Here is a 57,252-nt window from a genome sequence, read left to right as displayed (position 1 = left end):
ATTGGCCAGCGCGGGCGGGTCGAGGTGAGGGGTTGCCCGGAGCCGGACGGTAAACCCTGGTAGTAGCCGAAGCCGTTGTACCGCCCGTGTCGCAACCGGGAGTCAGTCGCCTGGTTGACGACCGTGAAGCCCCGGACAAATAGGTTCCCTACCAAGAGCCCCGGGGCACCGGGACCTCGATGCTCGTGACCGGAGCTCGGGGTGCATGGGCGGCCCTGATTCCCCGTGTCCACCAGTCCTCGGGCACGTGGGTGGATCTCTTGGGATGTTCCGGGACTCATGCCGGCCGCAGGGCGCAATCAGGACCCGACGGGGGGACTCGCGCTGTGGCCCGCAGGAGAGGTTTCAGCATGAAGACGCGCATGAAGTTCGCGGCGCTCGCCCTGCTCGTCGGCACTGCCACTGTCACGGGTGGCGTCACCGCACCTGCGGCATTCGCCTCAGGCGAAGCCCCGGCTGCCGTGTCCGGCAGCGGCGACATCCACGCCGCGGGGTCGGGGAGCGCGGACAGGACTCTGTGGACCAATAACCGTGCTGGTCAGATCAACATCCACTGGGACTGGAAGTCGAGCGCGGACGGCAGGAGCTACTACGGCAGTTTCTGGGGGAAGTTCTACGACCACAAGACGGACGGGAAGTACGTACTGCTCCAGGCGAAGTGGAAGGGCCAGAACTGGACAACCATCCGCACCGCCGCGAACGGCGAAGACTTCCGCGGCGACTACAGCAAGCTCAGCGGCCTGAACTTCCGGGCATGTCTGCAAGGCGGCAACTGCGGCGCCGCTGCATGGTGAACCCGGCCAACGGCGGGCGCACTGAGTGGTAAGGCGAGTTGCCTGGGGTGTGGCTCCCTCGAAGGGAGCCACACCCGTCGGCGAGTGCGTGATTGTTCCGGTCTGCGGGGCGGACCCTCTTGTCATGTACCTGGACGGGTGTTGGAATCCGTGCTGTTATGCCAACTGCTGTGCATGACAACGTTGTTATGGAGGCTCTGTGCGTAAACAACGCCTCAGAAACCGACTCGTGTTACTCCTCGCCGGGGCCCTCGGCCTCGCGGGGCTGACCGCGACACCCGCCCCCGCCGCGGCCGACGACCCCGTGGAGGTCCACGGTCTGAAGGGCGAGTACTACACCCAGTCGGCCCCGGGCGCCTTCGACTTCCACGCGCTCAAGGCGACCGCCTTCGACCCCCGTCTCGACTTCGACAACCTGGAGCCGCGCCTGGCCTTCGCCGCGGGCCGTTCGGACGACGTCAGTGTCCGCTGGACCGGAAAGATCGTGCCGGAGAAGACCGGCCCGCACACCTTCTCGATCATCGGCGACAACGGCTTCCGCCTCTGGATCGACGGAAAGCTCGCCATCGACCACTGGATCGACGACTGGGACCGCGAACAGACCGCCGCTCCCGTCGAGTTGACCGCCGGCACCGCCCACGACATCAAGGTCGAGTACTTCGAGCACTACGGCGGCTCCAACCTCCATCTGCGCTGGACCGAGCCCGGCGGCGCCAAGGAGCCCGTCCCGCAGTCCGCGTTCCGCCTCCCCGACGGCTTCGACTACGACGGGGCCATCGCGGCCACGGTCCTCGCGAACGGCCGTACGCTCAGACTCGACTTCGCCCGTGACCTCGCCGCACCTCCGGCCGACGTCACCGGCCACCTGGACGCGGTGATCGGCGGCGCCAAGTGGCCGCTCGGGACGGCCGAGCCGGACCCGGCCGATCCCAAGGCCCTCCTCGTCGCGCTCAAGGAGCCCGTGGTCGGCAACAAGACCGGGACGGCACGCGGCACGGCCGACGTCCGCTACGACGGTGCGGGCGGTCTGACCACGAGTGATGGCAACGTTGTCAAGACCTTCTGGAGCAGCGGCCCCAACCGATCCACCCACGAGCTGCGCACCAGGTGGGCCGACGAGGTGGGCCCGGACAACGCCCACCCCGAGTACCCGCGCCCGCAGCTGACCCGGGACGCCTGGCGCAACCTCAACGGCCGCTGGCAGTTCGCGGCGGCCGAGGCGGGGGAGCTGCCGCCGGTCGGCAGGAACCTCGCCGAGCGGATCCTCGTCCCGTACCCGGTCGAGTCCCAGCTCTCCGGACTCCAGCGGCATGAGGACCGGATGTGGTACCGCCGTACCTTCACCGTCCCCGCCGACTGGCGCATCGGCTCCGGCAAGCGCCTCAGGCTCAACTTCGGCGGCGTTGACTGGCGGACCGAGGTGTACGTCAACGGCACCAAGGTCACCGAGCACACGGGCGGTTACGACAGGTTCGCCGCCGACATCACCGACGCGCTGAAGCCCGGCCGCACCCAGGAGCTGATCGTCGGCGTGTACGACCCGACCGACGCGGCGGACGGCGAGAACCCGCCCCTCGGAAAGCAGCGCCTGGACCCGAGCGGCATCTGGTACACCCCGTCCTCCGGCATCTGGCAGACGGTGTGGATGGAGCCGGTCGCCCCCGACCACGTGGACGGGCTCAAGCTCACCCCCGACGTCGACGCGGGCACGCTCACCGTCGAGCCGCGGGGCGTCCGCGACGGCGTACCCGTCACGGCGACGGCGTACGACGGACGGCGCAAGGTCGCCACCGTCAGCGGCCGCACCGGCCGGCCGCTGACCCTGGCCATCCCCGATCCGCATCTGTGGTCGCCCGACGACCCGTTCCTGTACGACCTGAAGGTCACCGTCGGCGCCGACCGCGTCGGCAGCTACTTCGGCATGCGCTCCATCGCCGTCGAGAAGATCGACGGCGTGCCGCGCACCGTCCTCAACGGCGAGCCAGTCTTCATGATGGCCACCCTCGACCAGGGCTTCTGGCCCGACGGCCTGCACACGGCTCCGACCGACGAGGCCCTCGCGTACGACCTGAAGGCGCACAAGAAGCTCGGCTTCAACGCCGTGCGCAAGCACATCAAGGTCGAGCCGGACCGCTGGTTCTACTGGGCCGACCGGCTGGGCCTGCTGGTGTGGCAGGACATGCCCGCGATGACCGCGGGGGTGAATCCGGGTGCCGGGGCCCGCGCCCAGTACGAGCGCGAGATGAAGCAGATGATCGACGAGCACATCAGCAGCCCGTCGGTGATCATGTGGGTTACGTTCAATGAGGGCTGGGGGCAGTACGACGTCGGACGTATCGCCGATCAGGCGAAGGCATGGGATCCGACTCGGCTGGTCAACAACCAGTCGGGGCTGAACCTCGGCGCCGACGGCGGCACCGGCGACATCATGGACGAGCACGGCTATCCGAGCCCCGCCCTGCCGCCCCGCCCCGACGGCGAACGGGCACTGGTCAGCGGCGAGTACGGCGGCCTCGGCCTCGCGGTGCCCGGCCACGCCTGGTCGGTGCAGCAGTCGTACGTCGACGTCGACCCGGCGACCTACACCGACGACTATCTGGCCAGGCTCGACGAGGTGCGCGCCCTGGTCTGCCGGGGCAGCAACGGCGCCGTGTACACGCAGATCACGGACGTCGAGGGGGAGCTGAACGGCTTCCTCACCTACGACCGGGCCGTACTGAAACCGGACACGGCACGGCTCAAGGCGGCGCACGAGGCGTTGATCCGTGACGCCTCCCGGGTGACTCCCACGGGATGCCCGGCGCCGCAACCTGTGTTGAAGTGACCTCATATGCACCATGAGTCCCGCCCCTTTCGCGAGGGGCGGGACTTAATCTGCTGTTAACTGTGCGTAGCTTGATCGTACTTGACCGTAATCGGACAAGGGCGATTGACTGCTGCTCCACCCGTCGTCGACGCGAGGCAAGCCATTGACCTCTGACCTGCTCGCACCACTCGACCTTGCGTTCTGGAACATCGAGTCCGCCGAACACCCCATGCACCTGGGCGCGCTCGGGGTGTTCACAGCGCACTCGCCCACCGCGGGCGCCCACGCCGCCGACCTGCTCGCCGCGCGAGCCGCAGCCGTTCCGGGACTGCGGATGCGCATCCGCGACGCATGGCAGCCGAGCGCCCTGCTGCAGCCCTTCTCGTTCGGCGGAGCGGCCCGCGAGCCCGCCCCCGACTTCGACCCCCTCGACCACGTCCGGCTGCACGCCCCCACCGCCGACTTCCAGGCGCTGGCGGGCCGGCTCATGGAGCGCCCGCTGGAGCGCGGCCGGCCGCCCTGGGAGGCGCATGTGCTGCCGGGCGAGGACGGGGTGTCGTTCGCGGTGCTGTTCAAGTTCCATCACGCCCTGGCCGACGGACTGCGGGCGCTGACGCTCGCCGCCGCCGTCCTGGACCCCATGGACATGCCCGCCCGCAAACCCCGCCCCGAGGAGCCCACGCGCAGACTGCTGCCCGATGTGCGCAGGCTGCCGGGACTGGTGCGCGGCGCCCTGTCCGACGTCGGCCGGGCCCTGGACATCGGCGCCTCCGTCGCCGTGTCGACCCTGGGGGTGCGCTCGACGTCCGCGCTGATCGCCGAGCCGAGCGGCACCCGCCGTACCGCCGGGGTCGTCGTCGACATCGACGATGTGCACGTCATCCGCAAGGCCGTCGGCGGCACCGTCAACGACGTCCTCATCGCGGTCGTCGCCGGCGCCCTGCGCCGCTGGCTGGACGAGCGCGGCGACGGCAGCGAGGGCGTCGCGCCACGCGCCCTGATCCCCGTCTCCAAGCGCCGCCCGCGCACCGCGCACCCTCAGGGCAACCGGCTCTCCGGGTACTTGATACGGCTCCCGGTGGACGACCCCGACCCGCTGCGCCGCCTCGGGACGGTCCGCACCGCCATGGACCGCAACAAGGACGCCGGACCCAACCGGGGCGCGGGCGCCGTCGCCCTGCTCGCCGACCACGTCCCGGCGCTCGGGCACCGGCTCGGCGGACCGCTGGTCGGCGGGGCTGCCCGGCTCTGGTTCGACATCCTCGTGACCAGCGTCCCGCTGCCCGGCATCGCCCTGAAGCTCGGCGGCCACCCCGTCACCGAGGTCTACCCCTTCGCCCCGCTGGCCCGCGGCCAGTCCCTGGCGATCGCGATCTCGACGTACCGGGGACGCGTCCACTACGGCCTCGTCGCCGACGCCGAGGCCGTACCGGACCTCGATGTGCTCGCCAAGGCCGTGTCCGAGGAGGTGTCGGAGCTGATCACCGCCTGCGCCCCCTGATCGCCGTCCCCCTGGGCCGCTTCGCCGGATTTTGGAGGAGTGGCCCGGCGCTCCGTACAATTCCCCGTTCGAAAGCGGGCGCGACCGGAGCGCCGCGGGTGATCAGGGAACGGCAGCGGCGATGACGGTGACAGAGGACGGCGCGACGGCGACCACGGCGGACGTCGTGCACGAGCCCGGTGACGAGATCGTGTACGGCCCCGGCATCGACCCCGAGCGGCTCGCGGTGTGCCTCAGCGTCCTGGACGAGCTCGACAAGCTGGAGGTCGACCACCCCGACGCCATCGCCGTGCGCCGCGCCACCGCCGGCGTATACCGCACCGTCAAGCAGCGCCGCCGCCAGGAGCGCCGGGCCGCCAAGACCGCCCACGACAAGGCGGTCACGGAGGCCACGGCGACCGGCTCCGCCCAGCGCATCGACGACGAGACCGAGGGCATCCTGCCGTCGTCGGTCACGGAGGCGGGCAAGATCGCGGGGATACTCCAGCGCCCCCGCTCCTGCTACACCTGCAAGACCCGGTTCGTCGAGGTCGACTACTTCTACCACCAGCTCTGTCCGGACTGCGCCCGCCTGAACCGCGAGAGGCGCGACGCCCGCGCCGACCTCACCGGCAAGCGCGCCCTGCTCACCGGCGGCCGCGCCAAGATCGGCATGTACATCGCGCTCAGGCTGCTGCGCGACGGCGCCCACACCACGATCACCACGCGCTTCCCCAAGGACGCCATCCGCCGCTTCAAGGCCATGGACGACTCCGCGGACTGGATGCACCGCCTGGAGGTCGTCGGCATCGACCTGCGCGACCCGGCCCAGGCCGTGGCCCTCGCCGAGCAGGTCGCCGAGGCGGGCCCCCTCGACATCCTCATCAACAACGCGACGCAGACCGTACGCCGCCTGCCCTCCGCCTACGCCGCCCTGGTCGACGGCGAGAGCGCCCCGCTGCCCGCCGGTGAGCTGCCCGCCCACCATGTCATCGGCGCCTTCAACTCCGGCGCGGTCGACGGCCTCGCCGCCCTGCCGCTGGGCACCAGCGGCCTCGACGCCCAGAAGGTCGCCGACCTCGCCCTGGTCGCGGGCAACGCCAGCGTCGCCCGGCACCTGGACGGCACCGCCATCGACGCGGGCGGGCTCGTGCCGGACGTCGTCGAGTCCAACACCTGGGTGCAGACCATCGACCAGATCTCCCCGGTGGAGCTCCTGGAGACCCAGCTCTGCAACTACACCTCGCCGTTCATCCTGATCAGCGCGCTGCGCCCGGCGATGGCCGACGCCGCGAAGAAGGCGGCGAGCGGGCGGGCGTACGTCGTGAACGTCTCCGCGATGGAGGGCGTCTTCGGCCGCGGCTACAAGGGCGCGGGCCATCCGAACACCAACGCCGCCAAGGCCGCGATGAACATGGTCACGCGCACCAGCGCCCAGGAGATGTTCCAGACCGACGGCATCCTGATGACCTCGGTCGACACCGGCTGGATCACGGACGAGCGTCCGCACTACGACAAGCTGCGGCTGGCCGAGGCCGGGTTCCACGCGCCGCTCGACCTGGTCGACGGGGCGGCACGGGTATACGACCCGGTCGTGCGGGGTGAGGCGGGCGAGGATGTGTACGGGGTCTTCTTGAAGGACTACGCGCCGGGTAAGTGGTAGATCCCCACCGGGGTGGGTGACTACGTCGGTGGGAGGCCGCGGGTTGTGGGGGCTGGTCGCGCCCACGCGGCGGAGCCGCATAGTTACCCAGCCCCGCGCCCCTGGGGGGTTGCGGTACCGCGCGATCGTAGGTGCTCGTGCACTGCGTATACCCCTGTCGTCCCCGCCGCCCGCACCCGCGTCCCCCCGTCCACCAGCAGATCCGCCCCCGTCACCCACTGCGCCGCGTCCGACGCCAGCCACACCACCGCCCGGGCCACGTCCTCCGGCTCCCCGATGCGCCCGAGCGGGAGCCCCGCGGCCACCTCGTCCTCGCCCGGCTCCCAGACGAACCGTGCCATCTCCGTGCGGACCAGGCCGGGGGAGACCGAGTTGACCCGGACCCTCGGGGCCAGCTCGCCCGCGAGCTGCTGGGTCAGATGGAGGAGGGCCGCCTTGCTGGTGCCGTAGGCCCCGATATGGGGGCCCACATGCGCGGCGCCCTCCGTGCAGACGTTGACCACCGCCCCGCCGTGCTCGCGCATCCAGGCCCGCCAGGCGTACTGGACGAGCCGAAGCGGCGCCTCGACGTTCATGGCGAAGGCCTCGCGCCAGGCCAACGGGGCGACGTCCATCAGGGGGCCGTACGGCTGGTTGGTCGCCGCGTTGTTCACGATGACGTCGACGCGGCCGAACTCGCGCAGGGTCAGGTCCACGACCCCCGCCAGATGATCGGGGTCGGCCACGCTGCCCGCCGCCCCGATGCCGCCCAGCTCGGCGGCCGTCCGCCGCACCTCCTGCGCGTCCCGTGCGATCACGCAGACCCGTGCCCCGGCCGCGGCCAGTTGCCGGGCGACGGCGTGGCCGATGCCGCGGGTGGCGCCGGTGACGACGGCGGACCTGCCCTTCAGTCCGGCGTCCCTGCCCTGGAGACCGTACGGCGACGTCATCGCCGTACGGTCTCATGACGGATCGTCAGTTGACAGCCCCGAGGGGCGAGTTCCTGGACGCGACCAGCTCCAGTACCGCGCGCCAGTCCTCCAGGACCCCCGCGTCGAACTCGGCGCTGCGGCCCTCCTCGTCGGCGTGGTGCAGGCGGATCAGGTCGTCGTCGGCGGATTCGGGGGCCCGGCAGTGGTGCCGGACGAGGCGGGAGACGCGTTCGCCGAGGAGGGGGCGCACCGCGTCCGCCGCGCGGTCGGAGTGGCGGCTCGCCTCGCCGGGGTGCAGCAGCGGGCCGATGGCATGAACGAGCCCCGCGACCTGGAGTTCCTTGTCGGCGGGGCGGACTCGGCGCAGCAGTGCGGCTGTCTGCAGCGCGTGTTGGTGCAGATCGACTCGGGTGCTCGCGAGACCCGGGGCGTCCCGGGTGCCGCGGCAGGCGTACAGCAGATCCATCAGCTCTTCGACACTGCGCAGCTCCATGCGTCAGTCCTCCCGCCGGACAAGCCGTTGCGGTCCGCCAGCAGATCATGGCCGCCTTGCGAATCGGCCAACGGGACTTGAACTGCGCGGCGTGTGCCGGCCGCGTGTCGGACAAGGAGATGATGTTGAGCCGAACGAGTGACTGACAAACATCGCATTCCGTTACAAACACGTGAACAACGGGTTCGTCGAGTGCCGTTTGATTCCGGATAGTTACAGGTTGTTTCCAGCCCCATCGAGCGGGGGGCCGCTCATTTGGTTAATCTGTAGCGGACGGACAGCAATACCGGGTCCCAACCCACACCCATGGTCCGTCCCGGGACAAGCCGGTGCACAACGGCCTGCTTGCGCACCAGTTACCGGCGCCACCGCGTCCGAGCCGACTTTGAGTAAGACCCGAGCGGGCGTCAGGTACCGGACCGCAGACTGGCCGGCCCCGCCCCGAGGGTGATCCGACACAGAAGGAGTGCGCGGTGACACCTGAGAAGACGAATCGCGAACAGCGCCCCAAGGAACGCACGGAGCGCGCGGGCGGCCGGTCCAAGGAGATCGGCAGTCTCGATGTGTGGGCCAGGTCCGCCCCCATCCGCCTGGCAGGCTACGAGGACGACCTCGCCGAGCCCCACATCCTGCCCAGCGTCGACTGACGGGGCAGAACCCTTCGCGATCGCCGACCGCATGGGCGTGCGAGACTCACGCCCATGCTGATCAGAGAAGCCGCGGCCGATGACTGGCCGCGGATTTGGTCTTTCTGGCACCGGATCGTCGCCGCCGGCGAGACCTACGCATGGGACCCGGACACCTCGGAGGGCGATGCCCGGGCGCTGTGGATGAACCCGGCCAAGCGGGTCTACGTCGTCGAGGACGACGCCGGAGCCGTGGTCGCCTCCGCCTACCTCACCCCCAACTACGGCGGCCCCGCCGCCGGTATCGCCAACGCCGGCTTCATGGTCGCCCCCGACCGCGGCGGCCGTGGCGTCGGGCGCGCCCTCGCCGAACACGTTCTGGTTGAGGCCAAGGACCAGGGGTACCGGGGCATGGTCTTCAACGCCGTCGTGGAGACCAATCCGGCCGTACGGATGTGGGCCTCCCTCGGCTTCACCGTCCTCGGCACGGTCCCGGAGGCGTTCGATCATCCCCGGCATGGGCGGGTGGGGCTGCACATCATGTACCGAGCACTTTAGCTCGCTGGCTTAGACCTCATGCCGTTTGCCTAAAAGCTTTAGGCGCGTGCATACTCGCTTCTGGCAAGCGAGAGGACAGTTATGGCACGCGTAGGGCTGACCACCGAGCGCCTGGTCCGGGCCGGTGCGGAACTGGCCGATGAAGTCGGCTTCGAGCAGGTGACCGCCTCGGAGCTGGCCCGGCGGTTCGACGTCAAGGTCGCGAGCCTGTACTCGCACGTGAAGAACACCCAGGACCTCAAGACCCGGATCGCGCTGTTCGCGCTGGAGGAGCTGGCCGACCTGGCCGCCGACGCGGTGGCCGGGCGGGCCGGCAAGGACGCCCTGGTCGCCTTCGCGAACGTCTACCGCGACTACGGCCATGAGCACCCCGGCCGGGCCGCCGCCGCGCGCATGCGGCTCGACCCCGAGACGGCGGCCGCCAGCGCGGGCGTCCGGCACGCCCAGATGACACGGGCGATCCTGCGCGGCTACGACCTGACGGAGCCGGACGCCACCCATGCCGTACGGCTGCTGGGCAGCGTCTTCCACGGCTACGCCAGCCTGGAAACGGCGGGCGGCTTCAGCCACAGCGCCCCCGACTCCGAGGAGACCTGGACCCGGATCCTGGACGCCCTCGACGCCCTGCTGCGCAACTGGCCCACCGAGCCCGCCCCTTGAGCTACCGGCAGAGGACAGACAGAGGACAGACAGAGGACAGGCAGAGGACAGGCAGACAGAGGACAGACATGGACACCGAGCACGACTGGATCACCACGCCCGTCACCGCGGAACTCCTGCGCGGCGCCCTCGACGTCGAGCACACCGAGCGCGGCGTCCTGCCGCACCGGCTGCCCGCCCGGGCCCGCGCCCAGAACACCGACGGCCAGCTGGCCATGGCCGAGTCACAGCCCTCCGGCGTACGGCTGGCCTTCCGCACCCGGGCCACCGCCGTCGCACTGGACACCCTGCCCACCAAGCGCGACTACGTGGGCGCCCCGCCGCGCCCGGACGGCGTCTACGACCTGATCGTCGACGGCCGCCCGGCCGGACAGGGCAGCGTGACCGGCGGCAACGTCGTGGTCATCGACATGACCGCCGGAACCGCCGAGCACCGGCCCGGACCGGCCGGCACCGTCCGCTTCACCGGGCTGCCCGACACCGACAAGGACGTCGAGATCTGGCTGCCGCACAACGAGACCACCGAACTGATCGCCCTGCGCACCGACGCCCCCGTCGAGCCCGCCCGGGACCCGGGCCGACGGGTGTGGCTGCATCACGGCAGCTCGATCAGCCAGGGCTCCGACGCCGGGCGCCCCACCGGCACCTGGCCCGCGCTCGCCGCCACCCTCGGCGGCGTGGAACTGATCAACCTGGGCCTGGGCGGGAGCGCCCTGCTCGACCCGTTCACCGCCCGCACCCTGCGGGACACGCCCGCCGACCTCATCAGCCTCAAGATCGGCATCAATGTGGTCAACGCCGACCTGATGCGGCTGCGCGCCTTCGGCCCGGCGGTGCACGGCTTCCTCGACACGGTCCGGGACGGACATCCGACGACACCGCTCCTGGTCGTGTCGCCCCTCCTGTGCCCGATCCACGAGGACACGCCCGGCCCGTGCTTCCCCGACTTCAGCGGCATCAGCGAGGGACGGCTGCGGTTCGTCGCCATGGGCGACCCGGCGGAACGCGCGAGCGGCAAGCTGACGTTGCGCGTCATCCGGGACGAGCTGTCCCGCATCGTGAAGCAGCGGGCGGCCGACGACCCGAACCTGCACTACCTCGACGGCCGCGACCTGTACGGCGAGACCGACTCCGCCGAACTGCCCCTGCCCGACGACCTCCACCCGGACGCCACCACCCATCGCCGCATCGGCGAACGCTTCGCACGACTGGCGTTCACGGCGGACGGGCCCTTCGCGGCGGCGCCGGGCGTGTCCTTGTAACACCTGTCCGGGCGATCACAGGGACTGTGGAGTTCGGGGCGTGTGGAGTCATGGACGTGCGCTGGTGGTGGCCCTTGCGCTGTGCCGGCAGCTGGTCTTCGGGTTGCTGATCAGTGACTCCGGCGCTCGGCCGACGGGAACGCTGATCGGCGGCGCGTTTCTCCTGGCCGGCCTCGTCGGCATGATGACGGGTCAGCTCGCCGGTGGTAAGCGCAAGGGCGGCGGCGCACCATGAACCGGGCCCAGGCCGTGTCTTTCGGACCATCGCGAAAGACACGGACTGAGGCTCGGCGCCGTCGCTGCCTCGGTGGGGACGAGTCCGTCTCCACGTCGATGTCCTGGATGTCGGGCCAGGCCCGCTTCCGCACCCCGGGTGGCCTACTTGGCGGCCCAGCAGCCCAAGTTGTTCCGGTGCCCCTCCGCCGCCCGGTGCGGCGCGTCCGGCGATCCCAGCAGACCGTACGGCAGATACCCGGACCGGACACCGAGTTCCCACCCATGGACCTGGACGGCGAGGCAGGCCAGGGCGAGGGTGCCGAGGGGGAGGAGGGACCGGGGCGCGGGATCACCGGCATCGGCCTCGACGCTCTCCCGGTACGCGACCAGCCGGGCGACGAGGGCGTCCTCGAAGGCGTGCTGGTCGTCGTCGAGGAGTACGCGGAGCAGCCGCTGGTCCGCGCTCAGCGCGTCGCCGACCTCGTCGAGCCGCCGGGCGGCCTCCGCGCGCTCCCCGGCGTCCGGCTTGCGCAGCGGAACCGTAGGCCAGTCGCGGGGCAGATGCCCGGCCGCCTCGGTGAGATAGGGGCACAGGGCGTCCATGGCTGCGAGGTCGGCGGGTTCGGAGACGGAGGTGTACCGGTTGTAGGGCACGCCGTCACGGATGGCGGGCGCGTAGTCGCCGCGCAGCAGCAGCCCGGTGACCCGCTCCCAGTCCCACACATGCCCGCTGACGACACACATCTCGAACATGTCGAGCCAGGTCCGCGCGGTGGGCGCCTCCTGGACGACGTCCCGGAAGGTGATGGGCCCGTCCCCGAACTCGTCGTCCTCCGGGTCCGTGCTGATCCGCTCCCCGACGAGGGCGAACCGGAGTTCCTGGTCCCCGTCCGGGAAGCACATGATGCTCAGCACTCCGTGCACACACTCCGCGGCGGTGACGGCGACCGTGCCGGCCGCAGCGTCGAGCCCCGGCTCCGTCACCGTTCGCGCGGCGACATGGTCGAGCAGTTCGTCCGCCATGGCCCGGATCAGCGTCGGCGAGATGTTGCCGTACCGCAGCGAGTGCCACCGCGTGTAGGCCCGCCCGTCGATGTCGTCGAGCGCCTCCGCCAACCGCTGCTCGCCGACCTGATGGCATGCCACATTCCGCACGTACCCCGTCCCTTCATGAACTCCACGACTGGACGAAGCACGTTATCAACGGGCACTGACAGCACTGGGTTCGGCGGTGACGGACCCACAACTCTGTACCCAGCCCGTGCAGTTGCGCGCCGGTGCTACGGCAGGATCTCCAGCTGAACCGCGCTTTGGGTGCCCTGGAGGCCAGAGGTGAGGCAGTCCGTGGGCAGTTGGTGGGGCAGTGAAGTCACGGTCCGGCGTACGAAGTGGTCCTCGCCGCGTCCTTCCACGACCCTGCCCGACTGCAGGACGACCAGGACACCCGCCACGCGGGCGGTGGTCGCGCCGTCGATGACAATCAAGGACCGGCTGCCGTCGGCGTAACGGACGGTCTCCGTGCCCCCCGCGCCGGACAGCGAGACGCAGGACGCCGACGGCGCGAAGGCGTCGAAGGAACCGGTTGCCGCAACGGTGCGGCCGAGGCCGCTGGTGCACGTGTAGCGCACATCCGCGTGGTTGCGGGTCGCCCGGGGCACCAGGGTGAGCGGTGGGTCGTACCTGCTGTGGGCGTTGCCCGCGCAGGTGCCGGCCCCGTCCCCGAGCGTCCCGGCCTGACCGGCCGGCGCCCACACCATCGACGAGACCACCAGCGCCAGCGACCCCAGCGCCACCGTCGTACCGCGCCTGCTCAACACATGTTCCTCCAGCACGTCCACTGCCATGACGAACGCCTGTCTACCCACGAGCAGGACGGCTGAACAGGTGCATCGAAGTGCATCGACGGCGCACGCCTGCCTCAGCGTGCTACCGCGCACCCTCTGTCCTCCCTATCGGCCGCTTGGCATCCGGAACCCGCAGGGTAGGAAGCGCTGGACGAATCCTCGTCGAGCAGGAGCATGAACCAAGCAGGAGGAGACCCGAGTGAGCCGTACGACCGCCACGGCCGCCACCGCAGCGCGAGAACGCGTATTCGCCATGATGGACGCCGACGGGGACCAGGTCATCACGCGGCACGACTACCTCTCCCGCATCGACCGAACCGTCCTGGCCACCGGGCGCGCAGAAGACGACCCGCTCGTCGTCGCCGCCCGCACGGAAGGCATCAAAGCCTGGAACGCGATGGACGCGAACGACGACGGAAAGCTGACCTTCGACGAGTACAACGCCTGGGTGGGCGCCGACAAGTTCGACAACGTCTGTCGATTCGCGCTCGGCGCGCTCTTCGACCTCGCCGATGCGGACAGCGACGGCGCCTTGGACAAGGCCGAGTTCATGGCGCTGCGCACCGCGCTGAACAACTCGGCCGGGAACGCCGCTGCCGCGTTCGACGCGCTGGATGCCGACAGCGACGGCCGGATCAGCCGCGACGCGTACCTGGCATCGATCCGCGCCTACATCGTCGGCGACACCTCCCCGATGGGGGAGGCCCTGTACTAGCCAGGCCGCGCCTCTTCAAGCGTGTGGCCCGTTGTTCAGACTGTCACGGCCGCAGCACTCCTCGTCTGGCTCAGATCGTGATCGGAGAGACAGCACCTAGTCCAGCGGCGCCGTCCGCTGCCAAGGCCGCAACTGCTCGATCCGCTCCGCCAGTTCCAGCAGTACCGCCTCCGAGCCGGGGCGCCCGACCAGCTGTACGGCCGTGGGGGCGCCGGAGGGCAGCGTGCCGAGCGGGACCGTCATCGCCGGCCAGCCGGTGAGGTTCCACGGCGGCGTCAGCGGCGAGTAGTTGGTGTTGGCCATGACATTGCGCAGCCAGCCCCGCTCGTGCCAGGGCTCGGACTTGGGGGAGCGGCGGGCGAGGGCCGGGGTGAGCAGCACGTCGTACTCGGCGAAGAACGGCTCCAGACGACGGCGCAGCTGCTCCCGGCTCGCGCCGCCCCGCACCCGGCCGACGAACCGCTTGCCGACGGTGGCGTGGACCCGGGTCCGGCGGGTGAGCTGCCGTGGATCGAGGCTCTGCGCGTCCACCGCCGTACCCGCGGTCCAGTGGGTCAGCGAGGTGACGCCCAGCGACATCGGGTACGGCGGGTCGGCGCGCCGCACCTGGTGACCGGCCTTCATCAGAAGTCCCGCGGCATCGCGTGCGGCGGTCGCGTACGGCTTGCTGATGGCGACCCCGGCGATCGGGCTGCGCAGGGAGACGGCGATCCGGTGCGTGCCGGGCGTGTCCGGGAGGGCGACCTCGGTGTCGGCGAGGACCGACAGCATCAGGCGGGCGTCCTCGACGGTCGTGGCCAGCGGACCGTTCTCCGACATGCCGAACCAGTCGCCGTCACTGATACCGGCCGGGACCACGCCCGTGCCGGGCTTGATCGTGACCAGGCCGCAGTTGGCCGCCGGGATGCGCAGCGAGCCCATGCCGTCGTTGCCGAGGGCGATCGGCACCATGCCCGCGGCGACCGCGGCCGCGCTGCCGCCGGACGAGCCGCCCGCCGTGCGCGAGGTGTCCCACGGGTTGCGGGCGGTGCCGTGCACGCCCTCCGTGGTGCCGAAGACACACAGCTCCGGCACGTTCGTCAGCCCCACCACCACCGCACCGGCGGCCCGCAGCCGGGCCACGGTGACATGGTCGGCCTCGGCCGGTGTGTCCGGCGTGGCCGTGGAGCCGATGAGGTTGGACTCGCCGCGCACCGCGAGGTTGTCCTTGACCGCCACCGGCACACCGGCCAGCGGCAGTTCGGCGAGATCGCCGCGCGAGGCCACCTCGTCGGCCTCGGCGAGCGCCGCTTCGGCCCTGACCACCCGGAACGCGCCGACGCGGCCGTCGAGCCGCTCGATCCGGGCCAGGTGCTCGGCCACCACCTCCCGCGGCGTGGCCCGCTTCTCGCGTACGGCGGCGGCGATCTCGGCGGCGGTCCGGCCGACCCAGCTGGTCACGGGCACTCCTCGGGCTTACTCGTGAGTATGTAGGAGAACTAGGAGAACTCTGCCGGGCGACGGGCCCGGAGTCGAGAGGACGCTCGGTTTGGATATCCGGGCTTGGATATTCGGGAAGGTCTTCTTGGACTTTTCACTGCGCCTCTCCGTCACTCAGCCTTGCTGACCTGCGCATCATCCGATCAATGGGCCAACTCCATTCACTTCGCGGTCCATTGACAGCCCCATGGGCTCGCCCAATCATCAGACATCCGATGAATGGGGGTGCCTCATGAGGAGACGCTTGAGAGCGGCCGGTGTCCTCGCGGCGCTGGCGCTGCTCTTCGCGGCGCCGCTGCCGGCGAGCGCGGAGCAGCGGCAGGAGGCGGCGCCGGTCACGGTGCCCGCCCTGACCGACTGGACACCGGCATCCGGCAGTTACACCTACCAGCGCTCCGCCCGCCTCGTGGCCGACAGCGCGGCCGAACGGCGGGTCGCCGACACCCTCGCCGACGACCTGCGCGAGGCGGGGCACGGCACGGTTCCCGTGGTACCAGGCGGCGCCCGCCCCGGTGACATCGTTATCGACGTCCAGCCCTCCCGGACCTCCCTCGGTACGGAGGGCTACGAACTCCGTGCCGGCAGTCGGCTGTCGGTGACCGGGGCGACCGAGGCCGGCGCCTTCTACGGCACTCGCACCCTCCTCCAGCTCCTCGCCCAGGGCGACCGCATCCCCGCCGGCCGCACGGTCGACGTACCGCGCTTCAAGGAGCGGGGCGTCGGCGTCTGCGCCTGCTACATCCACGTCTCGATGCCGTGGCTGGAGAACCTGGTGCGCGAGATGGCGTACCAGAAGCTCAATCAGCTGCTCCTCGAACTGAAGGTGAAGAGCCACGCCCATCCCGAGGCCAACACCTGGGGCTACTACACCAAGGACGAGATCCGCCGCCTGGTCGCCCTCGGCGAGCGCTACCACGTCGAGATCATCCCCGAGATCAACTCCCCGGGCCATATGGACCCGTGGATCGAGAACCGCCCCGACCTCCAGCTGACCGACTCCGACGGCAACAAGCAGCCCTCGCGTCTCGACATCACCCGGCCCGAGGCCTTCGCCTACTACACCAGCCTGATCGACGAGTACGCCCAGGTCTTTTCGTCGGCGTCCTGGCACATGGGAGCTGACGAGTACATGCTCGGCTCCGACTTCGCCAAGTACCCGCAGATCCTGAAGTACGCCCAGGACAGGTACGGCCCCGGCGCCACACCGCAGGACGCCTTCATCGACTTCGTCAACCGCGTCCACGCCTACGCGGCGGACAAGGGCAAGAGGCTGCGCATCTGGAACGACGGGCTCACCGGCGCCAACACCGTCCCGGTCGCCGCCGGCACGACGGTCGAGCACTGGCTGAACGTGGCGACGAAACCGAGCCGACTGCGCGCCCAGGGCTATCCGTTGATGAACGCCGCCTACGCCCTCTACCTGGTCCGCGGCGGCTTCCACAGCGACACCGAGGGCCTGTACGACCAGAGCTGGGACCCGCGCAGCTTCGAGGGGGAGAAGCTGGCCTCCGCCGACGGCATCACCGGCGCGAAGATCAGCCTCTGGCCCGACAACGGCCGGGGCGAGACCGAGAACGAGGTCGCCGTCGCCCTGTGGCCCGCGCTGCGCCACATCGCCCAGGCCACCTGGGGTGATCCGCACCCCGACGCCACCTACGCCGGGTTCACCGCTCGGGGCACGGCCGTCGGGCACGCGCCGGGGTGGCGGGACCTGGGTCGGGTACCGGTGGCGGACGGGTCGTACACCTTCGACACGGACGCCCGGTCCTTCGACGCCGAGGTCAGGCGTACGGCCGACGGCTATGTGACCGTGCGGACGGCGGACGGCTGTCTGGAGATCCGGGGCGGGAAGCTCACGCTCAACGTGCCGCTCCAGCCCGGCGTGGAGGCGGCTCCGCAGACCTGCGACCCCGGCAGCACCCTCCAGCGCTGGCAGTTGGAGCCCGCCGCAGGCGGCTACCGGCTCGTCAACGCCATCACCCGTATGCCGCTGGGCGTCACGGACGACGGGCGGCTCGCACAGTACCCGCCGGACCAGCGCACCCCCGCCGTATGGCACCTGAGCAGCCGACCCTAGGAGCCTTCCGATGGCCGTTTCCCGACGCGTGTTCGTCGCGACAGCCGCCGCCCTCGCCGTGACCGGCGCGGCGAGACCCGCCCTGGCAGCACCCGCCGTCGAAGCGGACGACCCGCGCTACCGCATCCCCGTCGGCCCCGACGACACCGAGGCCGACCTGGTCCGCAAGGCTTCCCAAGTCCGTCCGACCGCACGGCAGATCGCCTGGCAGCGTCTGGAGCGGACCGCGTTCCTGCACTTCGGTGTGAACACCTTTACCGGCCTGGAGTGGGGCACCGGCGACGAGGACCCGGACGTCTTCCAGCCGGCCGGCCTCGACACCGACCAGTGGGCCCGTGCCCTGCGCGACGGCGGCTTCAAGCTGGCCATCCTCACGGTCAAGCATCACGACGGCTTCGTCCTCCACCAGTCCCGCTACACCAACCACTCGGTGGCCTCCAGCAGTTGGGAGGGCGGCCGGGGTGACGTCCTGCGGTCCTTCGCCGACTCCATGCGCCGGTACGGCATCAGGGTCGGCGTCTACATCTCACCCGCCGACGAGAACCAGTACCTCCACGGCGTCTACGCCAACGGCAGCGCCCGCACCGACCGCACCATCCCCACCCTGGTCGAGGGCGACGACCGCACACCGTCCCGGTCGTACACCCTCCCGGCCACCGACTACGGCGCCCATATGCTCAACCAGCTCTACGAGGTCCTCACCGAGTACGGGCCGGTGGACGAGGTGTGGTTCGACGGCGCCCAGGGCCGTATCCCGCCGGACAAGGTGGAGAAGTACGACTGGGACAGCTGGTACACCCTGGTCCGGTCGCTCGCGCCCGACGCCGTGATCGCGGTGTCCGGCCCCGATGTGCGCTGGGTCGGCAACGAGGGCGGGCTGGCGCGGGAGGATGAGTGGAGCGTCGTACCGGTACAGGAGAAGGACTACGGCCGCACCGACTACGCCCTCGCCTACGACGCGCCCGACATGGGCAGCCGTGCCGCACTGGTGAAGGCCCGGCCGGTGGCGGACTACCTCCAGTGGTGGCCGGCCGAGTGCGATGTGTCGATCCGGGACGGCTGGTTCTACCACGCCGACCAGCAGCCCAAGAGTGTCGAGCAGTTGACGGACATCTACTTCCGGTCGGTGGGCCGCAACTCGGTGCTGCTGCTCAACATCCCGCCCGACAAGGAGGGGCTGCTTCCGGCCGCCGACGTGGCGCGGCTGCGGGAGTTCCGTGAGCGTGTGGACCGTGAGCTTCCGGAGGACCTGGCGCGCGGCGGCCGGACGACCACTGCGCCGGGCCGTATCACCGTCGACCTCGGCCAGGAGCGGGAGGTGGACCGGATCCGGCTGGCGGAGGACATCCGGTACGGGCAGCAGGTGGAGAGCTTCGTGGTCGAGGCGCAGCGCGGCGGTGCGTGGACCGAGGTGACCCGGGCCGGGACGGTCGGCGCGAGCCGGATCCTGCTGCTGGCGGCTCCGGTGCGGGCCCGGCGGTGGCGGGTGCGGGTGACCGGTTCGCGTGCCGGGGCGCGGCTGGTGGAGTTCGGGTTGTACCGGTCGCGGGTCTGACGGGGCGCGCGTCCGGAACCGGGTGCGGAGGGGGCGGTCACCAGGGCTTCGGCGGCCTGATGACCGCCCTCCCGCGCCTTACTGCTGCCCGGTGACCGCCCCCTCGCTTTCGGTGGGCCGCGTCAGTGCTGACCGGCGCCGTGATAGCGCTGGGCCAGCCGGGCCAGGGCGACCGCGCCGAGGAGCAGGCCGAAGTCGCGCAGCGCGATGTCGTAGTAGTCGGGAATCGTCAGCAGATTGACGATGATCCCCGCGAGCCAGCCGGCCACCAGCCAGCCGCCGAAGCGCGGTGCGACCGCGACGACCAGTCCGGCCACGATCTCGATGACACCGACGACGTACATGGCGGCCTGCGCGCTGCCGGGGACGACGTCGTTGATCCACGGGGCGAGATAGCCCGGCCAGTCGACGAGCAGGTTGGCGAACTTGTCCAGTCCGAACAGGACCGGAGCGACGGCGAACCCCACACGCAGGATCCAGAAGGCCTGGTAGCCGGGGTCGGTGGCGATGGCCTGCCGCGCGGTGAAGGGTGCGGAGGTGGTGGGTGCGGACGACATGACGCCCTCCTTCTATGAACAACGTCTCTTGTCGATAGAAGCGCATCCCCTCTCTTTAGTCAATGGCGATTGGTTTTACACTGGTGTTCGTGGATCACTCGCAGCATTCGAAGGAAGCGCCCCGCGACGACCTCTCCGCCGTGGCCGCGCTGGACGAGCCGACGCGCCGCCGGCTGTACGAGCACGTGGCGCGCAGTACCGGCCCCGTGGGCCGGGACGACGCCGCCCAGGCCCTGGGTCTGACGCGGCAGACCGCGGCGTTCCATCTGGACCGCCTGGCCGACGAGGGGCTGCTGGACGTCGTCTACGAGCGGCGCAGCGGGCGCACCGGGCCGGGCGCCGGACGGCCGGCCAAGCTCTATCGGCGCTCGGAGCGGGAGGTCGGCGTCAGCGTGCCCGCGCGGCAGTACGAGATGGCCGGGCAGCTGCTCGCCGAGGCCGTGGAGGAGTCCGACAGCACGGGCGAGCCGGTCCGCGCGGTGCTGTACCGCAAGGCGGCGGCGCTGGGCGAACGGCTGGGTGGCGAGGCGCCGGCGGGAGTGGTGGACATGCTGGAGCGGTACGGCTTCGAGCCGCGCCGCGAGGGGGAGACCGTCGTCCTCGGGAACTGCCCGTTCCATGTGCTGGCACGCAAGCACGTGGAAACGGTGTGCGGAATGAACCTCCATCTGCTGAGCGGCGCGCTCGCCACCTCGGGCGACACCGCCTTCCGGGCACAACTGGCGCCGGGCCCGGGCCGGTGCTGTGTGGTGCTGGAACCGGCCTCCTCCTGAGCGCGGGGAGGGTGTCTACGGCGTGTGCGCGGCTCCCGTGCTGTCCCTGGGGATCAACCGCGGCACCGGCACCCGCACCGCCCGCGCCGACCCCCCGTCCAGCAGGGCCGTCAGCTCGCGTGCCGCCGTACGCCCGAACTCCACGCTGTCCCGGGACAGCGCCGAGAGCCACGGCCTGACCATGCGGCACAGCGCCGAGTCCTCCCAGGACACCACCGAGACGTCCGCCGGAACCGAGAAGCCGAGTTCGGCCGCGGCGGCGGCCCCGGCGACGGCCATCACGTCGTTGTCGTAGATCAGGGCCGTAGGGGGAGCGGGACCCTCCAGCACCCGGCGGGTCACCGCCGCGCCCTCGGCGTCGGAGTAGTCCGTGGTCACCGATGTCACCTCGGTCAGACCGCGCCGCCCCGCCTCGGCCCGCAGTGTGCGGATGCGGCGCTCGGTGTGGGCGAGCCCCGGCAGACCGGCGATGTGCACGATCCGCCGGTGGCCGAGGGCGTACAGGCCGTCCACGACCGAGGCCATCGCGCCCGCGTCGTCGGCCCAGACGGTCGACAGGCCGGGATGCCGTTCATCGGGCGCGCCGCCGATCACCACGGCGGGCAGGCCGAGTTCGTCCAGGAGGTCGGGGCGGGGATCGTCGGTGCGCGGGTCGACCACCAGGACGCCGTCGACACGGTGCTCGGCCCACCAGCGCCGGTACACCGCGCACTCGTCGTCGATGTCCTCCACCACCTGGAACAGCAGACCGAGATGGCGCTCCGCCAGCACCTCCTGGATGCCCGAGACGAGCTGCAGGAAGAACGAGTCCACACCCAGCGTGTCGGCCGGACGCGCCAGCACGAAACCGACCGTCGCCGCACCCTCCCCGGACAGCGCCCGCGCCGCCGTACTGGGCCGCCAGCCCAGCTCCTCGGCGACCCGCCGCACCCGCTCCCGGGTGTCCTCCGACACCCCGGGCCGGCCGTTCAACGCGAAGGAGACCGCGCTCTGGGAGACCCCGGCGTGCCGCGCTATGTCCTTCATCGTCGGCCGGCGGGCCGGTGACCGCTTGCCTGGCATCGAGACCCCCATTCCACCGGCACATTCCCCGAGCAGTATGCACTAATGCGGTTCAGCTGGATGATCCTAATACGCATTAGTCACTAAAGAAATTAGCTGCGCGAGAGCCATTGACGGGCCCCTGAAACGGCGTGCAGGGTCTGCCACGTCGACCAACCCGCCCTAAAAGGAGGCCGGTTCACGGTGCCCATATCCCGTAGAGCCCTCGCTGCCGCATTCGCCGTCTGTGTCGCGCTTCCGCTCAGCGCCTGCGGTTCGTCAGGGGGCGACAGCGGCACGGCCGACGCCTCCGGCAAGGTCGAGGGGGACATCACCTTCCAGACCTGGAATCTCCGCGCCAACTTCAAGGACTACTTCGAGGGCCTCATCGCCGACTTCGAGAAGAAGTACCCCGGCACCCAGGTGAAGTGGATCGACCAGCCCGCCGAGGGCTACGCCGACAAGATCAGCGCGGACGCGGCCGGCGGCACCCTGCCCGACGTCGTCAACGTCTCCCCGGACCTGGTCGCCCCGCTCGCCAAGGCGGGCCTCGCGCTCGACCTCGACAAGGCGGCCGGGAAGTACCGGAAGGAGTATCTGGAAGGCGCCTGGGCCAGCCACCGGATACCGGGCATGGAGGGCACGTACGCCTTCCCCTGGTACCTCAACACCGGCCCGCTCTTCTACAACAAGACCCTCTTCAAGGAGGCCGGCCTCGACTCCGAGCAGCCGCCGAAGACGTACGACGAGGTCTTCGACGCCGCGCTGAAGATGGCGAAGGAGACGGACGGCAAGGTCGCCACCCTCGCCAACGTCCCCACCGTCGAGGACTTCGGCCGCTACGGCGTCGAGCTGATGAACAAGGAGGGCACCGCCTTCTCCTTCAATGACGCCAAGGGGGTCGAACTCCTCACCAAGTACAAGGAGTTGTACGACGCCAAGGCTCTCGACCCGCAGGCGCTGACCGCCACCCCCGAGTCGTCCGGCAAGAAGTTCCTCACCGGCGCCGTCGCCATGAACCCCGGCAGCGCGCTCGACCTCGGCAACTTCAAGAAGCAGGCGCCGAATCTGTACAAGAACATCGGCATCACCGACCAGATCACCAGCACCGGCCACGTCAACATGTACGTGATGGGCGTGATGGTCAACGCGCAGACCAAGCGGACGCCCGCCGCGGTCGCCTTCGCGCACTACGTCACCGACGCCGAGCACCAGATGTCGTTCGCCAAGCAGGTCGCCATCTTCCCCAGCACCGCCGGATCGCTCGACGACCCGTACTTCACCAAGGAGGACGGCAGCGACGAGACCCGGGTGCGGATCGCCGCCGCCAAGTCGCTGAAGAACGCCGTCAACTACACGCCCGTGCTGTTCAGCGAGCAGATGAAGACCGAGCTGCGCAACGAGGTCGCCAAGGCGTTGCAGGGCAAGGAGAGTCCCAAGGAGGCTCTTGACAACGCTGTCGAGGCCTGCAACCGGCTTCTCCAGCAGCAGGGTTAGCCCGCGATGGCCCCTTCCACCGTCTCCCGGGTGCGGCGCCAACTGCCCACCAGCCCCTGGCTGTTCGCCGCCCCGGGCCTGCTGATCATCGGCGCCTTCATCCTGTACCCGTTCGTCTCCACACTGGTCAACGCCTTCACCGACCGGCGCACCCTGATCCCCGGCGAGTTCGTGGGCCTGGCCAACTTCCGCGAGCTGTTGCAGGACGACATGTTCTGGATCGGGCTGCGCAACAGCACGCTGTACGTCGTCGGTGTCGTGCCCGCGCTCGTCATCCTGCCGCTGCTGCTCGCGCTGCTCGTGCAGAAGAACATCCCCGGCATCACCTTCTTCCGCTCCGCCTTCTACACCCCGGTCGTCGCCTCGATCGTGGTGGTCGGGCTGATCTGGGTGTGGCTGCTCGACGAGCGCGGCCTGGTGAACTCCCTGCTGGAGACGGTCGGCGTCGGCCGGATGGGCTTCCTCAGCGACCAGTGGCTGCTTCTGCTGAGTGCCATGGCCGTGACGGTCTGGAAGGGCCTCGGCTACTACATGATCATTTATCTGGCCGCGCTCGCGAACGTGCCCCGCGAACTGCACGAGGCGGCGGCCGTGGACGGAGCGGGAGCGGTCCGCCGCTTCCTGACGGTCACCGTGCCCGCCGTCCGCTCCACCATGGTCCTGGTCGGGGCCCTGTCGTCGGTCGCCGCCTTCAAGGTGTTCTCCGAGGTGTACCTGATGGCCGGCCCGAGCGGCGGCCCGGCCGGCGAGGACACCACCCTCGTCATGCTCGTCCAGCGCACCGGCACCGGACTGACCGGACGCGTCGGCTACGCCTCGGCCATCTCGGTGGTCGTCTTCGTCGTCACCGTCGCCCTGATGCTGCTCGTGCTGCGCGCCGACCGGAGGGACGAGACATGAGCGTCATGGAGAAGGTACGGCCCGCCGCCAAGGCGCCCGTCGCGGGACGGGAGCCCCGCGTCACCGACGAGCACGGCCGACGCATCCGGGTGTGGGAGCTGATCCTGCGCTACCTGCTGCTGCTCGCCGTCCTCGCGCTCACCGTCGGCCCGTTCATCTGGCAGCTGTCGACCTCGCTCAAGGGCCCCACCGAGGACATCTTCAGCTCCCCGCCGAAGTTCCTGCCGAGCGATCCGACGCTGCACAACTACGAGCGGGTCGCCGACACCATCCCCGTCTGGGACTACGCCCTCAACTCGCTGAAGGTCGCCACCGCCAACGTCGTCACCAACTGCGTCGGCTCGGCACTCGCGGGCTACGCCCTCGCCCGGCTCCGCTACCGGGGCCGCCGGGCGGCCACCCTCGCCTTCATCCTGGCGATGCTCGTGCCCGTGGAGGGCATCATCATCGCCCAGTTCACGACCATGCGGGAGCTCGGGCTCAACAACACGCTCATCGGCGTCGTGCTGCCCGGCTGCATCGGCGCCATGAACGTCCTGCTGATGCGCAACGCCTTCCTGAACCTGCCGTACGAGATCGAGGAGGCGGCCTATGTCGACGGTGCCGACGTCTGGCAGCGGTTCCTGCGCATCGCGCTGCCGTCCGTGAAGGGGACCCTCGCCGTCGTCGCGATCTTCGCCTTCATGGGGGCCTGGGACGACTTCCTGTGGCCGCTGATCGTGCTGAGCGATCCGTCCAAGTTCACGCTGACCATCGGCCTCAACTATCTGCACGGCACCTTCGCGGGCGACGAACGCCTGGTCGCCGCGGGCACGATCATCGCCGTGGCGCCGCTGATCGCCCTGTTCGCCTGTCTCCAGCGGTACTTCTTCCGCGGCGTCGGCGAGGGCGCCGTCAAGGGCTGACCGCTCGCCAAGGGCTGACCACCTGTCAGGGGCCGGGCCCCGTACCTCCGTCACAAGGACACGCATGCCTTCTGCCGTGCGCTTCGGCGTCAACTACACCCCCAGTGAAGGGTGGTTCCACCACTGGCTCGACTTCGACCTCGACTCGGTGCGCGCCGATCTCGACTCCATCGCGGCGCTGGGCCTCGACCATGTGCGGGTCTTCCCGCTGTGGCCGTACTTCCAGCCCAACCGCACCCTGATCCGGGGACGGGCCGTCGAGCAGCTGGTCCAGCTCGTCGACGCCGCCGCGGAACGCGGTCTCGACGTCAACGTGGACGGTCTGCAGGGCCACTTGAGCAGCTTCGACTTCCTGCCGGCCTGGACCCGGACCTGGCATCGCCGCAACCTCTTCACCGACCCGGACGTCCTCGACGGCCAGGCCGCCTATCTGCGCACCCTCGCCGCCGCCCTGACCGACCGGCCGGGCTTCCTCGGCATGACCCTCGGCAACGAGGTCAACCAGTTCTCGGCCGACCCGCACCCCGACCCCGACCGTGCCACCGAGGGGGAGATCGACCGCTGGCTGTCGCGGATGCTCGCCGCCTGCGAGGAGGGCGCCCCGGGGCGGCTCCATCTGCATGCCGAGTACGACGCGACCTGGTACCAGGACGACCAGCCGTTCACCCCGGCCCAGGCCGCCCGCCACGGCGGCCTCACCGCCGTGCACTCCTGGGTCTTCAACGGCACCGCCCAGCGCCACGGCCGTACCTCCGTCCCGGCCGAGCACCACGCCGCGTACCTCGTCGAGCTGAGCAAGGCCTGGGCCGACGATCCGCGCCGCCCCGTCTGGCTCCAGGAGGTCGGCGCGCCCGCGCCGCTGGTCCCGCCGGAGCACGCCGCCGCCTTCACCGAGGCGACCGTCGTCAACGCGCTGGACTGTCCCGACCTGTGGGGGATCACCTGGTGGTGCTCCCACGACGTGTCCCGTGAGCTGGCCGACTTCCCCCCACTCGAATACGGGCTCGGCCTGTTGACCAACGACCGGAAGCCGAAGGACACGGCTCGCGTGCTGGAGCGGGCCGCCCGGGAGTCCCGGCATGCGCCCGCGCCGCGTACGACAGCGCTGGTCGTCCCCGCCGATCCGGCCACCCGCTCGCGCTGCGCGCCGGGCGGTGCGGTCTTCGACGCCTACTTCTGGCTGGTCGCCGACGGCGTACGCCCCACCACCGTCCTCGACACCCGCGCGGACGACCAGGACCATCTGGCCGCGCGCGGCATCACCGAGGTCGTCGCTCCCGATCAGGTACTCCCCACCCCACCAGGAGGCACCCGCTCGTGAACCCCGTGAACCCCACCAGACGCACCGTTCTCATCGCGGCGGCCACGGCCGCACTCATGCCGCCGCTGTCGGCGGAAGCCGCTCCCAAGGCCGCCGCGCTCCAGCCGTACGCCTCCTACTGGTACCCGGACACCCTGCCCTCCGGCACCCCGGGCACGGGTATCACCTGGCGCAGCCTGAAGTCCTGGCGTCCGGCCGACGACCCGGACCTCGCCTTCAACGCGGCGACGGTCCCGCTGGCCGCACGCTTCACCCCGACCCCGGCGAACCCGACCGCCCGCGCGGGCCAGGCCCGTATCCAGTCCCTGGTGTCCTTCGGGCCCACCGCGAGCAACCCCTCCCAGGGCTCGGCCACCGCCGACTACTACGCCCTCACCCACTGGGCCTACATCGACGAGCTGGTGTTCTGGGGCGGCTCCTCCGGCGAGGGGCTGATCCTCGCGCCGAACGCGCCGGTCGTGGACGCCGCCCACCGCCACGGCGTGCCGGTCCTCGGCAACACCTTCCTGCCGCCCGTCGCCTACGGCGGGCAGTTGCGGTGGACGCGTGACCTGGTGCAGAAGGACACCGCCGGACGGTATCCGCTGGCGGAGCGGCTGGTCGCGGTGGCGGAGGCGTACGGGTTCGACGGGTGGTTCGTCAACGCCGAGACCGGTGGCGGGGACAGCGCACTGGGCGCGGACATGCTCGGCTTCATGCGGGAGTTGAAGACGCTCGCCAAGGGCAAGGGGCAGCGGGTCACCTGGTACGACTCGATGACCGTGAACGGGTCCGTGAGCTGGCAGGGGGCCCTCAACTCCCAGAACGAGGCGTTCTTCCAGGCCGCCGACGACATGTTCGTCGACTTCCGGTGGACGGCGGCGAAGCTGACGTCGTCGGGGCAGCGGGCCGGGCAACTGGGCCGCAGCCGCTACGAGTTGTGGGCGGGCGTCGATGTCGAGGCTGGCGGATGGAACTCCTCCGTGAACTGGGACGCGATAGTGCCGCGTGACCGGGCGCATGTGGTGTCGGTCGGCTTCTACAGGCCCGAGTGGACGCGCAATCACCTGCCGGCGGACGGGCGCGGCCCGGGGGACTTCCATGCCGCCGACGACCGGTTCTGGACCGGGCGGTCACTGGATCCCTCACGGCCCGACGGCACGGACGGCTGGCGCGCCCCGGCGGTGTCCGTCGCCGACCGGTCGACGGTCACCTCCGTGCCGTTCGCGAGCGTGTTCAACACCGGGCACGGGCTGCGGTGGTACGAGGACGGGGAGGTGACGTCGGACGCGCCGTGGAACCACCTGGGGTTGCAGGACCGGCTGCCGTCCCGGCGCTGGGTCGTGCACACCGAAGGGCAGCGGCCCGCCGTGACCTTCGACTTCGAGGACGCGTGGCGCGGTGGCAGCAGCGTGCTCGTCGCCGGTGAACTGGACGAACCGGTGGTCGTGGACGTGTACGCGACACGGCTGCCGGTCGGCGCCGACACGGTGGTCGAGCTGACCTGCCGGACCGACGAGGGCCCGGTGGACGCCGAGCTGGCGGTGGCCACGGCGGAGCCGAGCGGACCGGGCGCGACACCGCCGTACACCTATCTGCCGGTGACCGCGGGCGACGGCTGGCAGACCGTGACGATCCCGCTCACCGGTCTGACCGGCACCGTGCACGCCATCGGTGTCCGGCTGACCGCCCCTGACGGCGGCCCCGTGCGATGGCGGCTCGGCGGCCTCGCCGTCCGCACCGCCCGGCACACGCCCGCCGCCCCCTCCGGCCTCCGCATCACCGGCGCGTCGGGCGGCGACCTCCGCTTCGCCTGGACCCCCGCCCCCGGCGACGTCGACGAAGCAATGGCGTCAGCCACACGCCACCACACCCTGCACCGCCTCCTCCCCGACGGCACCCGGCGCTTCCTCGGCGGCACCTGCCAGCAGGCCTACTTCGTCGCCGGTCTACGGCCCGAACAGGGCGAACGGACGGCACGGTTCGAAGTGCGCGGCGTAGGGGAGCTCTACACCACGTCGGCCCCCGCGACCGTCACCCACACCTGGTAACCACCCGCACCCGGACGACCTACGGAGTACCCCGCATGCATGACGACCGCAGCCTGGTCGAAGCCCGTCTCAGGCGCGTCCTGGACGAGCGCGTCCGCCCCGCCGTGTACCCGCAGTCCGTGCCGCTGGAGGTGGCGGTGTGGCATGCGCCCGGCGAGCCGGTGCCGGTCGCCGAGGGGCTCGCCGCCGAGCCCGAACCGATCGAGGTGGGCGCCCGCTGGGGTGCTCCCTGGGGCACCAGCTGGTTCCGGGTCACCGGGACCGTGCCCGAGGCGTGGGCCGGGCGGACGGTGGAGGCGCTGCTCGACCTCGGGTTCGACGAGAACATGCCCGGCTTCCAGTGCGAGGGCCTGGTGTACCGGCCCGACGGCACCCCGGTGAAGGGCCTCAACCCCCGCAACCAGTGGGTCCGGGTCGGGGCTCCCGTCGAGGGCGGTGAGGAGGTGCGGCTGCACATCGAGGCCGCCTCCAACCCCGTCATCCTCGACTACCACCCCTTCCTGCCGACGCGGCTGGGCGACAAGGAGACCGCGGGCGGCGCACCGCAGTACACGCTCACCCGCATGGACCTCGCCGTCTTCGACGAGATGGTGTGGCAGCTCGTGCTCGACCTGGAGGTGCTCGGCGAACTGATGGCCGAGCTGCCGGTGGAGTCGGCGCGCCGCTGGGACATCCTGCGGGCGGTCGAGAAGGCGCTGGACGCCATCGACCTGCAGGACGTGAACGGAACGGCGGCGCAGGCGCGGGTGCGACTGGAGACGGTCCTGTCCGAGCCGGCCGTGCCCTCCGCCCATCGGATCAGCGCCGTCGGCCACGCCCATATCGACTCGGCGTGGCTGTGGCCGCTGCGGGAGACGGTGCGCAAGGTAGCGCGTACGACGTCCAACATGACCGCGCTGCTGGACGACGAGCCGGAGTTCGTGTTCGCGATGTCCCAGGCCCAGCAGTGGGCCTGGGTGAAGGAGCACCGGCCCGAGGTGTGGGCGCGGGTGAAGAAGGCGGTCGCCGACGGGCGGTTCGTGCCGGCCGGCGGGATGTGGGTGGAGTCGGACACCAACATGCCCGGCTCGGAGGCGATGGCCCGGCAGTTCGTGCACGGCAAGCGGTTCTTCCTGGACGAGTTCGGCATCGAGAACGACGAGGCGTGGCTGCCCGACACCTTCGGTTTCGCGGCCGGGCTCCCGCAGATCATCAAGGCGGCCGGCTCCAAGTGGCTGCTGACGCAGAAGATCTCCTGGTCGCAGACGAACAAGTTCCCGCACCACACCTTCCGCTGGGAGGGCATCGACGGCACCCGGATCTTCACCCACTTCCCGCCCGTCGACACCTACAACTGCTCCGTGAAGGGCAGCGAGATCGCCCACGCGGCCCGCAACTTCAAGGACAAGGGAGCAGCCCGGCACTCCCTCGCCCCCACCGGCTGGGGCGACGGAGGCGGCGGCACGACCCGCGAGATGGTCGGCAAGGCGGCCCGGCTGCGCGACCTCGAAGGCTCCGCGACCGTCGTCTGGGAGACCCCGGAGGAGTTCTTCCAGAGGGCCGAGGCCGAGTACCCCGACGCGCCCGTCTGGGTCGGCGAGCTCTACCTCGAACTCCACCGCGCCACCCTCACCAGCCAGGCGAAGACCAAGCAGGGCAACCGCCGCAGCGAACACCTCCTGCGCGAGGCGGAGCTGTGGGCCGCCACGGCCGCCGTACGCACCGGATTCCCCTACCCGTACGAGGAGTTGGACCGCATCTGGAAGACGGTGCTGCTGCACCAGTTCCATGACATCCTGCCCGGCTCGTCCATCGCGTGGGTGCACCGGGAGGCACGGGCGACCTACGAGCGCCTCGCCGGAGAGCTGACCGCGATCATCGACTCGGCGCAGCGTGCCCTGGCGGGGGAGGGCGGTACCGAGCTCGTCTTCAACGCCGCTCCGCATGCGCGCGACGGCATTCCCGCGGGCGGCGCGCGAACCCCGGTGACCGAGGGCCGGACGGCACTCACGGAACGCCCCGGCGGAGGCTTCGTCCTCGACAACGGCCTGCTGCGCATCGAGATCGACGCACAGGGCCTGGTCGTCTCGGCGTACGACATCGAGGCGGACCGCGAGACGATCGCCCCGGACCGGCGCGCGGGACTCCTCCAACTCCACCCCGACTTCCCGAACATGTGGGACGCCTGGGACGTCGACGAGTTCTACCGCCACACGGTCACCGACCTGACCGGCGTGGACGAGATCGCCCCCGGCGATGACGAGGCTTCGGTTCGGATCGTGCGGTCCTTCGGTGCCTCGCGCGTCACCCAGCGGCTCTCCCTCGCGGCGGGGGAGCGGCGGCTGCTGATCGACACGGAGGTCGACTGGCACGAGACGGAGAAGTTCCTGAAGCTGGCCTTCCCGCTCGACGTGCACGCGGAGCGGTACGCGTCCGAGACCCAGTTCGGGCACTTCTTCCGCCCCACGCACACCAACACCAGCTGGGAGGCGGCCAAGTTCGAGGCCTGCAACCACCGCTTCGTCCAGCTGGAGGAGCCGGGCTGGGGCGTCGCCGTCGTCAACGACTCGACGTACGGCCACGACGTGACCCGCACGGTCCGCACCGACGGCGACCACGGTACGACCACCACCGTGCGAGTCTCTCTACTGCGCGCCCCGCGCTTCCCCGACCCCGAGACCGACCAGGGCGTCCACCGCTTCCGGCACGCCCTGGTGCCGGGTGCGGGCATCGCGGACGCGGTACGCGAGGGCTGGCGGATCAACCTGCCGGGACGGCGGATCACCGGTGCCGGGGAGGTGGCCCCGCTGGTGACGGTGGACCGGGACGCGGTCGTGATCACCGCCGTCAAGCTGGCTGACGACGGCAGCGGTGACGTGGTGGTGGGCCTCCACGAGGCGCACGGCGGCCGGGCGCGCGCCACGCTGACCGCCGGATTCGAGGTCGCGGACGTCACGGCGACGGACCTGCTGGAGCGCCCGCTGCCCGAGACCCCGTCGTACGAGGGCGGTCGAGTCTCCTTGCGGCTGCGGCCGTTCGAGCTGATGACCTTGCGGCTGCAGCGGGCCGAGGTCCACTGAGGGTGAATGGCGGCGATTCCTGGCGCAGTGGCGGGCAACTGGACTCACACTCGAAGGGGTTGGCGTTCCATCAGCGCCTTGGAGGCAACCTTGAAACTCGTCACACGCGACCAGCTCGGCTGGCCCGCATCCGCCGCACCGACACAGACCTCGACCAAGGGTGTGAAGGTGCACTACGAAGGCACGACGGTCAGCGTCAAACTCCTCGACGACCATGACCTCTGCATCGCCGAGTGGAAGGCGATCCGGGTATCCCATCTCGCCGACAAGAAGCAGAACTACTCCGACATCGCCTACAACTACGGCGCCTGTCCGCACGGTTACCTCCTGGAGGGCCGCGGCCTCGGCAAGCGCACCGGGGCCAACGGCAACCAGCCCCTCAACCGCGGCCACTACGCGATCGTCGGCCTGGTCGGCGACAAGGGGCTGACCAAGCCGACGGACGCCATGCTGGGCGCGATCCGCGACGGCATCGAGCTGCTGCGCAGGCACGGCGCCGGCCACGAGATCAAGGGCCACCGGGACGGCCTGGCCACGGAGTGCCCGGGCGAGCACCTCTACGCCTGGGTACGCAACGGCGCCCCGCGGCCCGGCGGTTCGACCACCGTGCCCGGTCCGCGGACGGTCGTCGACGTGTCCAAGGTGGTCGCCGCGGCCCGGCACGACCCGGCCAAGGCGGGCACGCCGGTTTCCTACTCGGGCGTGAAGACCGTGGAGAAGGCGCTCGTCGCGGAGGGCCTCCTCGAACCGAGGTACGCCGACGGCCACTTCGGCACCACGACCGTCGACGCGTACGCCGAGTGGCAGCGCCGCTGCGGCTTCTCGGGCCCCGACGCCGACGGCATCCCCGGCCAGACGTCACTGGAGAGGCTCGGCCGGGAGCACGGCTTCGATGTGAAGCCGTAGCGCGGACATGACGTCATGACACCGGGGCCGTTCCCCTCTCACGGGAGGTGAGGGGAGCGGCCCTTCGCGTTGCCGGTCAGCCGCCGCCGAGCTGTGCCCGCAGCCACTCCTCCACCTCGCCCACATGCGCCGCCGCCGCGGCCCGGGCCGCCTCCGGGTCGCGGGCGACCAGGGCGCGATGGATCGCGGCGTGTTCGCGTCGGGTGCGGGCGAAGGCGCCCTCCTCCTGGTAGCCGCGCCAGACGCGGGCGCGGAAGGTGCGGGAGGACAGGCCCTCCAGGATCGCGGCCATGGTGTCGTTGCCGGCGGCGGTCGCGATCTCGCGGTGGAACGCCAGGTCGTGGGCGAGGATCTCCTCGGGGTCGTCCGTGGCGTTCATCGCCGTGAGGTGTTTCTCGACCTCCGCGAGCTGGTCCGCGGTGATCCGGGCCGCCGCCAGGGCCGTCGCCGTCGACTCCAGGATGCGCCGCACCTCCAGCAGCTCCACCAGCCGAGGGCCCCGTGACAGATCGGCGACCACGCCGAACGTCTCCAGCAGATCGCCCGCCTCCAGCTGGGTGACGTAGATACCCGAACCGTGCCGGGCCTCCAGCACTCCCAGCACGGTGAGCGCGCGGATCGCCTCCCGCATCGAGCTGCGGGAGATGCCGAGCTGCGCCGCCAGATCGCGCTCGGTCGGCAACCGCTGCCCCGGCTCCAGGCGGCCCCCCGCGATCATCGCCTTGATCTGCTCGATGGCGCGCTGCGTCACGGTGCCCTTCTGCGGGGCTGTCTCGTCCACGTTCACGCCATTCCTCCTGTCACCGGTGCGCCGCAGTCTAACCAGCGAGGTGGTCCGACCAATACAGTCGAGATGCCGGAAAATCTGCCGCTGGAGGGTGTTCTTCTCCGGAAGTGGTCTGATAAATATGCGGGCATCTGCTCGAACCATGTGCTCGAACACGCTCAACGAGGAGCCGCCAGATGCACGGCACTACAGCGCGGAAGCAGAACAGGTCACGGATGGTCGGGGCGGTGTGCGCGGTCGCCGGCGCCTCGCTCGTCCTCGCCGCGTGCGGCAGCACCAAGGACACCGGCGCATCCAGCGCCGAGGGCGGCGGCAGCGGCAAGGTCGGGGTGATCCTGCCCCTGCTGACCTCGCCGTTCTGGCAGTCGTACAACGACTACGTGCCGAAGATGGCCGACTCCGAAGGTGTCGACACGCTCAAGACGGTCAACTCCAACAGCGACCCCTCCCAGCAGATCACCGACATCAACAACCAGCTCACCCAGGGCGTGAAGGGCCTCGTCGTCGCCCCGCTGGACAGCGCCGCCATCGAGGCCGGCCTCGACCAGGCGGAGCGCAAGGGCGTACCGGTCGTCGCCGTGGACGTGGCGCCCGACAAGGGCAAGGTCGCGATGGTGGTGCGCGCCGACAACGTGGCGTACGGCGAGAAGGCCTGCCAGTACCTCGGCAAGCAGATCCCCTCCGGCAAGGTCGTGCAGATCATGGGCGACCTCGCCTCGGTCAACGGCCGTGACCGCTCCGAGGCCTTCCGGGCCTGCGTGAAGAAGAACTTCCCCGATCTGAAGGTCCTGGAGATACCGGCCAAGTGGGAGTCCGACGCCGCGGCCTCCAAGCTGGACACCCTCCTGAACGCCAACCCCGACATCAAGGGCATCTACATGCAGGCCGGCGGCGTCTACCTCGCCCCGACCCTCCAGACCCTCAAGTCCAAGGGAATGCTGAAGAAGGCCGGGCAGGACGGGCACATCACGATCGTCTCCAACGACGGCATCCCGCAGGAGTACGACGCCATCCGCAAGGGCGAGATCGACGCGACCGTCTCCCAGCCCGCCGACCTGTACGCCAAGTACGGCATGTACTACATCAAGGCGGCGATGGAGGGGAAGAAGTTCGAGCCCGGTCCCACCGACCACGACTCGACCATCGTCAAGCTGCCCAGCGGCATCCTGGAGGACCAGCTGCCCGCCCCGCTGGTCACCAAGGACAACGTCGACGACCCCAAGCTCTGGGGCAACACGGTCAAATGAGTACGTCCGTGATCACCCCCCTCGTCGAGGCGCGCGACATCGTCAAGCGCTACGGCCCCACCACCGCCCTCGCCGACGGCCGCCTCACCGTCCTGCCCGGCGAGTCCCACGCCCTCGTCGGACGCAACGGCGCCGGCAAGTCGACCCTGGTCCAGATCCTCACCGGACTCCAGGCCGCCGACGAGGGCGAGGTCCGCTTCGACGGCGAGCCCGCACCCCCGCTCGCCGACCGCGACGCCTGGCGCCGCAAGGTGGCCTGCGTCTACCAGAAGCCCACCGTCGTCCCCGAGCTGACGGTCGCCGAGAACCTGTACATCAACCGGCAGCCGCTCCAGCGCGGCTTCATCAGCTGGCGCAAGCTGCGGGCCGAGGCCGCCGAACTCCTCGCCACCTGGGACGTGCACGTCGACCCCGAGGCCCGCACCGCCGACCTCAAGGTCGAGGACCGCCAAATGGTGGAGATCGCAAGGGCGTTGAGCTTCGGCGCCCGCTTCATCATTCTCGACGAGCCCACCGCACAGCTCGACAAGCGTGAGATCGAGCGGCTGTTCACGCGCATGCGGGCGCTCCAGGACTCCGGTGTCACCTTCCTGTTCATCTCGCACCACCTCCAGGAGGTGTACGAGGTCTGCCAGACCGTCACCGTCCTGCGCGACGCCCGCTGGATCACCACCGCCCCGGTCGCCGAACTCCCGCGCCGGGCCCTGGTGGAGGCCATGGCGGGGGAGTCCCTGGAGGCCATCGCCGAACAGGCCGTGGACCCGAGGGACGTCGACCACGACGCGCCGGTCCTGCTCGAAGCGCGCGGGCTCACCTCACCGGCGTACCAGGACATCGACCTCACCGTCCGCCGCGGCGAGGTCGTCGGGCTCGCCGGGATCAGCGGCAGCGGGAAGGTCGAGCTCGCCGAGTCCTTCGCGGGGCTGCACACCCCGACCGGCGGAACGGCCCGACTGGACGGCGAGCGGCTGCCGTTCGGAAACGTGGGAGCCGCCCTCACGGCGGGCGTCGCCTGCGTACCCCGCGACCGGCACGACCAGGGCCTGGTCTCCGGCATGACCATCGGCGACAACGCCACCATGAGCGTCCTGGAGCGGCTCGGCCGGTTCGGGTTCGTCGGCACCGAACGCAAGCGCGGCCTGGCCACCGCCCTCATCGAACGCCTCGACATCCACACCGAGGGCCCCGACCAGCCCGTCTCCGACCTCTCCGGCGGCAACGCGCAGAAGGTCGTCATGGCCCGCGCCCTCGCCTCCGACCCCCGGCTCCTCGTGCTGATCAACCCCACGGCCGGGGTCGACGTGAAGTCCAAGGAGTCCCTGCTGGCCCGCGTGGACAGCGCCCGTGAGGACGGCATCGCCGTGCTGGTCGTCTCCGACGAACTCGACGACCTGCGCCGCTGCGACCGCGTCCTCGTCCTGTTCCACGGCCGTGTCGTCGCCGAGCATCCGGCCGGCTGGCGCGACCACGAGCTGATCGCCTCCATCGAAGGAGTGGACCACCATGGCTGACACCAAGGCCCCACCGGCCCTGCCCGTGAAGGTGCCGGACGCCCGTGCCGCCAGGACGGTCCTGCTCCGCCGCGCCCGCGAACTCGCCCTGGTTCCAGCGCTGTTGCTCCTCATGGTGCTCGGCACGGTGGTCAACGACTCGTTCCTCACCGAGCGCAACCTGATCTCGATCCTCGGCGCCTCCGCCGCGCTCGCCATGGTCGTGCTGGCCGAGTCGCTGGTCCTGATCACCGGCAAGTTCGACCTCTCCCTGGAGTCGGTCGTCGGCATCGCGCCCGCCGTCGGGGCACTGCTCGTGCTGCCCGTCGCCCAGTCCGGCTGGGGCACCGAACTCCCGGCCGCCCTGTCCCTGCTGGCGATCCTCCTGGTCGGCGCGGCCGTCGGAGCCTTCAACGGCATCCTGGTCGTGAAGTTCAAGCTCAACGCGTTCATCGTGACGCTCGCGATGCTGATCGTCCTGCGTGGCCTGCTGGTCGGCGCGACCAAGGGCAAGACGCTGTTCGGGATGCCCGAGAGCTTCTACTCCCTGGCCACCACCACCTTCATCGGCATCCCGATGTCGGTGTGGCTCGCCGCCGCGGCGTTCGCGGTCGCCGGGTTCGTGCTCAAGTACCACCGCATCGGACGGGCGCTGTACGCCATCGGCGGCAACGCGGACGCCGCCCGCGCGGCCGGCATCAGGGTCGAGCGCGTGATGCTCGGCGTGTTCGTCGTGGCGGGCACCCTCGCGGCCGTCGGCGGCATCATCCAGACGGGCTATGTCGGCGCGATCAGCGCCAACCAGGGCAACAACATGATCTTCACCGTGTTCGCGGCCGCGGTGATCGGCGGCATCAGCCTGGACGGCGGCCGGGGCACCATGTTCGGCGCCCTGACCGGCGTACTCCTTCTGGGTGTCGTCCAGAACCTGCTCACCCTCGCCCAGGTCCCGTCGTTCTGGATCCAGGCCATCTACGGCGGAATCATCCTGATCGCCCTCATGATCGCCCGTGTGACGACGGGCCGGGCGCAGGACTGACCCGGCTGCCCACTGCCCCCTGACGGAAAGGACTTCAGTGTCCCAGGCCCCCGGCACCCCCACCCGCGTCACCGCGGTCGACACCTATGACATCCGCTTCCCCACCTCGCGCGAGCTCGACGGCTCCGACGCGATGAATCCCGACCCCGACTACTCGGCGGCGTACCTCGTGCTGCGCACCGACGCGGCCGACGGGCACGAGGGGCACGGGTTCACCTTCACCATCGGGCGGGGGAACGAGGTCCAGGTCGCCGCGATCGAGGCGTTGCGCGGCCATGTCGTGGGCCGGTCCGTCGACGAGCTGTGCGCCGACCCGGGGACCCTCAACCGCGACCTGATCGGCGACAGCCAGCTGCGCTGGCTCGGCCCCGAGAAGGGCGTGATGCACATGGCGATCGGCGCGGTCATGAACGCCGTGTGGGACCTGGCCGCCAAGCGGGCCGAGAAGCCCCTGTGGCGGCTCCTCGCCGACGCCGACCCGGAGTGGATCGTCCGCCAGATCGACTTCCGGTACCTCACCGACGCACTCACACCCGAGGAGGCGCTGGCCGTCCTCCGCCGGGGCCGGGAGGGCGCGCGGGAGCGAGCCGCCCGGCTGCTGGAGCGCGGCTACCCCGCCTACACCACCTCCGCCGGGTGGCTCGGCTACGACGACGAGAAGCTCACGCGCCTCGCCGCCGAGGCCGTCGCCGACGGCTTCCGCCAGATCAAGCTGAAGGTCGGCGCCGACCTGGAGGACGACGTACGCCGCTGCCGCGTCGCCCGCTCCGTCGTCGGGCCGGACATCCGCATGGCCATCGACGCCAACCAGCGCTGGGACGTGGCCGAGGCGATCCGCTGGACGAAGGCGCTGGCCGAGTTCGACCCGTACTGGATCGAGGAGCCCACCAGCCCCGACGACGTCCTCGGCCACGCCGCCATCCGTGAGGCCGTCGCCCCGGTCAAGGTCGCCACCGGCGAGCACGTGCAGAACCGGGTCGTCTTCAAGCAGCTCCTCCAGGCCGGCGCCCTCGACGTCCTCCAGATCGACGCGGCCCGCGTCGGCGGCGTCAACGAGAACCTCGCCATCCTGCTGCTCGCCGCCAAGTTCGGCGTGCCGGTCTGCCCGCACGCGGGCGGCGTCGGGCTGTGCGAACTCGTCCAGCACCTGTCGATGTTCGACTACGTGGCCGTCACCGGCACCACCGAGGACCGGGTCATCGAGTACGTCGACCATCTGCACGACCACTTCCTCGACCCGGCGGTGATCAGGGAAGGTCACTACACGGCACCCACCGCGCCCGGCTTCTCGGCGGCCATGCGGCCCGAGTCGATCGCGCGGTACACGTTCCCGGACGGCGCCTTCTGGGCCGCCGACCTCAAGACCGCCGAAGAGAAGGGGCACGCGGCATGAGCGACTTCGAGGGTCTCAAGGCGCTGGTGACGGGAGGCGCCTCCGGCATCGGCCGGGCCACCGCCGAACTCCTCGCCGCGCGCGGCGCCCAGGTCGCCGTACTCGACCTGGACCCGTCCTCCGTCGACAAGCCCCTGCTCGCCTTCCGCGCCGACGTCACCGACGACACCTCGGTGCGCGAGGCCGTGGCCGCCGCGGTCGCGGAGCTCGGCGGGCTGGACGTGGTGGTCAACAACGCCGGGATCGGCGCACAGGGCACCGTCGAGGACAACGACGACGCCGAGTGGCACCGGGTCATGGACGTCAACGTCATCGGCATGGTGCGGGTCGCCCGCGCCACGCTGCCACATCTGCGCGAGTCGGCTCACGCCGCCGTCGTCAACATCTGCTCCATCGCGGCCACGGCCGGGCTCCCGCAGCGGGCGCTGTACAGCGCCACCAAGGGCGCCGTGCTCTCCCTCACCCTCGCCATGGCCGCCGACCACGTCCGCGAGGGAATCCGCGTCAACTGCGTCAACCCCGGCACGGTGGACACCCCCTGGGTCGGACGACTGCTGTCCAAAGCTCCCGACCCGGCCGCCGAACGCGCCGCCCTTGAGGCCCGCCAGCCCACCGGCCGCCTGGTGTCCGCGGCCGAGGTCGCGGGCGCCGTCGCCTACCTCGCGAGCCCGCTCTCCGGCGCCACCACCGGCACCGCCCTCGCCGTCGACGGCGGCATGCAGGGCCTGCGCCTCAGGCCGGTCGGCCGGTGAACCGGCTCGGTCGCACCGACGTCGAGGTCAGCCCGCTGGCCTTCGGCGGGGCCGCCATCGGCAACCTCTACACCGAGGTCGGCGAGCAGCAGGCGTACGAGGCGGTGGACGCGGCCTGGCAAGCGGGCATCCGCTACTTCGACACGGCCCCGCACTACGGCCTCGGCCTGTCCGAACGCCGCCTCGGCGCCGCGCTGCGGGAGCATCCGCGCGAGGCGTACACGATCTCGACCAAGGTCGGCCGGCGGCTGGAGCCGGTAGCGGATGCGACGGGCGACGACCTGGCCAACGGTTTCGCCGTCCCCGCCGACCGGCGCCGCGTCTGGGACTTCAGCGCGGACGGCGTACGACGCACCCTGGAGGGGAGCCTGGAGCGGCTGGGCCTGGACCGTGTCGACGTCGTCTACCTCCACGACCCCGACGACCACGCCGAACAGGCCTTCCGCGAGGGCTATCCGGCGCTGGAGCAGCTGCGCTCCGAGGGGGTCGTGGGCGCGATCGGCGCCGGGATGAACCAGGCCGAGATGCTCACCCGCTTCGCCATGGACACCGACGTCGACGTGGTGCTGTGCGCCGGCCGCTACACGCTGCTCGACCAGAGCGCGCTCGACGACCTGCTGCCCGTGGCGGTCGAGTGCCACACCTCCGTCGTCGTCGGCGGCGCCTTCAACTCCGGTCTCCTGGCCGATCCGAGGCCCGACGCAACGTACAACTACACCCAGGCCCCGAAGGAGCTGCTGGACCGCGCGCTGCGCATGAAATCCCTCGCCGACCGGCACGGCATCACCCTGCGGGCCGCCGCCCTCGCCTTCTGCGCCGCGCACCCGGCCGTCGCGAGCGTCCTCGTGGGCGTCCGGTCGGCCGACGAGGTCCGGGACTGTGCCGAGCAGTTCGCGACGGAGGTGCCGATGGCGTTCTGGCAGGAACTGCTGGACTCCGGCCTGCTGTCCGACAAGGAGCAGCGATGAAGGAGCCGCGATGAGAGTCGCCCTGCACACCAAGGTCCGCGCGGACCGGATCGCCGAGTACGAGGCCGCCCACCGGGAGGTGCCGGTCGAGCTGACGGACGCCATCCGCGCCGCCGGGGCGACCTCCTGGACGATCTGGCGCAGCGGCACCGACCTCTTCCACGTCCTGGACTGCGAGGACTACGGCCGCCTCCTCGCCGAGCTGGAGAAACTGCCGGTCAACGTGGCCTGGCAGGCCCGTATGGCCGAACTGCTCGACGTGGTGCACGACTACTCCGGCGAGGGCGCGGACGCCGGTCTGCCCGTCGTATGGGAGCTGCCGTGACCGTCGTCGACGCGCACCACCATGTCTGGGACCTGTCGGTGCGGGACCAGGACTGGATCACGGGCCCCGAACTCCGGCCGCTGAGACGGGACTTCACCGTCGCGGACCTGGCCCCCGAGGCCCGGTCGGCCGGCGTCGAGCGCACCGTCCTCGTCCAGACGGTCACGGTCGCCGAGGAGACCCCCGAGTTCCTCGCCCTCGCCCGCGCACATGAGCTCATCGCCGGAGTCGTCGGCTGGACCGACCTCACCCGCCCGGACGTCGCCGACGAACTGGCCCGGCTGCGGGAGCTGCCCGGCGGGCCGTACCTCAAGGGGATCCGCCACCAGGTGCAGGGCGAGCCCGACCCGGAGTGGCTGCTGCGCGCGGACGTACGGCGCGGGCTGACGGCCGTGGCGGACGCGGGGCTGGTCTACGACCTGGTCGTACTGCCGCACCAGCTGCCGGCCTGCGTCAAGGCCGCCGCGGACCACCCCGGCCTCACCTTCGTCCTGGACCACCTCGGCAAACCGCCCATCGCCTCCGGCGAGCGAGAGCCCTGGGAAACCGGCGTGCGCTCACTCGCCGCCCTCCCCAACACCGTCTGCAAGCTCTCCGGCATGGTCACCGAGGCCGACCCCGCCTCCTGGAGGGTCGACGACCTGCGTCCGTACGCCGATGTGGTCCTGGACGCCTTCGGCCCGGACCGGTTGATGTTCGGCTCGGACTGGCCGGTGTGCACGCTGGCGGCGACGTACGGTCAAGTGCTGGACGCCGCGGAGGAGTTGACCGGTGAGCTCTCCGACGCCGAACGCACATGGCTTTTCGCGGGTACCGCCGCCCAGGTCTACGGTCTTTGACGGCGGCCCGCTCGGCAGTGCCCGCTCGGCTCGTCTCAGCTCCGTTCCGGTCCGTCGACGTTGAAGGTCGACTCTCCTCCGGCGCCGGCTCGGACGACGATGATGTCGGCGGGCTCGGCCGAAGGGTTGCTCTCCCGGTGAACGGCGCCCTTGGGGACGTGGATGAAGTCGCCGGGGCCGGCCTCCACCGTGTTCGCGCCGTCAGGGCCGAACTCCATGCGCAGCGCGCCGGTGAGGACGTAGATCACTGATTCCCAGTCGCCGTGGTGGTGCCAGCCGGAGACCATGCCGGCTTCGGTGCGGACGTATCCCGACCATGTGCCCCGGGTGGCGAACGCCTCCTGCCGGTCCATCCCCGGAGTAGGCGGCCCCGGCCTTCGGTCGCGGGGCGTGACGACCCTGACCTGATCCTGCCGACCGTCCATGGCAGACTCCGTTTCTCTCGGGCCCTTCGAACCTCACGACCTCTGAGTCTCACGACCTTTGCGCCGCCCCCGCCAGCCGGGTGGGTGGCAGATACTCCCGCACATACACCCGCTCCCAGCACGCCCCCGTCTCCCGCAGCTCACGCCAGGTCGTGTACCGGTAGCGGAAGAGGCGGGCGCGGATGTGGCGCGGCGGCTCGCCGGGCGGGAACGGCGAGCGGCGCAGCAGCTTCAGGGTGTCGCGGTCGTTCTCCAGGAGCCGCTCCACCAGGGCGCCGAACCACGCCCCGGCATACGAGGGCGACAGCGCGGCGAACCACATCAGCCAGTCCAGCCGGAGGTGGTACGGCGCGAACTGGCGCGGCCAGCGCCGGGGATCGCCCGGCTTGCCCTTGAACTCGTACTCCCGCCAGTCCGAGTCCTCGCGCGGCACGTCGTCGGCGGTGCCCTCGATCACCACCTCGTAGCGGATCCTGCTCACGCTGCCGAAGGCGCCGTAGGTGTTGACCAGATGGAGCGGGTCGAAGGAGCGGTTCATGACCTGGCGGCGGGAGATCATGTTGGCGACCGGGTGGTAGCTCAGGAAGACGAGGAGCGCCGCGACCGCGAGCACCACGACCTCGTACCACAGCGGCGCGCCCGGCACGGAGGGCGCATCGCCCGGGAACCGCAGGGCCGACAGGGCCAGCACGATGGTGATCCAGTTCAGCCAGGAGAAGTTGCCGGACAGGACCAGCCACAGCTGGGTGACGATCATCAGTGCGGCGGCTGCCGTGGAGATCGGATGCGGGGTGAACAGGAGGACGGGCACGACGAGTTGGGTGAAGTGGTTGGCGGCCACCTCGACGCGGTGCACTGGCTTCGGCAGATGGTGGAAGAACCAGCTCAGCGGGCCCGGCATCGGCTGGGTCTCGTGATGGTGGTCCAGGCAGGTCAGCTTCCGCCAGCAGGCGTCGCCGCGCATCTTGATCAGGCCCGCGCCGAACTCGACACGGAACAGGATCCAGCGCAGCAGGAACAGCACCACGACCGGCGGCGCCACCTCGTCGTTGCCGAGGAGGACGGCGAGGAAGCCGACCTCCAGCAACAGGGACTCCCAGCCGAACGAGTACCAGGTCTGGCCGACGTTGACGATGGAGAGGTACAGCGCCCAGGGGATCAGCCACAGCAGCATCGCGGCCCACAGGGGCACCACGGAGTCCAGCCCGGCCAGCAGCGCCGCCGACACCGCGCAGCCCGCCCAGGCGCAGGCCGCGAAGAACCGGTCCGAGTAGTGGAGGTGGAACACGCTCGGGGCGGCCCTGAAGGGCACCCGCGCGACGAAGCGCGGCACGGGCAGCATGCCGCGCTCGCCCATCAGCGCCCGGAACTGCAGGGCCGCCGTCAGGAACGCGACGAGGTACACGCCGGCCAGAGCCCGCTGGAAGACCAGCCGACTCGTCCAGTAGTCCGGTGCGACGAACCAGTCCACGGCCCTACCCCTCCTTCCGTCATTGTCGCGCCAATCGACCCAGGTGACTCTCCGTATACCACTTCTCCGCTTGCGTCACCCAAGTGAGTGAAGCAGACAATGGGGGGCGAAATGCCTGTTGGTCGACAGTCGACAGCCGGTGGGAGGCCGTGGTGCGGACACCTACCCGAACCATCGTCACAGCCTGCGCGCTGTCAGCGGCTCTTTGCGCCGGCGGGTGTGTCGGTGACGGCGACGAGGGGACGACATCGAGCGGGGAGATCTTCCTCCAGCCCGCTGCGGCCCGGGGACCGGATCCCTTCACGGACTCCACGGCGACCTCCACCGTCACCCCGTCGCCGGTCGCCCGAACGCCGCGGCCGGCGCACTCGGGGCAGGCGGAACCGCAGACCCTGTCCGGCGAGACGCCCGGCCTGTACGGCGGCACCAGGGGGACAGGGAGCTGTGACGTGGGGCGGCAGATCGACCGGCTCACCGCCGACCGGGGCAGAGCCCGGGGCTTCGCCCAGGCCGCGGGCGTCTCCCGGGCGTCGATCCCCGGTTATCTGCGCGGGCTGACCTCGGTCGTGCTGCGCGCCGACACCCGGGTCACCAACCACGGTTACCGCGACGGCCGTACGACCGGCTACCAGTCCGTCCTCCAGGCGGGCACCGCCGTCCTCGTCGACGACCACGGTGTGCCCCGGGTGCGCTGCGCCTGCGGCAACCCGCTCGCCCCGCCCGTCGCGGCGCGCGGTGAGCCCGGCACCAGCGGGCGGGCCTGGTCCGGGTACCGGCCGAGCCAGGTGGTCGTGGTGACTCCGGCGCCCCGGGTGATCAACGACATCACGATCATCGACGTCGACGTCAACACCTGGATCGAGAGGCCGATCGGCCACCGGGGCCACGGCCACGACCAAGTCGTACCGCCGTCGAAGCCCCTGCCGCCCACGTCGGAGCCGCTGCCTCCTACGTCGACTCCCATGCCCCCGACATCGAAGCCCGTGCCCCCGACCCGGGTCCCGGACCCGCCGCACGACAGCGCCTCCGGCACCCGGCCCGGCGACGACGGCACGCAGGAGAGCGCGTCCCCGTCCGGCGAGTCCACCTCCCCGGAGCAGTCGCCGAGCGGGTGCGTGACCCCCACGGTCACCGTCACTCCCGGCGTCACTCCCGGTGCCACCGGCGACGCCGAGGCCACCTCGGATCCGCGTCCCACCGCCTGCCCGACGGCGACCGTCACGGCCTCGCCCGCCGAGCCCACTGCCTCCGGCTCCGGTACGGAACCGCAGAGCATTCCGGACTCCCCGGACTCCCCGAACGCCGTCGACAGCGTCTTCGGCAGCCCCACCGACGTCTTCGACAGCTGACCGGTACCCGTGGACAGGCCCCGGGCGCCGGGCGAAAACAGTTCTGTCGCCCCAGTCGAAGAATCCGGCAAACCCTGGCAAGGTGGGCCCATGGTTGATCGGGGTGCGAGCGCCCTGTCTCTCCCGGACGACTGGCCCGCCCACCCGGACCCGATCCTGGCGCTCAACCACATGGGCACCTTCGACTGGGACCTGGACACCGGTGTGTTCCACATGGACGCCCAGGCCCATGAGGTCTTCGATCTGCGCCCGGACGAATACGACGGGAACCCCGTGACCCTGGCGGTCCGGGTGCCGCCGCCGGAGGGCTACCGGCTGGACGGCATGGTCTCCAAGGCCCTGAAGGACGGCAGCGAGAACTACGGCGCCTACTTCCGTATCCGCTGCCGTGACGGCAGCCTGCGCTGGACCCACACCCAGGGCTACATCCGCCGCGACGAGACGGGCCGCCCGCGCCGTATCGTCGGCATCGTCCGCGACGCCACCGACGAACTCGCCGAGAGCGAGGAGCGGCGCGAGCAGGCCGCCGAGGACGAGGCACGGCGCCGGCAGACCAACGTCGTCCAGCTCACCACGGCCGCGCTCGCGCACGCCCGCACCGTGCAGGACGTGATCGACGTCCTCAAGGACACCCACGGTCTGACCCACCTCGGCGCCACCAGCCTGGTGATGGGCCTGGTCGAGGCCGGCCGTATCCGGCTGGTCGCCGAGGGCCCCTCGGGCAGCTTCGTGCCGGGGACGCTGGTCACCCGAATAGACGAGCAGTACCCGATGAGCGAGGTCGTCAGGACCCTCACCCCGCGGTTCATCGAGTCGCCGGAGGAGTTCGCGGACAGGTACCCGATCCTCTGGCCGCACATCACCGACCTGAACATCACGGCCGCCGCCTATCTCCCGCTGATCGCCCAGGCCCGGCCCATCGGCGCCATCGGACTGCTCTACAGCGACCGGGACGGCTTCTCCACCGAGGACCGCAACGTGCTCGTCGCCCTCGGCAGCAGCATCGCGCAGAGCCTGCAGCGGGCCGTGTTCTACGAGCAGGAGAAGGACCTCGCCACCGGTCTGCAGCAAGCCATGCTGCCGCGCACCATCCCCAGCGTCCCCGGCGCCGACATCGCCGTCCGCTACCGCTCCGCCTCCCTCGGCCGGGACATCGGCGGCGACTGGTACGACCTGATCCCGCTGCCGGGCGGACGGGTCGGCGCGGTCATCGGCGACGTCCAGGGCCACGACACGCACGCCGCCGCCGTCATGGGGCAACTGCGCATCGTGCTGCGCGCCTACGCCGCCGAGGGGCACACCCCGGCCACCGTGATGGCCCGCGCCTCGGTGTTCCTGCACGAGCTGGACACCGACCGCTTCGCGACCTGCCTGTACGCGGAGGCCGACCTGGCCACCGGAGTGGTGCAGGTGGTCCGGGCCGGCCATATCGACCCGCTGATCCGTGAGCCCGGCGGGAGCTGCCGTCGCGTCCCGGTCGAGGGCGGGCTGCCGCTGGGCCTGTCCGCGGAGTTCGGGCGGCTCGAATACCCGGTCGGCACCATCGAGCTGGACTCCGACCGCACCCTGCTGCTGTGCACCGACGGCCTGGTCGAACAGCCCGGCGCCGACCTGGACGACGGAATGCAGACCCTGGTTGCGCTCATCGCCACCGGCCCGGACGACGTACGGGACCTCGCCGACCGCCTGATCGACGTGGCCGAGGAACGCGGCGGCGACGACGACGTGGCCCTGCTCCTGCTGCGCCGCCGTGTCCTGGACGCCCCGCAGTCCGGCGGCCGTCTCCAGCAGCACGTGGCGCCCGGAGACCCGGAGGCACTCACCGGCGCCCGGCACATGATCCGCGCCGCCGTACGGGCCTGGAACGCCGGCGACCGGGCCGACGAGATCGAGCTCGTCGCCGACGAACTGATCACCAACGCCCTGATGCACACCGAGGGCTCCGCCATAGTGACCCTGCGCGTCCTGACCGGCTCCGAACGCCGGCTGCGGGTCGAGGTCGAGGACTCCTCCAGCGCCCTGCCACGCCGCCGAGAGGCGGGCGAGTCCGGCGTCTCCGGCCGCGGACTGCTCCTGGTCGACCTGCTCAGCGACGTGTGGGGCGTGGAGGCCCGGGGCGGCGGCAAGTGCGTGTGGTGCGAGTTCGTGGTGCCGGAGCGGGGCTGAGCCGCGGCGTGCGGGAGGCGGGGCCCGCGCGGACCCGCCTGGCACTGTCGGTGCCGGATGGCACTCTGGACGTATGCCGGAACTCCCCGAGGTCGAAGCGCTCAAGGACTTCCTGACCGAGAACCTGGTCGGCCACGAGATCGTCCGTGTGCTGCCCGTCGCGATCAGCGTCCTGAAGACGTACGACCCGCCGGTCACCGCCGTCGAGGGCCATCAGGTCGTCGCCGTGCACCGGTACGGCAAGTTCCTCGACCTCGCCACGGCGGACGGCCCGCATCTGGTGACCCACCTGGCCCGTGCGGGCTGGCTGCACTGGAAGGACCGGCTGCCGAGCGGAATGCCCCGTCCCGGCAAGGGCCCGCTCGCGCTGCGGGTGGCCCTGGAGACCGGCGCCGGCTTCGACCTCACCGAGGCCGGCACGCAAAAGCGCCTCGCGGTCTACGTCGTGCAGGACCCGCAGCAGGTCCCGGGCGTGGCCCGGCTGGGCCCGGACCCGCTCGCCGAGGACTTCGACGAGACGCGCTTTGCGGCCCTGCTGAAGGACGAGCGGCGTCAGCTCAAGGGCGCCCTGCGCGACCAGAGCCTGATCGCCGGGGTCGGCAACGCCTACAGCGACGAGATCCTGCACGTGGCGAAGATGTCCCCGTTCAAGCTGGCCTCCTCGCTGACCACGGAGGAGACCGCCAGGCTCTACGAGGCCTTGCGCACCACTCTCACCGAGGCCGTCGACCGCTCCCGGGGTGTCGCCGCCGGACGCCTCAAGGCGGAGAAGAAGAGCGGCCTGCGCGTCCACGGCCGCACCGGCGAGCCGTGCCCGGTGTGCGGCGACACCGTCCGCGAGGTCTCCTTCAGCGACTCCTCGCTCCAGTACTGCCCCACCTGCCAGACGGGCGGGAAGCCCCTGGCGGACCGCAGGATGTCGCGGCTGCTGAAGTAGGTCTCACCGGGACGGAAGCGTCACCAGGTGGTCGCCGCCCGCCGTCCGCACCTCGTAGCGCAGGATCTCGTCGGTGTGCATCGCCGAGGCACCCATCATGGTGTTCTCCCGGGCGTCGTGGTGGGCGGCCGACCAACTGGTCACCGTCTCCTTCGAGCCGTCCCGGCCGATGGCGATGAGATGGCAGGCGCGCGGACCGGCGCCGTCCTTCACCTTCAGCTCCACCTGGCTGCCGTAGGCCTCGTTCTCGGTCGTCACCTGCGCCCACACACCCGACCGGGCGTCGGTCGCCTCGACCACCTGTACGGCCTTGTCGTCGCCGCCCGCCATGATCGCGATCCCGGGCCCGGCGAGGGCGACCACGACCGAGGCGGCCACGGCGAACAGGGTGCGGCGGCGCAGCGCGCGATGGCGGGCCGCCACCGCTTCGAGCAGCCGGTTCAGCATCTGCGGGCCGGGCTTGGCCATCGGGTGCACGAACTGGGGCGTGGACCGCCGGTACAGCAGCAACTGGCGGGTGACCGGCCCGAACTCGGTCACGTGTGCGGCGCAGCGCGCGCACTCCATGAGGTGGTCCTCGAAGCGGAATGCCTCCGCCTCGTTCAGCACGCCGAGCGCGTACGCGGCGACGTCGCGATGCCTCTCCAGGGACCTCATGCCGAATCCTCGTGCCGTTGGGTGTGGGGTGTGTTACTCCTTGCGCCCACTGGTACGCACCAGGCAGTCGAATCACTCAAGGCCTACGCAGAATCGCAACCAAGGGATTCGGAGCGGTCGGCGTCGAGGATTGGTCCGGGGAGAAAAGAACTTAAAAAAGGTGGATGGCGAGATGCCCGAGCGGCAGCCCCAGCTGCCACGCCGGTGTCCACACCTTGGGCCCCTCGTCCTCGCCGACCAGCGCACCGCCGCCCGGCACCGCGTTCAGATCGGGCGCCAGCAGCTCGGTCTCCTGCAGCCAGCGCCAGGCCGCCTCGGCGAGCTCAAGGTCGGGTGCGGGCCCGCCGGACTCGGCCGCCTCGGCCGCGAGGCCCGCCATGCGTTCGCGTACCCAGTGCTGCCACGGCTGGTCGTACGCCGTCAGTGACAGCCAGGTCTCCAGCTGGGAGACGACCCGGATGCCGGAGAGTTCGCCGTCGGTGTCGGAGAGGAAGATGGTCAGCGCCAGCGCATCGCGCCCGGCGCGGAACTCGAAGGACGTCGGCGGCATGAGATCGCCGGTCCGCAGCAGCTCGTCGGCGATGTACTCGGCGTACAACCAAGCCATGGGGACGGTCAGTTCACCGCCGCCGGTGCCGTCCGTGCTCTCTTGACCTCTGTGCAGCATCCCTTCCTGCCTTCCTCCGGTAAGTGCGTCGCCCGACCCGCGGGACCCGTGGGTCCCGGCCCAATCCGGAACACGGATGAGGACAGCCGATTACTCAACCGGGGTCCTCAGCAAGGCGCTTTACGGAGGTTTGACTCAGCCGTTGGTTTCACCGCAGGTCGGCCGCGTATCCCGGAAGCACCCTGCGCAGGGCGCGCAGCGCATAGTAAGCGCGGGACTTCACGGTACCGGGCGGAATACCCAGGGTTTCCGCGGCCTCTGCAACACTCGCCCCTTGGAAGTACACGAGCACCAGGACTTCACGGTGCTCCGGAGTGAGTGTCTTCACAGCTTCGCGCACATCGAGCACTTCCGCGGCCCGTTCGGCGTGATCGGACATCACCCGGGCGTTCTCCAGGATCGCGTCCCCCACCTCCGGTGGCCGCGCCTGCCGGGCCCGTCGCGCGTCGATGGCGAGCCGCCGCCCCACGGTCATCAGCCACGGCCGTACGGAGTCGAAGTCGTCCGCGCGCAGCGCCTCGGGATGCTGCCAGGCGCGCACCAGCGTCTCCTGCACGAGGTCCTCGGCGCGCTGCCGGTCGCCGTCGCAGAGCCGGAGCAGCAGCGCGAAGAGAGGCCGGCCGTGCTCGCGCTGCAGCGCGGCGAGCTCGTGCTCGGCGGTCGTCGTCCCGTTGGTGAGGGTGGTTCCGGCCGTCATGGCCGTATGCCATCGCAGGCGGCTGTTTTGTGACAGGGCACACGCACGGGTCTGCGGCGGACGGTCGATCGCGTCGGCGAACGGTACGACGAACGGTTCCTTCCGCCTATTCGGGACGGGCCGGACGGGCTAACGGAAGCGGCCGAATTGTTTACGGCTCGCCCCGCTTTCATACGTATTGGTGGGTAATACGACCACACGGGGTGAGCTGATGATTGCACGCAGTCGACTTGTGGCCCTCGCTCTGACGGCCGCCCTCGCTGCAGGCGCCGCCTGCCAGGCCAACAACCGCAAGGTTTCGGGGCAGTCGGGCCCCTCCGCCAACCCCCGCGCCTTCACGCTCGTCGCCTCCGGCGACATCCTCCCGCACACCTCCATCATCGACCGTGCCCGCTTCGACGCCGGTGGCTCCGGCTACGACTTCCGCCCGATGCTCGCCGGTGTCAAACCCGTCGTCTCCCGAGCCGATCTGGCGCTGTGTCACATGGAGACCGTCTACGGCGCCGACGGCCAGTACACCGGATACCCGACCTTCAAGTCCCCGCCGGAGGTGGCCCGCGGTGCGGCCGACACCGGCTACGACGGCTGCTCCACCGCCTCCAACCACAGTCTCGACGACGGTGCCGCCGGCATCCTGCGCACCCTGAACGCCCTGGACGAGGCGCGGGTGCGGCACGCGGGGACGGCGCGCACCGAGGGGGAGGCGCGCTCCGTGACGGTGCTGCGCGCGGGCGCCGCCAAGGTCGCGCACCTCGCGTACACCTACGGCGTGAACGGCTTCCCGCTGCCGCCGGGGCAGCCCTGGGCGGTCAACCTCATCGATCAGGCGAAGATCGTGGCGGACGCCCGCGCCGCCCGGAAAGGGGGCGCCGATGTCGTCGTCGTGTCGATGCACTGGGGCACCGAATGGCAGGAGGCCCCGGATGACACCCAGGTCACCCTCGCGCGCGAACTCACCGCGGCGAAGACCGACGGCCGCCCCGACATCGACCTGATCCTCGGCACCCACGCGCATGTCCCCCAGGCGTACGAGAAGGTCAACGGCACCTGGGTGATCTACGGCATGGGCGACCAGGTCGCGGGCGCGATGTACAACGAGCAGGGCGTGCAGGACCCGCGCGGCAACCAGTCCACCCTCGGCCGCTTCACCTTCGAACCGCCGGAGGAGAACGGCGATCGCTGGGAGGTGAAGAGGGCCGAGTTCATTCCCCAGCTGTTCGACATCGACGCGGGCCGCGTGATCAACCTCAACCGGGCCATCGACCGGGGCGCCGAACTGCGCGGTGTGCGCGACCGGATCCGGGACGTCGTGCTGAGCCGGGGGGCGGGCGACGACGGGCTCAGCATGGGGGAGTAAGCCGGTCCGCGCCCACGGTCATTCGGCGTCAACCGTCATTCCACGTCCACGGTCATTCCGCGTCCACGGTCATTCCACGTCCGCGGTCATTCCACGTCCACGTGGTCGAAGGTCTTCATCATCTCCTTGAGCACGCGCACGCACGCCCGGAGCTCGGCCTCGGTCAGCTCGCCCCCGCCGACCTGCCGGTTCAAGGCGTGCTCGCGCGCGAGGATCGCGGTGATGACGGCCTCGCCCGCATCCGTGATCCGGATCAGCGAGGACCGCTGGTGCGCCGGATTGGGCGTCGCCTCGACCCAGTCCCTGGCCATCGCGTCGTTGGTCATGCGCTGCACGAACTGCCGGGTCAGCGACATGACCCGGGCCATCTGAGGCACCGTCATGGGCCCGTACCTGTGCAGCAGTACCAGGACGGAGCGCACGCCGACGGACACCCCGTCGACTTCCTCGCCCTGCTCCAGTTTGCGCAGGCCGCGCCGGTAGAGCGCGCCGATCAGGTCGAACACCTCGCTGACCCGGTGGCCGAGATCGTCGGGGGAGAGGGGCGTGTGGTCGTCGTTCACCGGGCCATCATGACACCTGGGTTGCCAAATTTCCCCGAAGATGACACCTTGGTTGTCATGATGACAGCGACGACTGCTTCGGATCTGTGTTTCTTCGCCTCCGCCGACGACGACCTCGCCTACCGTGACGCCGGGACCGGCGACCTGGTGGTCCTGGTGCACCCCGGGTACGTCGACCACCGCTACTTCGACGACCAGATACCGGCCCTGGTGTCCGCCGGCCACCGTGTCATCGCCGCCGACGTGCGCGGCCACGGCTTCTCCGCCAACGCGAGCAAGCCGTTCCGCTGGGCCGACGACCTCGGCGGCCTGCTGCGCCACCTCGATGCGGGGCCCGCGGTCCTGGTCGGCGCCTGCATGGGCGCGGCGGTCGCCACCGACACCGCGCTGGAGTACCCCGAGCTGGTGCGCGCGGTGGTCGTCAGCGGCGGCGGGACCAGCGCGTTCGAGCACTCCGACCCCTGGACCGTGGAGCGGGCCGCCGAGTCGGCACGCATGCTGGGCGCCGGCGATGTCTCCGGCTGGGTCGAGGCCTTCGCCAAGAACGTGTCCGGCCCGCACCGCACCGTGGACGAGGTGGACCCCGACGCGGTGCGCAGGATGCGGGAGATGGCGATGCACACCGTCTCCAAGCACACCGTCGGCGAGCCGAACTGGCACGTGCCCCTCGACGACCCGTGGAGCCGCGTCCCGCAGATGGACATGCCCGTCCTCGCCGTCCACGGCGCCCTCGACGCGGCCGACGGCATCGACATGGCCGAACGGCTCGTCCAAACCGTGCCGAACGGCCGCTCGGTGACCATCGACGCCACCGGGCACTTCCCGAGCCTGGAGAAGCCCGAGGCCTTCAACCGGATCCTGCTCGACTTCCTGCGAACCCTGTGACGCCCCGCCGCCTCAGCGCGCGACCACGTAACTCAGATGCCGCACGCTGAGCGACACCGGCTCCAGCCGCAGCCACACCGTGCCGCGCTCCGCCGGGTCGTCGTGCAGACAGTGCACGAACCGCGGGTCCCAGCGGCCCTCGTCGGCTCCCAGACAGCGGGTCAGCTTGCGCCGTCCGCGAGGAACGTCGAACGGCACGAGCTCGGCGCGGCCCCGTGCCAGACCGGGCGCACCGTCGGCCCGTTGGTCGCGATGCGCGCGGTCAGCGGCCGCCGGAGGAAGGCGTCCACGTCGAAGGCAGGAGAAGTCATGCCCCGGATCTACGCCCCTACGGCACCACCGTCACCGGCCACCGCCCGGCCTTCACCAGCCGCACCGCGACGGAACCGACGATCCGGTGACCGGCCTGCTCGGAGGCGCCCACCACCACGGCGTCCGCCTTCAGGTCGTCCGCGGCCTTCACCAGGCCGTTGTACGGGTCACCGGGGAAGGTGTGGAACTCCCAGCGCACGTCGAATATCCCCTTGACCCGCTCGGTGGCGTCCCGGATCTGGGCGATCAGGTCCTCCGCGATCTCGTCGGTGGTCTCCGCGACCGGCGCGCCGAGCGCCGCGCCCGCCGCCATCACCGGCTGCACGTACACGACGGCGAGCAGGGCGTTCTGCCGTCGGGCGAGGCCACCGGCGTAGGCCGCCGCGCGGAGCGAGGAGTCGGAGCCGTCCACCCCGACCACGATGACCTTGGGCCCGTCCGTGCCCCGCTCGAACTGGTGCGAGTGCTGTTCCGTCACGGCAGGGAGGCTATCGGAACCCGCAGGTCCCACCGCCGGGCAGGGCGCGCACCGGGCTCTCGACGGGCGAGGACGCCGAGGGCTTCCTACAGTCGGAACATGACTGCCACCGTGCAGGCGGCCCCGGCGAAGGACAGCACGGGCCGGACACGGCCGCCCGGGAACGGCTTTCTCAGCAGGGTGCCGGAGGGTTTCGCGACCTTCCTCGGCGCCCTCGGACTGCTCTGCGCCCTGCTGGCCGTCATCCCCCCGCTGCGCGTCGCGCTCCGCCCCGTCGTGCGCGTCCTGGACCAGATCATCGTCCCGGTCAGCGCCAACCTGGCCTACGCCGTCTTCCTCTTCCTGCTCGCCGCCGCGACGGCCGCCCGCAAGAAGATCGCCTGGTGGCTGGTCGTCGTCTACCTGGGCCTGCTCGTCCTGACCGACATCCTCGGCACGGTCGTCGGCGACTACTCCGACTCCGTACCGTCCCTCATCGTGTGCGGCCTCGCCCTAGCCCTGCTGATCGTCGCCCGCGGGGAGTTCTACGCCGCCTCCCGCCGCGCCGCCGTACGAAGAGCCCTCGGCGTCCTGGTCGTCGGGCTCGCCGTGGGCATCCTCGTCGGCTGGGGGCTGGTCGAGCTGTTCCCCGGCACACTGCCGCCCGGCCAGCGCCTGGCGTGGGCCGCCGACCGGGTCTGCGGCGGCCTGGTCTCCGGCGCCTCCTACGACGGACGGCCGCCCCGCCCCCTGTACTTCGTGCTCGGCCTGTTCGGCGCGCTCGCCCTGCTGAACGCCGCCGCGACACTGTTCCGTTCGCAGCGCATGGAGGCCGCCCTGCACGACGACGAGGAGGCCCGGATCCGCGCCCTCCTCAAGGCCTACGGCGACCAGGACTCCCTCGGCTACTTCGCCACCCGGCGCGACAAGGCCGTCGTCTTCTCACCCAGCGGAAAAGCCGCCGTCACCTATCGCGTCGAGGCCGGCGTGTGCCTCGCCAGCGGGGACCCGGTCGGCGACCGTGAGGCCTGGCCGCACGCCATCGCCGGCTGGCTGGACCTGGCCCGTCGTTACGCCTGGGTGCCCGCCGCGATGGGCGCCTCCGAGGACGGGGCCCGCGCCTACGCACGCGCCGGCCTCGGCGCCCTCCAGCTCGGCGACGAGGCGATTCTCTACGTGCCCGACTTCGACCTCGACGGCCGCGACATGCGGGTGACCCGGCAGGCCGTGCACCGCGTCCGCCGCACCGGCGCCCACTGCCGTATCCGCCGCCACGCCGCCCTCAGCGAGCCGGAGATGGAGGAGGTGCTCGGCAAGGCCGACGCCTGGCGCGACACCGAGACCGAACGCGGCTTCTCCATGGCCCTGGACCGCCTCGGCGACCCGGACGACGGCGACTGCCTCCTCGTGGAGGCCCTCGGCGAGGACGGCGAACTCCTGGCCCTGCTCTCCTTCGTGCCCTGGGGCAGGGAAGGCATCTCCCTGGACCTGATGCGCCGGGACCGCGCCGCACCCAACGGCGTCATGGAGTTCATGGTCGCCGACCTGTGCGCGGCGGCGCCGAAGATGGGCATCCGCAGGATCTCGCTGAACTTCGCCGTGTTCCGCTCGGTCTTCGAGGAGGGCGCCCGCATCGGCGCCGGACCCGTGCTGCGGCTGTGGCGGCGCCTGCTGCTGTTCTTCTCCAAGTGGTGGCAGCTGGAGGCCCTCTACCGCTCCAACGCCAAGTACCGGCCCCAGTGGTTCCCCCGCTTCATCTGCTACGGCGAGGCCGCCTCCCTCGCCCGTATCGGCCTCGCCTCCGGTATCGCCGAGGGATTCGTCTCCGTACCGTCGCTGCGCAAACTCCGCAGAAAGGGGCACCCGAGGAACGGACCGCGTCCGGCGACCACCGAAGGACTGCCCTCGCTGGCGGCGCTCGGCCTCGAAGGAGGGGACGAGGCCGGGGCGGTCGGGCCGGATGCGGGCCTGCCCGAGCAGGTCCGCATCCGGCACCACACCCTCGACCGGCTGCGCGCCGACGGCCTCGACCCCTACCCGGTGGGCATCCCGCCCCGCACCCACGCCCTCGCCGACGTCCGCGAGGGCGAGCGGGTCACCGTCGCTGGCCGGATCATGCTCGTCCGCGACTTCGGCGGCATCGTCTTCGCCGTCCTGCGCGACTGGTCCGGCGACCACCAACTCGCCCTCACCCGGGGTGACTCGGGCGCCGCCCTCGGCCGCTTCACCCACGACACCGACATCGGCGACCTCATCAGCGCCACCGGCCTGGCCGGCGTCAGCGACAAGGGCGAGCCCACCGTCTTCGTCACCTCCTGGCAGCTCATCGGCAAGTGCCTGCGCCCCCTGCCCGACAAACGCCGCGGCCTCGCCGACCCCGAGACCAAGGTCCGGATGCGCTACCTCGACCTGGTCTCCAGCCCCGCCGCCCGCGACGTGGTCCGCGCCCGCTCCACCGCCGTCCAGGCCCTGCGGCAGGGCCTGCTGGAGCGCGGCTACCTGGAGGTCGAGACACCGGTCCTGCAGCAGATCCACGGCGGCGCCAACGCCCGCCCCTTCACCACCCACATCAACGCCTACGACCTGAACCTCTATCTGCGCATCGCCCCCGAGCTGTATCTCAAGCGGCTCTGCGTCGGCGGCCTGGAGAAGGTCTTCGAGCTGGGCCGCACCTTCCGCAACGAGGGCGTCGACTACAAGCACAACCCCGAGTTCACGATGCTGGAGGCCTACCAGGCGTACGCCGACTACGACGTGATGCTGGACCTCGTCCGCGAACTCATCCAGGGCTCCGCGACCGCCGCCTTCGGCTCGCCGATCGCCTGTCAGGACGGCAAGGAGTACGACATCTCCGGGCAGTGGCCGGTCAAGACGGTGTACGGCGCGATCTCCGAGGTGCTGGGCGAGGAGATCACCCCCGACACCGAACTGCTGCGGCTGCACCGGCACTGCGACCGCGTGGGCGTGCCGTACACCGCCGACGACGGCCATGGTGACGTCGTGCTGGAGATGTACGAGCGGCTCGTCGAGGAGAAGACCCAGCTGCCCACCTTCTACAAGGACTTCCCGACCGATGTCTCCCCGCTCACCCGCCAGCACCGGGTGGACCCCCGGCTCGCCGAGCGCTGGGACCTCGTCGCCTTCGGCACCGAACTGGGCACCGCCTACTCGGAACTCACCGACCCCGTCGAACAGCGCCGCCGGCTCACCGCCCAGTCCCTGCTGGCGGCCGGTGGCGACCCCGAGGCGATGGAACTCGACGAGGAGTTCCTCGATGCCCTCGAATACGCCATGCCGCCCACCGGCGGTCTCGGCATCGGCGTCGACCGGCTGGTCATGTTCCTCACCGGCCTGACGATCCGGGAGACCCTGCCCTTCCCGCTGGTGCGGCGCCGCTGACACACCGTCACAGCAGGTGCGGGCACCGGGGCTGGGCCGGTCGGGCGTACTCATGCGGCCGTACCGGTGTCGTCGTGGTGCCCCGGTCCCTCGCCGGGCGACTGATCTTTCATGACGAAGGATCAGTCACTCACGCGGCGCCGTGCGCTGCTCGCCGGGGCCGTCGCCTGCGGAGCCGCCGGCACCGCCGGACTGTACGCGACGCTCGCGGGCGTGGTGCCGATCCGGCCCGCCGGCCCTGCCGCCCCCGTGGCCCCCGCCACCTCCGCGGCCCCCGCCGCGCCGGGCCCGCGGGCCAGCCGCCCGCTGAAGCCCTCCGCCTACCGGCTCCAGCCCCTGACGGGTTACGGTCCGCCCCGCGCCGCGCCGCGTCGGCCCCACGTCCGCCGTGAGCCGTTCCTGCGCATGTCGGGGCGGGGCCGCACCATGGTGCTGACCTTCGACGACGGACCCGACCCCCGCTACACCCCGCACATCCTGGACACCCTGCGCGAGTACGACGTACGCGCCATGTTCTTCGTGTGCGGCGAGATGGTCGCCGACAACAAGGACCTCGTGGCACGGATGGCCGACGAGGGCCATGTGGTCGGCAACCACACCTGGTCCCACCCGCTGCTCACCCGCCTCAGCCGGGCCCGGATCCACGCCGAGATGGAACGCACCTGCGAGGTGATCGAGGAGACGTACGGCGAACGCCCCGTCTGGTTCCGCGCGCCCTACGGCGCCTGGAACCGCGCCACCTTCCAGCTCGGCGCCGAGCTGGGCATGGAACCGCTGGGCTGGACCGTCGACACCCTGGACTGGATGGCCCCCGGCACCCGCACGATCATCCACCGCGTCCAGCACGGCGCCGCCCCCCCCGGCGGGCGGCGCGCCCCCCACCCCCCGGGGGCCCCCCCCCCCCACGGGCGGGCCCCACCCCCCGCAATAGCGCCCCGGCTG

General features: G+C 70.9%; 50 protein-coding genes and 1 pseudogene. 35 read left to right on the top strand and 16 right to left on the bottom strand.

Going from position 1 to position 57,252, the window contains the following annotated elements:
* The first annotated feature begins 350 nt into the window (after positions 1-350).
* The 4 genes from ACFWYS_RS16905 to ACFWYS_RS16890 all read left to right on the top strand — a co-directional run bounded on the left by ACFWYS_RS16905 (position 351) and on the right by ACFWYS_RS16890 (position 6,743).
* Complete coding sequence (locus ACFWYS_RS16905) at positions 351-794, top strand: hypothetical protein (RefSeq protein ID WP_384768677.1); 444 nt, start codon at positions 351-353, stop codon at positions 792-794.
* Positions 795-993: 199 nt separating this feature from the next.
* Positions 994-3,618, top strand: coding sequence for a PA14 domain-containing protein (locus ACFWYS_RS16900; protein ID WP_384768674.1), 2,625 nt, complete (start codon positions 994-996; stop codon positions 3,616-3,618).
* Between the two features lie 145 nt (positions 3,619-3,763).
* The gene (locus ACFWYS_RS16895; protein ID WP_384768671.1) at positions 3,764-5,101 is read left to right on the top strand and encodes a wax ester/triacylglycerol synthase family O-acyltransferase; all 1,338 of its coding nucleotides are present in this window, start codon (positions 3,764-3,766) and stop codon (positions 5,099-5,101) included.
* A 121-nt stretch (positions 5,102-5,222) separates the two neighbouring features.
* A complete protein-coding gene (locus ACFWYS_RS16890) occupies positions 5,223-6,743 on the top strand; it encodes an SDR family NAD(P)-dependent oxidoreductase (RefSeq protein ID WP_384768669.1) in 1,521 nt (506 codons plus the stop codon).
* An 83-nt stretch (positions 6,744-6,826) separates the two neighbouring features.
* Here the strand turns inward: ACFWYS_RS16890 and ACFWYS_RS16885 are convergent, their stop codons facing one another.
* Both ACFWYS_RS16885 and ACFWYS_RS16880 read right to left on the bottom strand, forming a co-directional pair.
* On the bottom strand, positions 6,827-7,672 hold the full coding sequence (locus tag ACFWYS_RS16885) for an SDR family oxidoreductase (RefSeq protein WP_384768666.1): 846 nt from the start codon (positions 7,670-7,672) through the stop codon (positions 6,827-6,829).
* A gap of 25 nt (positions 7,673-7,697) precedes the next feature.
* Complete coding sequence (locus ACFWYS_RS16880; protein WP_384768663.1) at positions 7,698-8,147, bottom strand: hypothetical protein; 450 nt, start codon at positions 8,145-8,147, stop codon at positions 7,698-7,700.
* A gap of 473 nt (positions 8,148-8,620) precedes the next feature.
* On the opposite strand from ACFWYS_RS16880, the gene ACFWYS_RS16875 reads away from it, so the two are divergent.
* The 5 genes from ACFWYS_RS16875 (at position 8,621) to ACFWYS_RS16855 (ending at position 11,488) form a co-directional block, all read left to right on the top strand.
* Positions 8,621-8,794: a hypothetical protein gene (locus ACFWYS_RS16875; protein WP_274246761.1), complete on the top strand. Its 174-nt coding sequence runs from the start codon at positions 8,621-8,623 to the stop codon at positions 8,792-8,794.
* Between the two features lie 54 nt (positions 8,795-8,848).
* Positions 8,849-9,331, top strand: a complete 483-nt coding sequence (locus ACFWYS_RS16870) for a GNAT family N-acetyltransferase (RefSeq protein ID WP_384768660.1) — start codon at positions 8,849-8,851, stop codon at positions 9,329-9,331.
* An 81-nt stretch (positions 9,332-9,412) separates the two neighbouring features.
* Positions 9,413-9,991 (top strand): TetR/AcrR family transcriptional regulator, encoded by a 579-nt coding sequence (locus tag ACFWYS_RS16865; RefSeq protein WP_384768657.1) that lies wholly within the window; start codon positions 9,413-9,415, stop codon positions 9,989-9,991.
* A gap of 68 nt (positions 9,992-10,059) precedes the next feature.
* Positions 10,060-11,253: a GDSL-type esterase/lipase family protein gene (locus ACFWYS_RS16860; protein WP_384768653.1), complete on the top strand. Its 1,194-nt coding sequence runs from the start codon at positions 10,060-10,062 to the stop codon at positions 11,251-11,253.
* A 40-nt stretch (positions 11,254-11,293) separates the two neighbouring features.
* A complete protein-coding gene (locus tag ACFWYS_RS16855; RefSeq protein WP_384768651.1) occupies positions 11,294-11,488 on the top strand; it encodes a hypothetical protein in 195 nt (64 codons plus the stop codon).
* Between the two features lie 143 nt (positions 11,489-11,631).
* On the opposite strand, the gene ACFWYS_RS16850 is transcribed toward ACFWYS_RS16855, so the two are convergent.
* Together ACFWYS_RS16850 and ACFWYS_RS16845 are read right to left on the bottom strand one after the other, a co-directional pair.
* A complete protein-coding gene (locus ACFWYS_RS16850) occupies positions 11,632-12,624 on the bottom strand; it encodes an immunity 49 family protein (RefSeq protein ID WP_384768648.1) in 993 nt (330 codons plus the stop codon).
* A gap of 125 nt (positions 12,625-12,749) precedes the next feature.
* The gene (locus ACFWYS_RS16845) at positions 12,750-13,313 is read right to left on the bottom strand and encodes a hypothetical protein (RefSeq protein ID WP_384768646.1); all 564 of its coding nucleotides are present in this window, start codon (positions 13,311-13,313) and stop codon (positions 12,750-12,752) included.
* Positions 13,314-13,512: 199 nt separating this feature from the next.
* Between ACFWYS_RS16845 and ACFWYS_RS16840 the strand changes: the two genes are divergently transcribed.
* The gene (locus ACFWYS_RS16840; protein ID WP_384768644.1) at positions 13,513-14,028 is read left to right on the top strand and encodes an EF-hand domain-containing protein; all 516 of its coding nucleotides are present in this window, start codon (positions 13,513-13,515) and stop codon (positions 14,026-14,028) included.
* A 96-nt stretch (positions 14,029-14,124) separates the two neighbouring features.
* Here ACFWYS_RS16840 and ACFWYS_RS16835 read toward each other — a convergent pair whose 3' ends face one another.
* A complete protein-coding gene (locus ACFWYS_RS16835; protein WP_384768641.1) occupies positions 14,125-15,468 on the bottom strand; it encodes an amidase in 1,344 nt (447 codons plus the stop codon).
* 271 nt (positions 15,469-15,739) lie between these two features.
* Here ACFWYS_RS16835 and ACFWYS_RS16830 point away from each other — a divergent pair, with 271 nt between their 5' ends.
* A complete protein-coding gene (locus tag ACFWYS_RS16830) occupies positions 15,740-17,584 on the top strand; it encodes a family 20 glycosylhydrolase (protein WP_384768638.1) in 1,845 nt (614 codons plus the stop codon).
* 10 nt (positions 17,585-17,594) lie between these two features.
* The gene (locus ACFWYS_RS16825) at positions 17,595-19,139 is read left to right on the top strand and encodes an alpha-L-fucosidase (protein WP_384768635.1); all 1,545 of its coding nucleotides are present in this window, start codon (positions 17,595-17,597) and stop codon (positions 19,137-19,139) included.
* A gap of 122 nt (positions 19,140-19,261) precedes the next feature.
* Here ACFWYS_RS16825 and ACFWYS_RS16820 read toward each other — a convergent pair whose 3' ends face one another.
* Positions 19,262-19,696, bottom strand: a complete 435-nt coding sequence (locus ACFWYS_RS16820) for a hypothetical protein (RefSeq protein WP_384768633.1) — start codon at positions 19,694-19,696, stop codon at positions 19,262-19,264.
* 83 nt (positions 19,697-19,779) lie between these two features.
* On the opposite strand from ACFWYS_RS16820, the gene ACFWYS_RS16815 reads away from it, so the two are divergent.
* Positions 19,780-20,469: a helix-turn-helix transcriptional regulator gene (locus ACFWYS_RS16815; protein WP_384769109.1), complete on the top strand. Its 690-nt coding sequence runs from the start codon at positions 19,780-19,782 to the stop codon at positions 20,467-20,469.
* Positions 20,470-20,484: 15 nt separating this feature from the next.
* On the opposite strand, the gene ACFWYS_RS16810 is transcribed toward ACFWYS_RS16815, so the two are convergent.
* On the bottom strand, positions 20,485-21,531 hold the full coding sequence (locus ACFWYS_RS16810) for a LacI family DNA-binding transcriptional regulator (RefSeq protein ID WP_384768630.1): 1,047 nt from the start codon (positions 21,529-21,531) through the stop codon (positions 20,485-20,487).
* Between the two features lie 183 nt (positions 21,532-21,714).
* Between ACFWYS_RS16810 and ACFWYS_RS16805 the strand changes: the two genes are divergently transcribed.
* The 7 genes from ACFWYS_RS16805 to ACFWYS_RS16775 all read left to right on the top strand — a co-directional run bounded on the left by ACFWYS_RS16805 (position 21,715) and on the right by ACFWYS_RS16775 (position 32,128).
* The gene (locus tag ACFWYS_RS16805) at positions 21,715-23,007 is read left to right on the top strand and encodes an ABC transporter substrate-binding protein (protein ID WP_384768627.1); all 1,293 of its coding nucleotides are present in this window, start codon (positions 21,715-21,717) and stop codon (positions 23,005-23,007) included.
* Positions 23,008-23,013: 6 nt separating this feature from the next.
* On the top strand, positions 23,014-23,907 hold the full coding sequence (locus ACFWYS_RS16800; protein WP_384768624.1) for a carbohydrate ABC transporter permease: 894 nt from the start codon (positions 23,014-23,016) through the stop codon (positions 23,905-23,907).
* Positions 23,904-24,812, top strand: coding sequence for a carbohydrate ABC transporter permease (locus tag ACFWYS_RS16795; RefSeq protein ID WP_384768622.1), 909 nt, complete (start codon positions 23,904-23,906; stop codon positions 24,810-24,812). Before ACFWYS_RS16800 ends, ACFWYS_RS16795 begins: the two co-directional genes overlap by 4 nt.
* 64 nt (positions 24,813-24,876) lie before the next feature.
* Positions 24,877-26,133, top strand: coding sequence for a glycosyl hydrolase (locus ACFWYS_RS16790; RefSeq protein WP_384768619.1), 1,257 nt, complete (start codon positions 24,877-24,879; stop codon positions 26,131-26,133).
* 5 nt (positions 26,134-26,138) lie between these two features.
* Entirely contained in the window at positions 26,139-28,163 is a 2,025-nt protein-coding gene (locus tag ACFWYS_RS16785) for an endo-beta-N-acetylglucosaminidase (RefSeq protein WP_384769106.1), read from the top strand.
* A gap of 35 nt (positions 28,164-28,198) precedes the next feature.
* Positions 28,199-31,222: an alpha-mannosidase gene (locus ACFWYS_RS16780; RefSeq protein WP_384768616.1), complete on the top strand. Its 3,024-nt coding sequence runs from the start codon at positions 28,199-28,201 to the stop codon at positions 31,220-31,222.
* Between the two features lie 90 nt (positions 31,223-31,312).
* The gene (locus ACFWYS_RS16775) at positions 31,313-32,128 is read left to right on the top strand and encodes an N-acetylmuramoyl-L-alanine amidase (protein ID WP_384768613.1); all 816 of its coding nucleotides are present in this window, start codon (positions 31,313-31,315) and stop codon (positions 32,126-32,128) included.
* 76 nt (positions 32,129-32,204) lie between these two features.
* On the opposite strand, the gene ACFWYS_RS16770 is transcribed toward ACFWYS_RS16775, so the two are convergent.
* Positions 32,205-32,909, bottom strand: a complete 705-nt coding sequence (locus ACFWYS_RS16770) for a FadR/GntR family transcriptional regulator (RefSeq protein ID WP_384769104.1) — start codon at positions 32,907-32,909, stop codon at positions 32,205-32,207.
* A gap of 182 nt (positions 32,910-33,091) precedes the next feature.
* Here ACFWYS_RS16770 and ACFWYS_RS16765 point away from each other — a divergent pair, with 182 nt between their 5' ends.
* From ACFWYS_RS16765 to ACFWYS_RS16730, 8 genes are read left to right on the top strand one after another with little or no spacing between them, the layout of a single operon-like run.
* On the top strand, positions 33,092-34,162 hold the full coding sequence (locus ACFWYS_RS16765) for a sugar ABC transporter substrate-binding protein (RefSeq protein WP_384768610.1): 1,071 nt from the start codon (positions 33,092-33,094) through the stop codon (positions 34,160-34,162).
* Complete coding sequence (locus tag ACFWYS_RS16760; RefSeq protein ID WP_384768607.1) at positions 34,159-35,673, top strand: sugar ABC transporter ATP-binding protein; 1,515 nt, start codon at positions 34,159-34,161, stop codon at positions 35,671-35,673. The genes ACFWYS_RS16765 and ACFWYS_RS16760 overlap by 4 nt, the downstream gene beginning before the upstream one ends.
* Positions 35,666-36,691 (top strand): ABC transporter permease, encoded by a 1,026-nt coding sequence (locus tag ACFWYS_RS16755; protein ID WP_384768604.1) that lies wholly within the window; start codon positions 35,666-35,668, stop codon positions 36,689-36,691. Before ACFWYS_RS16760 ends, ACFWYS_RS16755 begins: the two co-directional genes overlap by 8 nt.
* A gap of 37 nt (positions 36,692-36,728) precedes the next feature.
* Positions 36,729-38,084, top strand: coding sequence for an L-fuconate dehydratase (locus ACFWYS_RS16750; protein WP_384768601.1), 1,356 nt, complete (start codon positions 36,729-36,731; stop codon positions 38,082-38,084).
* The gene (locus ACFWYS_RS16745; protein ID WP_384768599.1) at positions 38,081-38,836 is read left to right on the top strand and encodes an SDR family NAD(P)-dependent oxidoreductase; all 756 of its coding nucleotides are present in this window, start codon (positions 38,081-38,083) and stop codon (positions 38,834-38,836) included. Before ACFWYS_RS16750 ends, ACFWYS_RS16745 begins: the two co-directional genes overlap by 4 nt.
* Positions 38,833-39,804, top strand: coding sequence for an aldo/keto reductase (locus tag ACFWYS_RS16740; protein ID WP_384768596.1), 972 nt, complete (start codon positions 38,833-38,835; stop codon positions 39,802-39,804). The genes ACFWYS_RS16745 and ACFWYS_RS16740 overlap by 4 nt, the downstream gene beginning before the upstream one ends.
* A gap of 10 nt (positions 39,805-39,814) precedes the next feature.
* Positions 39,815-40,129 (top strand): L-rhamnose mutarotase, encoded by a 315-nt coding sequence (locus tag ACFWYS_RS16735; protein WP_384768594.1) that lies wholly within the window; start codon positions 39,815-39,817, stop codon positions 40,127-40,129.
* The gene (locus ACFWYS_RS16730; RefSeq protein WP_384768591.1) at positions 40,114-40,968 is read left to right on the top strand and encodes an amidohydrolase family protein; all 855 of its coding nucleotides are present in this window, start codon (positions 40,114-40,116) and stop codon (positions 40,966-40,968) included. The genes ACFWYS_RS16735 and ACFWYS_RS16730 overlap by 16 nt, the downstream gene beginning before the upstream one ends.
* A gap of 35 nt (positions 40,969-41,003) precedes the next feature.
* Here the strand turns inward: ACFWYS_RS16730 and ACFWYS_RS16725 are convergent, their stop codons facing one another.
* Both ACFWYS_RS16725 and ACFWYS_RS16720 read right to left on the bottom strand, forming a co-directional pair.
* Positions 41,004-41,393, bottom strand: a complete 390-nt coding sequence (locus tag ACFWYS_RS16725; RefSeq protein ID WP_384768588.1) for a cupin domain-containing protein — start codon at positions 41,391-41,393, stop codon at positions 41,004-41,006.
* 49 nt (positions 41,394-41,442) lie between these two features.
* Positions 41,443-42,864: a lipase maturation factor family protein gene (locus tag ACFWYS_RS16720; protein WP_384768585.1), complete on the bottom strand. Its 1,422-nt coding sequence runs from the start codon at positions 42,862-42,864 to the stop codon at positions 41,443-41,445.
* Between the two features lie 83 nt (positions 42,865-42,947).
* Here ACFWYS_RS16720 and ACFWYS_RS16715 point away from each other — a divergent pair, with 83 nt between their 5' ends.
* From ACFWYS_RS16715 to ACFWYS_RS16705, 3 genes are all read left to right on the top strand, one after another.
* Positions 42,948-44,213: a DUF6777 domain-containing protein gene (locus tag ACFWYS_RS16715; RefSeq protein WP_384768582.1), complete on the top strand. Its 1,266-nt coding sequence runs from the start codon at positions 42,948-42,950 to the stop codon at positions 44,211-44,213.
* A 90-nt stretch (positions 44,214-44,303) separates the two neighbouring features.
* Positions 44,304-46,379 carry a SpoIIE family protein phosphatase gene (locus tag ACFWYS_RS16710; protein ID WP_384768579.1) on the top strand — a complete coding sequence of 692 codons (2,076 nt, stop codon included), beginning with the start codon at positions 44,304-44,306 and terminating at the stop codon, positions 46,377-46,379.
* A gap of 73 nt (positions 46,380-46,452) precedes the next feature.
* Positions 46,453-47,316 (top strand): Fpg/Nei family DNA glycosylase, encoded by an 864-nt coding sequence (locus tag ACFWYS_RS16705; RefSeq protein WP_384768576.1) that lies wholly within the window; start codon positions 46,453-46,455, stop codon positions 47,314-47,316.
* Positions 47,317-47,319: 3 nt separating this feature from the next.
* On the opposite strand, the gene ACFWYS_RS16700 is transcribed toward ACFWYS_RS16705, so the two are convergent.
* From ACFWYS_RS16700 to ACFWYS_RS16690, 3 genes are all read right to left on the bottom strand, one after another.
* Positions 47,320-47,973 (bottom strand): zf-HC2 domain-containing protein, encoded by a 654-nt coding sequence (locus ACFWYS_RS16700; RefSeq protein WP_384768573.1) that lies wholly within the window; start codon positions 47,971-47,973, stop codon positions 47,320-47,322.
* 151 nt (positions 47,974-48,124) lie between these two features.
* Complete coding sequence (locus tag ACFWYS_RS16695) at positions 48,125-48,640, bottom strand: hypothetical protein (protein WP_272113611.1); 516 nt, start codon at positions 48,638-48,640, stop codon at positions 48,125-48,127.
* Positions 48,641-48,788: 148 nt separating this feature from the next.
* Positions 48,789-49,337 (bottom strand): sigma-70 family RNA polymerase sigma factor, encoded by a 549-nt coding sequence (locus ACFWYS_RS16690; protein ID WP_272113612.1) that lies wholly within the window; start codon positions 49,335-49,337, stop codon positions 48,789-48,791.
* A 211-nt stretch (positions 49,338-49,548) separates the two neighbouring features.
* On the opposite strand from ACFWYS_RS16690, the gene ACFWYS_RS16685 reads away from it, so the two are divergent.
* Complete coding sequence (locus tag ACFWYS_RS16685; RefSeq protein WP_384768569.1) at positions 49,549-50,694, top strand: CapA family protein; 1,146 nt, start codon at positions 49,549-49,551, stop codon at positions 50,692-50,694.
* A gap of 86 nt (positions 50,695-50,780) precedes the next feature.
* Here ACFWYS_RS16685 and ACFWYS_RS16680 read toward each other — a convergent pair whose 3' ends face one another.
* Positions 50,781-51,257: a MarR family winged helix-turn-helix transcriptional regulator gene (locus ACFWYS_RS16680; protein WP_384768566.1), complete on the bottom strand. Its 477-nt coding sequence runs from the start codon at positions 51,255-51,257 to the stop codon at positions 50,781-50,783.
* A gap of 57 nt (positions 51,258-51,314) precedes the next feature.
* Between ACFWYS_RS16680 and ACFWYS_RS16675 the strand changes: the two genes are divergently transcribed.
* The gene (locus ACFWYS_RS16675; protein WP_384768564.1) at positions 51,315-52,142 is read left to right on the top strand and encodes an alpha/beta fold hydrolase; all 828 of its coding nucleotides are present in this window, start codon (positions 51,315-51,317) and stop codon (positions 52,140-52,142) included.
* Between the two features lie 12 nt (positions 52,143-52,154).
* Here ACFWYS_RS16675 and ACFWYS_RS16670 read toward each other — a convergent pair.
* Both ACFWYS_RS16670 and ACFWYS_RS16665 read right to left on the bottom strand, forming a co-directional pair.
* Positions 52,155-52,453: pseudogene (locus ACFWYS_RS16670) on the bottom strand (hypothetical protein).
* 17 nt (positions 52,454-52,470) lie between these two features.
* Positions 52,471-52,932 carry a universal stress protein gene (locus ACFWYS_RS16665; RefSeq protein ID WP_384768561.1) on the bottom strand — a complete coding sequence of 154 codons (462 nt, stop codon included), beginning with the start codon at positions 52,930-52,932 and terminating at the stop codon, positions 52,471-52,473.
* Positions 52,933-53,031: 99 nt separating this feature from the next.
* Here ACFWYS_RS16665 and lysX point away from each other — a divergent pair, with 99 nt between their 5' ends.
* On the top strand, positions 53,032-56,310 hold the full coding sequence (gene lysX / locus ACFWYS_RS16660; protein WP_384768558.1) for a bifunctional lysylphosphatidylglycerol synthetase/lysine--tRNA ligase LysX: 3,279 nt from the start codon (positions 53,032-53,034) through the stop codon (positions 56,308-56,310).
* A 111-nt stretch (positions 56,311-56,421) separates the two neighbouring features.
* The coding region (locus tag ACFWYS_RS16655; RefSeq protein WP_384768555.1) for a polysaccharide deacetylase family protein at positions 56,422-57,252 on the top strand (831 nt) is incomplete at its 3' end.

Source organism: Streptomyces sp. NPDC059010 (genome assembly GCF_042740355.1).
Lineage (GTDB): Bacteria > Actinomycetota > Actinomycetes > Streptomycetales > Streptomycetaceae > Streptomyces.
The sequence above is the reverse complement of the archived record's forward strand: the minus strand, read 5'-3'. Positions and strand labels throughout refer to the sequence as shown.

Excerpts from the sequence above, each read along its gene's own strand:
- ACFWYS_RS16905 (WP_384768677.1), top strand. The coding sequence starts at position 351 with ATGAAGACGCGCATGAAGTTCGCGGCGCTCGCCCTGCTCGTCGGCACT.
- ACFWYS_RS16890 (WP_384768669.1), top strand. The coding sequence starts at position 5,223 with ATGACGGTGACAGAGGACGGCGCGACGGCGACCACGGCGGACGTCGTG.
- ACFWYS_RS16885 (WP_384768666.1), bottom strand. The coding sequence starts at position 7,672 with ATGACGTCGCCGTACGGTCTCCAGGGCAGGGACGCCGGACTGAAGGGC.
- ACFWYS_RS16880 (WP_384768663.1), bottom strand. The coding sequence starts at position 8,147 with ATGGAGCTGCGCAGTGTCGAAGAGCTGATGGATCTGCTGTACGCCTGC.
- ACFWYS_RS16870 (WP_384768660.1), top strand. The coding sequence starts at position 8,849 with ATGCTGATCAGAGAAGCCGCGGCCGATGACTGGCCGCGGATTTGGTCT.
- ACFWYS_RS16865 (WP_384768657.1), top strand. The coding sequence starts at position 9,413 with ATGGCACGCGTAGGGCTGACCACCGAGCGCCTGGTCCGGGCCGGTGCG.
- ACFWYS_RS16860 (WP_384768653.1), top strand. The coding sequence starts at position 10,060 with ATGGACACCGAGCACGACTGGATCACCACGCCCGTCACCGCGGAACTC.
- ACFWYS_RS16845 (WP_384768646.1), bottom strand. The coding sequence starts at position 13,313 with ATGGCAGTGGACGTGCTGGAGGAACATGTGTTGAGCAGGCGCGGTACG.
- ACFWYS_RS16830 (WP_384768638.1), top strand. The coding sequence starts at position 15,740 with ATGAGGAGACGCTTGAGAGCGGCCGGTGTCCTCGCGGCGCTGGCGCTG.
- ACFWYS_RS16825 (WP_384768635.1), top strand. The coding sequence starts at position 17,595 with ATGGCCGTTTCCCGACGCGTGTTCGTCGCGACAGCCGCCGCCCTCGCC.
- ACFWYS_RS16820 (WP_384768633.1), bottom strand. The coding sequence starts at position 19,696 with ATGTCGTCCGCACCCACCACCTCCGCACCCTTCACCGCGCGGCAGGCC.
- ACFWYS_RS16810 (WP_384768630.1), bottom strand. The coding sequence starts at position 21,531 with ATGCCAGGCAAGCGGTCACCGGCCCGCCGGCCGACGATGAAGGACATA.
- ACFWYS_RS16800 (WP_384768624.1), top strand. The coding sequence starts at position 23,014 with ATGGCCCCTTCCACCGTCTCCCGGGTGCGGCGCCAACTGCCCACCAGC.
- ACFWYS_RS16795 (WP_384768622.1), top strand. The coding sequence starts at position 23,904 with ATGAGCGTCATGGAGAAGGTACGGCCCGCCGCCAAGGCGCCCGTCGCG.
- ACFWYS_RS16790 (WP_384768619.1), top strand. The coding sequence starts at position 24,877 with ATGCCTTCTGCCGTGCGCTTCGGCGTCAACTACACCCCCAGTGAAGGG.
- ACFWYS_RS16780 (WP_384768616.1), top strand. The coding sequence starts at position 28,199 with ATGCATGACGACCGCAGCCTGGTCGAAGCCCGTCTCAGGCGCGTCCTG.
- ACFWYS_RS16765 (WP_384768610.1), top strand. The coding sequence starts at position 33,092 with ATGCACGGCACTACAGCGCGGAAGCAGAACAGGTCACGGATGGTCGGG.
- ACFWYS_RS16760 (WP_384768607.1), top strand. The coding sequence starts at position 34,159 with ATGAGTACGTCCGTGATCACCCCCCTCGTCGAGGCGCGCGACATCGTC.
- ACFWYS_RS16755 (WP_384768604.1), top strand. The coding sequence starts at position 35,666 with ATGGCTGACACCAAGGCCCCACCGGCCCTGCCCGTGAAGGTGCCGGAC.
- ACFWYS_RS16745 (WP_384768599.1), top strand. The coding sequence starts at position 38,081 with ATGAGCGACTTCGAGGGTCTCAAGGCGCTGGTGACGGGAGGCGCCTCC.
- ACFWYS_RS16735 (WP_384768594.1), top strand. The coding sequence starts at position 39,815 with ATGAGAGTCGCCCTGCACACCAAGGTCCGCGCGGACCGGATCGCCGAG.
- ACFWYS_RS16730 (WP_384768591.1), top strand. The coding sequence starts at position 40,114 with ATGGGAGCTGCCGTGACCGTCGTCGACGCGCACCACCATGTCTGGGAC.
- ACFWYS_RS16725 (WP_384768588.1), bottom strand. The coding sequence starts at position 41,393 with ATGGACGGTCGGCAGGATCAGGTCAGGGTCGTCACGCCCCGCGACCGA.
- ACFWYS_RS16710 (WP_384768579.1), top strand. The coding sequence starts at position 44,304 with ATGGTTGATCGGGGTGCGAGCGCCCTGTCTCTCCCGGACGACTGGCCC.
- ACFWYS_RS16705 (WP_384768576.1), top strand. The coding sequence starts at position 46,453 with ATGCCGGAACTCCCCGAGGTCGAAGCGCTCAAGGACTTCCTGACCGAG.
- ACFWYS_RS16700 (WP_384768573.1), bottom strand. The coding sequence starts at position 47,973 with ATGAGGTCCCTGGAGAGGCATCGCGACGTCGCCGCGTACGCGCTCGGC.
- ACFWYS_RS16695 (WP_272113611.1), bottom strand. The coding sequence starts at position 48,640 with ATGCTGCACAGAGGTCAAGAGAGCACGGACGGCACCGGCGGCGGTGAA.
- ACFWYS_RS16690 (WP_272113612.1), bottom strand. The coding sequence starts at position 49,337 with ATGACGGCCGGAACCACCCTCACCAACGGGACGACGACCGCCGAGCAC.
- ACFWYS_RS16685 (WP_384768569.1), top strand. The coding sequence starts at position 49,549 with ATGATTGCACGCAGTCGACTTGTGGCCCTCGCTCTGACGGCCGCCCTC.
- ACFWYS_RS16675 (WP_384768564.1), top strand. The coding sequence starts at position 51,315 with ATGATGACAGCGACGACTGCTTCGGATCTGTGTTTCTTCGCCTCCGCC.
- lysX (WP_384768558.1), top strand. The coding sequence starts at position 53,032 with ATGACTGCCACCGTGCAGGCGGCCCCGGCGAAGGACAGCACGGGCCGG.